The 57,671-nt window shown below is 58.8% G+C and carries 49 protein-coding genes and 6 pseudogenes (2 of these 55 cut by a window edge); 19 read left to right on the top strand and 36 right to left on the bottom strand.

Annotated elements, in window-relative coordinates:
- Together IVB07_RS39115 and IVB07_RS39110 are read right to left on the bottom strand one after the other, a co-directional pair.
- Window positions 1-170, bottom strand: partial view of an NUDIX hydrolase gene (locus IVB07_RS39115; protein ID WP_247298895.1) — the beginning only. It extends 454 nt beyond the left edge of the window; 170 of the gene's 624 nt are visible here — the first part of the coding sequence; it begins with the start codon at window positions 168-170; the stop codon falls past the left edge of the window.
- An 806-nt stretch (window positions 171-976) separates the two neighbouring features.
- Window positions 977-1,465, bottom strand: a complete 489-nt coding sequence (locus IVB07_RS39110) for a GNAT family N-acetyltransferase (protein WP_247298897.1) — start codon at window positions 1,463-1,465, stop codon at window positions 977-979.
- Window positions 1,466-1,981: 516 nt separating this feature from the next.
- Here IVB07_RS39110 and IVB07_RS39105 point away from each other — a divergent pair.
- On the top strand, window positions 1,982-3,199 hold the full coding sequence (locus tag IVB07_RS39105) for an MFS transporter (protein ID WP_247410782.1): 1,218 nt from the start codon (window positions 1,982-1,984) through the stop codon (window positions 3,197-3,199).
- A gap of 398 nt (window positions 3,200-3,597) precedes the next feature.
- Window positions 3,598-3,723: pseudogene (locus IVB07_RS39100) on the top strand (chorismate mutase); the annotation flags it as partial.
- Between the two features lie 158 nt (window positions 3,724-3,881).
- On the opposite strand, the gene IVB07_RS39095 reads toward IVB07_RS39100, so the two are convergent.
- Window positions 3,882-5,102, bottom strand: coding sequence for an IS701 family transposase (locus IVB07_RS39095; RefSeq protein WP_247285483.1), 1,221 nt, complete (start codon window positions 5,100-5,102; stop codon window positions 3,882-3,884).
- Window positions 5,103-5,216: 114 nt separating this feature from the next.
- Here IVB07_RS39095 and IVB07_RS39090 point away from each other — a divergent pair.
- The 3 genes and pseudogenes from IVB07_RS39090 to IVB07_RS39080 form a co-directional block, all read left to right on the top strand.
- Window positions 5,217-5,528 (top strand): annotated as a pseudogene (locus IVB07_RS39090) (IS5 family transposase); the annotation flags it as partial.
- Entirely contained in the window at window positions 5,468-5,977 is a 510-nt protein-coding gene (locus IVB07_RS39085; protein WP_245286348.1) for an IS5 family transposase, read from the top strand. The pseudogene IVB07_RS39090 and the gene IVB07_RS39085, both read left to right, overlap by 61 nt.
- A 36-nt stretch (window positions 5,978-6,013) precedes the next feature.
- Window positions 6,014-6,171 (top strand): annotated as a pseudogene (locus IVB07_RS39080) (chorismate mutase); the annotation flags it as partial.
- 242 nt (window positions 6,172-6,413) lie between these two features.
- On the opposite strand, the gene IVB07_RS39075 reads toward IVB07_RS39080, so the two are convergent.
- The 3 genes and pseudogenes from IVB07_RS39075 to IVB07_RS39065 all read right to left on the bottom strand — a co-directional run bounded on the left by IVB07_RS39075 (window position 6,414) and on the right by IVB07_RS39065 (window position 8,111).
- Window positions 6,414-6,863 carry an rRNA adenine N-6-methyltransferase family protein gene (locus IVB07_RS39075; RefSeq protein WP_247298925.1) on the bottom strand — a complete coding sequence of 150 codons (450 nt, stop codon included), beginning with the start codon at window positions 6,861-6,863 and terminating at the stop codon, window positions 6,414-6,416.
- Window positions 6,861-7,455 (bottom strand): annotated as a pseudogene (locus IVB07_RS39070) (IS481 family transposase); the annotation flags it as partial. The pseudogene IVB07_RS39070 and the gene IVB07_RS39075, both read right to left, overlap by 3 nt.
- A 278-nt stretch (window positions 7,456-7,733) precedes the next feature.
- Window positions 7,734-8,111: a nuclear transport factor 2 family protein gene (locus tag IVB07_RS39065; protein ID WP_247298901.1), complete on the bottom strand. Its 378-nt coding sequence runs from the start codon at window positions 8,109-8,111 to the stop codon at window positions 7,734-7,736.
- A 379-nt stretch (window positions 8,112-8,490) separates the two neighbouring features.
- Between IVB07_RS39065 and IVB07_RS39060 the strand changes: the two genes are divergently transcribed.
- Window positions 8,491-8,751: a hypothetical protein gene (locus tag IVB07_RS39060; RefSeq protein WP_247298903.1), complete on the top strand. Its 261-nt coding sequence runs from the start codon at window positions 8,491-8,493 to the stop codon at window positions 8,749-8,751.
- Window positions 8,752-8,757: 6 nt separating this feature from the next.
- Here IVB07_RS39060 and pyk read toward each other — a convergent pair whose 3' ends face one another.
- The 4 genes from pyk to IVB07_RS39040 all read right to left on the bottom strand — a co-directional run bounded on the left by pyk (window position 8,758) and on the right by IVB07_RS39040 (window position 14,271).
- A complete protein-coding gene (pyk, locus tag IVB07_RS39055) occupies window positions 8,758-10,170 on the bottom strand; it encodes a pyruvate kinase (RefSeq protein WP_247298905.1) in 1,413 nt (470 codons plus the stop codon).
- A gap of 299 nt (window positions 10,171-10,469) precedes the next feature.
- Window positions 10,470-12,245 (bottom strand): FAD-dependent oxidoreductase, encoded by a 1,776-nt coding sequence (locus tag IVB07_RS39050; protein WP_247285604.1) that lies wholly within the window; start codon window positions 12,243-12,245, stop codon window positions 10,470-10,472.
- A 30-nt stretch (window positions 12,246-12,275) separates the two neighbouring features.
- Window positions 12,276-13,100 (bottom strand): phosphoenolpyruvate hydrolase family protein, encoded by an 825-nt coding sequence (locus IVB07_RS39045; protein WP_247285603.1) that lies wholly within the window; start codon window positions 13,098-13,100, stop codon window positions 12,276-12,278.
- The gene (locus IVB07_RS39040; RefSeq protein WP_247285602.1) at window positions 13,093-14,271 is read right to left on the bottom strand and encodes a Tm-1-like ATP-binding domain-containing protein; all 1,179 of its coding nucleotides are present in this window, start codon (window positions 14,269-14,271) and stop codon (window positions 13,093-13,095) included. Before IVB07_RS39040 ends, IVB07_RS39045 begins: the two co-directional genes overlap by 8 nt.
- A gap of 380 nt (window positions 14,272-14,651) precedes the next feature.
- Here IVB07_RS39040 and IVB07_RS39035 point away from each other — a divergent pair.
- Window positions 14,652-15,064: pseudogene (locus tag IVB07_RS39035) on the top strand (IS5/IS1182 family transposase); the annotation flags it as partial.
- Between the two features lie 127 nt (window positions 15,065-15,191).
- Here IVB07_RS39035 and IVB07_RS39030 read toward each other — a convergent pair.
- The 7 genes from IVB07_RS39030 to IVB07_RS39000 all read right to left on the bottom strand — a co-directional run bounded on the left by IVB07_RS39030 (window position 15,192) and on the right by IVB07_RS39000 (window position 22,674).
- Window positions 15,192-15,893, bottom strand: coding sequence for an ABC transporter ATP-binding protein (locus tag IVB07_RS39030; RefSeq protein WP_247768000.1), 702 nt, complete (start codon window positions 15,891-15,893; stop codon window positions 15,192-15,194).
- Window positions 15,886-16,620, bottom strand: coding sequence for an ABC transporter ATP-binding protein (locus tag IVB07_RS39025; RefSeq protein ID WP_247298910.1), 735 nt, complete (start codon window positions 16,618-16,620; stop codon window positions 15,886-15,888). Before IVB07_RS39025 ends, IVB07_RS39030 begins: the two co-directional genes overlap by 8 nt.
- On the bottom strand, window positions 16,607-17,644 hold the full coding sequence (locus IVB07_RS39020; protein ID WP_247767999.1) for a branched-chain amino acid ABC transporter permease: 1,038 nt from the start codon (window positions 17,642-17,644) through the stop codon (window positions 16,607-16,609). Before IVB07_RS39020 ends, IVB07_RS39025 begins: the two co-directional genes overlap by 14 nt.
- Before the next feature lie 78 nt (window positions 17,645-17,722).
- Complete coding sequence (locus IVB07_RS39015; protein WP_247767998.1) at window positions 17,723-18,943, bottom strand: substrate-binding protein; 1,221 nt, start codon at window positions 18,941-18,943, stop codon at window positions 17,723-17,725.
- A gap of 4 nt (window positions 18,944-18,947) precedes the next feature.
- Window positions 18,948-19,805, bottom strand: coding sequence for a branched-chain amino acid ABC transporter permease (locus tag IVB07_RS39010; protein WP_026233434.1), 858 nt, complete (start codon window positions 19,803-19,805; stop codon window positions 18,948-18,950).
- A gap of 36 nt (window positions 19,806-19,841) precedes the next feature.
- Complete coding sequence (locus IVB07_RS39005; RefSeq protein ID WP_247298915.1) at window positions 19,842-21,356, bottom strand: amidase; 1,515 nt, start codon at window positions 21,354-21,356, stop codon at window positions 19,842-19,844.
- Between the two features lie 430 nt (window positions 21,357-21,786).
- On the bottom strand, window positions 21,787-22,674 hold the full coding sequence (locus tag IVB07_RS39000) for an AraC family transcriptional regulator (RefSeq protein WP_247767997.1): 888 nt from the start codon (window positions 22,672-22,674) through the stop codon (window positions 21,787-21,789).
- 245 nt (window positions 22,675-22,919) lie between these two features.
- Here IVB07_RS39000 and IVB07_RS38995 point away from each other — a divergent pair, with 245 nt between their 5' ends.
- The 6 genes from IVB07_RS38995 (at window position 22,920) to IVB07_RS38970 (ending at window position 28,738) form a co-directional block, all read left to right on the top strand.
- Window positions 22,920-23,855 (top strand): ribokinase, encoded by a 936-nt coding sequence (locus tag IVB07_RS38995; protein WP_247767996.1) that lies wholly within the window; start codon window positions 22,920-22,922, stop codon window positions 23,853-23,855.
- A 336-nt stretch (window positions 23,856-24,191) separates the two neighbouring features.
- Complete coding sequence (locus IVB07_RS38990; protein WP_247768018.1) at window positions 24,192-25,022, top strand: 3-methyl-2-oxobutanoate hydroxymethyltransferase; 831 nt, start codon at window positions 24,192-24,194, stop codon at window positions 25,020-25,022.
- Between the two features lie 109 nt (window positions 25,023-25,131).
- Window positions 25,132-26,127 carry a sterol desaturase family protein gene (locus IVB07_RS38985; protein ID WP_247767995.1) on the top strand — a complete coding sequence of 332 codons (996 nt, stop codon included), beginning with the start codon at window positions 25,132-25,134 and terminating at the stop codon, window positions 26,125-26,127.
- 154 nt (window positions 26,128-26,281) lie between these two features.
- Entirely contained in the window at window positions 26,282-26,602 is a 321-nt protein-coding gene (locus tag IVB07_RS38980) for a Rieske 2Fe-2S domain-containing protein (protein WP_247298923.1), read from the top strand.
- Between the two features lie 28 nt (window positions 26,603-26,630).
- Window positions 26,631-27,506, top strand: a complete 876-nt coding sequence (locus IVB07_RS38975) for a sugar phosphate isomerase/epimerase (protein WP_247369473.1) — start codon at window positions 26,631-26,633, stop codon at window positions 27,504-27,506.
- Window positions 27,503-28,738, top strand: coding sequence for an FAD-dependent oxidoreductase (locus IVB07_RS38970; RefSeq protein ID WP_247767994.1), 1,236 nt, complete (start codon window positions 27,503-27,505; stop codon window positions 28,736-28,738). The genes IVB07_RS38975 and IVB07_RS38970 overlap by 4 nt, the downstream gene beginning before the upstream one ends.
- Window positions 28,739-29,088: 350 nt before the next feature.
- Here the strand turns inward: IVB07_RS38970 and IVB07_RS38965 are convergent, their stop codons facing one another.
- A complete protein-coding gene (locus tag IVB07_RS38965) occupies window positions 29,089-30,438 on the bottom strand; it encodes an IS701 family transposase (protein WP_247767993.1) in 1,350 nt (449 codons plus the stop codon).
- Window positions 30,439-30,709: 271 nt separating this feature from the next.
- Here IVB07_RS38965 and IVB07_RS38960 point away from each other — a divergent pair.
- The 4 genes and pseudogenes from IVB07_RS38960 to IVB07_RS38945 form a co-directional block, all read left to right on the top strand.
- Window positions 30,710-30,895, top strand: a pseudogene (locus tag IVB07_RS38960) (transposase); the annotation flags it as partial.
- 48 nt (window positions 30,896-30,943) lie between these two features.
- Complete coding sequence (locus tag IVB07_RS38955) at window positions 30,944-31,132, top strand: hypothetical protein (protein ID WP_247368318.1); 189 nt, start codon at window positions 30,944-30,946, stop codon at window positions 31,130-31,132.
- On the top strand, window positions 31,129-31,482 hold the full coding sequence (gene tnpB / locus IVB07_RS38950) for an IS66 family insertion sequence element accessory protein TnpB (RefSeq protein ID WP_007601228.1): 354 nt from the start codon (window positions 31,129-31,131) through the stop codon (window positions 31,480-31,482). The genes IVB07_RS38955 and tnpB overlap by 4 nt, the downstream gene beginning before the upstream one ends.
- A 69-nt stretch (window positions 31,483-31,551) precedes the next feature.
- Window positions 31,552-33,141: an IS66 family transposase gene (locus IVB07_RS38945; protein WP_247369577.1), complete on the top strand. Its 1,590-nt coding sequence runs from the start codon at window positions 31,552-31,554 to the stop codon at window positions 33,139-33,141.
- Window positions 33,142-33,235: 94 nt separating this feature from the next.
- Here IVB07_RS38945 and IVB07_RS38940 read toward each other — a convergent pair whose 3' ends face one another.
- The 3 genes from IVB07_RS38940 to IVB07_RS38930 all read right to left on the bottom strand — a co-directional run bounded on the left by IVB07_RS38940 (window position 33,236) and on the right by IVB07_RS38930 (window position 37,853).
- The gene (locus IVB07_RS38940; RefSeq protein WP_247297957.1) at window positions 33,236-34,561 is read right to left on the bottom strand and encodes an MFS transporter; all 1,326 of its coding nucleotides are present in this window, start codon (window positions 34,559-34,561) and stop codon (window positions 33,236-33,238) included.
- Between the two features lie 1,226 nt (window positions 34,562-35,787).
- A complete protein-coding gene (locus IVB07_RS38935) occupies window positions 35,788-36,567 on the bottom strand; it encodes an enoyl-CoA hydratase-related protein (protein WP_247371487.1) in 780 nt (259 codons plus the stop codon).
- A gap of 74 nt (window positions 36,568-36,641) precedes the next feature.
- Window positions 36,642-37,853, bottom strand: coding sequence for a CoA transferase (locus tag IVB07_RS38930; RefSeq protein WP_247371489.1), 1,212 nt, complete (start codon window positions 37,851-37,853; stop codon window positions 36,642-36,644).
- Window positions 37,854-38,110: 257 nt separating this feature from the next.
- Here IVB07_RS38930 and IVB07_RS38925 point away from each other — a divergent pair, with 257 nt between their 5' ends.
- Window positions 38,111-39,556, top strand: a complete 1,446-nt coding sequence (locus IVB07_RS38925) for an aldehyde dehydrogenase family protein (RefSeq protein ID WP_247371491.1) — start codon at window positions 38,111-38,113, stop codon at window positions 39,554-39,556.
- 58 nt (window positions 39,557-39,614) lie between these two features.
- Here IVB07_RS38925 and IVB07_RS38920 read toward each other — a convergent pair whose 3' ends face one another.
- The 3 genes from IVB07_RS38920 to IVB07_RS38910 form a co-directional block, all read right to left on the bottom strand.
- Window positions 39,615-40,967: a PLP-dependent aminotransferase family protein gene (locus IVB07_RS38920; RefSeq protein ID WP_247369482.1), complete on the bottom strand. Its 1,353-nt coding sequence runs from the start codon at window positions 40,965-40,967 to the stop codon at window positions 39,615-39,617.
- Window positions 40,968-41,189: 222 nt separating this feature from the next.
- Window positions 41,190-42,182, bottom strand: a complete 993-nt coding sequence (gene araD1 / locus IVB07_RS38915; protein ID WP_247767992.1) for an AraD1 family protein — start codon at window positions 42,180-42,182, stop codon at window positions 41,190-41,192.
- 9 nt (window positions 42,183-42,191) lie between these two features.
- On the bottom strand, window positions 42,192-43,343 hold the full coding sequence (locus tag IVB07_RS38910) for a glycoside hydrolase family 88 protein (protein WP_247300044.1): 1,152 nt from the start codon (window positions 43,341-43,343) through the stop codon (window positions 42,192-42,194).
- Between the two features lie 1,089 nt (window positions 43,344-44,432).
- Here IVB07_RS38910 and IVB07_RS38905 point away from each other — a divergent pair.
- Window positions 44,433-45,107: a hypothetical protein gene (locus IVB07_RS38905; RefSeq protein WP_247767991.1), complete on the top strand. Its 675-nt coding sequence runs from the start codon at window positions 44,433-44,435 to the stop codon at window positions 45,105-45,107.
- On the opposite strand, the gene IVB07_RS38900 is transcribed toward IVB07_RS38905, so the two are convergent.
- From IVB07_RS38900 to IVB07_RS38845, 12 genes are all read right to left on the bottom strand, one after another.
- Window positions 45,082-46,761, bottom strand: coding sequence for a phosphoenolpyruvate hydrolase family protein (locus tag IVB07_RS38900; protein WP_247369491.1), 1,680 nt, complete (start codon window positions 46,759-46,761; stop codon window positions 45,082-45,084). The two genes, IVB07_RS38905 and IVB07_RS38900, sit on opposite strands and share 26 nt — an antisense overlap.
- A 129-nt stretch (window positions 46,762-46,890) precedes the next feature.
- Complete coding sequence (gene ugpC, locus IVB07_RS38895) at window positions 46,891-48,003, bottom strand: sn-glycerol-3-phosphate ABC transporter ATP-binding protein UgpC (protein WP_247767990.1); 1,113 nt, start codon at window positions 48,001-48,003, stop codon at window positions 46,891-46,893.
- Complete coding sequence (locus tag IVB07_RS38890) at window positions 48,003-48,830, bottom strand: HAD-IIA family hydrolase (protein WP_247767989.1); 828 nt, start codon at window positions 48,828-48,830, stop codon at window positions 48,003-48,005. Before IVB07_RS38890 ends, ugpC begins: the two co-directional genes overlap by 1 nt.
- Window positions 48,823-49,593, bottom strand: coding sequence for an SDR family oxidoreductase (locus IVB07_RS38885; RefSeq protein WP_026233437.1), 771 nt, complete (start codon window positions 49,591-49,593; stop codon window positions 48,823-48,825). The genes IVB07_RS38890 and IVB07_RS38885 overlap by 8 nt, the downstream gene beginning before the upstream one ends.
- Complete coding sequence (locus tag IVB07_RS38880) at window positions 49,590-50,531, bottom strand: ribokinase (RefSeq protein WP_247767988.1); 942 nt, start codon at window positions 50,529-50,531, stop codon at window positions 49,590-49,592. Before IVB07_RS38880 ends, IVB07_RS38885 begins: the two co-directional genes overlap by 4 nt.
- Complete coding sequence (locus IVB07_RS38875; RefSeq protein ID WP_247369497.1) at window positions 50,528-51,388, bottom strand: carbohydrate ABC transporter permease; 861 nt, start codon at window positions 51,386-51,388, stop codon at window positions 50,528-50,530. Before IVB07_RS38875 ends, IVB07_RS38880 begins: the two co-directional genes overlap by 4 nt.
- A gap of 10 nt (window positions 51,389-51,398) precedes the next feature.
- Window positions 51,399-52,334 carry a sugar ABC transporter permease gene (locus IVB07_RS38870; protein ID WP_247767987.1) on the bottom strand — a complete coding sequence of 312 codons (936 nt, stop codon included), beginning with the start codon at window positions 52,332-52,334 and terminating at the stop codon, window positions 51,399-51,401.
- Between the two features lie 82 nt (window positions 52,335-52,416).
- A complete protein-coding gene (locus IVB07_RS38865; RefSeq protein ID WP_247369501.1) occupies window positions 52,417-53,802 on the bottom strand; it encodes a sugar ABC transporter substrate-binding protein in 1,386 nt (461 codons plus the stop codon).
- A 137-nt stretch (window positions 53,803-53,939) separates the two neighbouring features.
- Window positions 53,940-54,224, bottom strand: a complete 285-nt coding sequence (locus IVB07_RS38860) for a hypothetical protein (protein WP_247369503.1) — start codon at window positions 54,222-54,224, stop codon at window positions 53,940-53,942.
- A 347-nt stretch (window positions 54,225-54,571) separates the two neighbouring features.
- Window positions 54,572-56,290, bottom strand: a complete 1,719-nt coding sequence (locus IVB07_RS38855) for an ABC transporter ATP-binding protein (protein WP_247371507.1) — start codon at window positions 56,288-56,290, stop codon at window positions 54,572-54,574.
- Window position 56,291: 1 nt separating this feature from the next.
- The gene (locus tag IVB07_RS38850; protein WP_247369507.1) at window positions 56,292-57,071 is read right to left on the bottom strand and encodes an ABC transporter permease; all 780 of its coding nucleotides are present in this window, start codon (window positions 57,069-57,071) and stop codon (window positions 56,292-56,294) included.
- Between the two features lie 89 nt (window positions 57,072-57,160).
- A protein-coding gene (locus IVB07_RS38845) for an ABC transporter permease (RefSeq protein ID WP_247767986.1) crosses the window boundary here: on the bottom strand, window positions 57,161-57,671 show its 3' portion. The gene runs 446 nt beyond the window's last position; only the last 511 of its 957 coding nucleotides appear in the window; its start codon lies off the right edge, out of view; its stop codon occupies window positions 57,161-57,163.

Below are 57,671 nucleotides of genomic sequence, written 5' to 3'. Positions count from 1 at the left end.
AGCCCTTCTATCCTCTCGATGGGAACACTTCCCAAGTTGGCGAGCATTTCATTGGCTATAGAGGCAATCTCCTCGTAACGTTCTCGATCAAATTGGTCTCGGGCAAAATGGAGCCCGCTAGAGGCAATAGCTTGCAAGCGTTTCCCATACGTCAGCCACTGAGGCTCCATAGCGCACTCCGTCGTCGTTCCGCTGATATCATACCAAACGGCGCATGGAGACGAAAGCTTATGCTTTGGAATTCGGCCCGAGTCAGAGCGCAGACAGCCATAAATGACCAATCCCGAGTCGCCGCGCATTCCAGCGAAGTCGCTCCCGCAAAAACGGATTGCGAGGCAGGGTCTTGAATGCCCAGCGCGGCGATCATCGGACAACGAAGGGCGGAATTCGCCGCGACGCGGCCTCCTGAAGATCGGGATCTCCTGCCCCAGCTTCTGTGTACGGGTCCTGTGACGGCCCCTGGTACGTCATATTGAGCTGAGCGCGCTTGTGCGGCGTGAGCGATGTTATGAGGTCGCAAGTTCCAGCGCACGAGTCCGCAGATGCGCTTGGCGCGATGTCCTGGAGATCGGCCTGCATCAGAGGCCCGTGTCGATGCTTGTGCCGGTCGCCTCCATACCGGGCGTCCTTGCAAATCGCCGGACTCGAGGCTACGCGGCGGCGACTAATTAAAAACTAGCTCCGCTGTGGCAGGGTGGCCGGTGCGAAGAGCGAATTGGGGTTTAAGGCGCAGCAAAGCAGGCAAGCTGACATCGCCTGCTTCGATGATGACAAATGTGTTCCTGGCGAAGCACCGATTGTTCGAGCGGTCGAAATGAGTTTCGTTCGTGCGATCGGAAGAGGTGAGACGATGGTCTAGGTTGTTCGTGGCGGCACGTCGTGCGGCTTGGGAGGAAGGCTCGATCATGATGTTTCGAAATCGCGCCGGCCTGCAGATAGAGATGATATCTGAGGACCAAGTGCTCTGCACTCTGCTCTATCGTGCCATTTCCATGAGGACAATCTCGATCGGATCTCCGCCAAGCCCATGAGAGAAGTAGCCCTTCTGGATGGCCCTGAAGCCATGACGTTCATAGAACCGTTGCGCGTTCAAGGTTGACTCGATCTTGATTGGTCCTGGGTGTTCCTTTGCCGCGGCTTCAAGACCAGCTTTGAGCAATCGCTCACCAATTCCGCGGCCTGATGCCTTCGGCAAAACGAAAAGGCGGGTCACCTCGCCAGGAACTGAGTCGACGAACCCCAATACCTCTCCGTTCTGCTCGGCTATGATCGTGGTGCCCGCAGCGATGACATCCTCGTAATATTTGGCAGTACGTTCTCCCATCCACCCCTCCAGTTGCTCGGGCTTGTAATGGGTGATTGCCAGTCCTTGAACCGATTGTGCCGTCACGTCATAGAGCGCCTGGGCATCGCCAGTGCAAGCCGCGCGCAATACCGTTTCGCCATCAACTTTGGTGCCGCTCATTGGTGATTCCTTCGCAACCATTCACCAAAACTTATCTCAGATTGTGGCCCCAGCATTCCCGCAAAATTGCAGCGGGATGAGCCAAATCGTGATCTGTAGCGGGTCGCGTGCACCGAATCGCTGCATCCTGACGCCGCGCATTTGCACGCCCTGCCGGGTGAGAAGATGTACGCGTCATGCCAACGTGAAATATCTCCACTTCGAAGGGGCCAAGCTGCGAGACGTCATACTCGCCGAGCTCGCCGGGGTGGGGTAGATCGACGCAAAAGCATCAAATAAGCCGCTTTTCGAAACAACAGCGCCGGTTGTAGCGAAAAAACTCCTGGAGGGCTTGTATGATGCGGGGCTTACGCAACGTGGTGCTCGAATATCCTGACCAGCTTGAGATCACACAGGATGTGGAGAGGTGCTGGGGCCGTGGCAGCTTGGCCGTCGTCCCCGGGTATTCAGGCATGGCCATCGGCTGGCCCTTATCCTGAGTTGCATGACGGCTTTGAACACATCACGATGAACTGAATGGCCAGGATCATGAGCTTATCCCCTCCTGATACACGAACAAAGCTAACCCTTGCCGCTCTGATGATCGCTGCGTTCGCCATTGGCCTAGATACGTTTGTCATCATCGGGGCACTAGAAGTGATTTCTCGTGACCTCAACATTTCAACCGGAGCGGCGGGATGGATCATCTCAATCTACGCACTCTCCTACGCGGTTTTTGCGCCGCTGAATGCCTGGATGTTCCGGGCCCTAAGCCGCCGCAATGTCCAGATCCTATCCGTTTCAATCTTCATCATCGGCAACGTGATCTGTGCGATCGCTCCGAACTTTGCAACCATGGCTGCAGCTCGCGTCATTTCAGCCTACGGCGCAGCCATGTTCACCCCGGCGGCCACCGCATTGGCAACCGAGGTCCTGCCGCCCGGTCGCAAAGGGTCGGCATTGTCCCTTATCTTCGGTGGTATGACCGTTTCACAAGTTGCGGGTGTTCCGGCGACTAGCTGGATCGCTGATGCCATCGGCTGGCGGTTCGCATTCGGTTTCGTGGCAGTTGCGGGGCTCCTGGCATTGCTGATCTTCGCCCCTATGATGTCCGGTGTCTCTGCAAAGGCGCCGGAGCGCGGAAACGGCCCGGCTTCGAAAGACTTCCCCAGGGCCATCTACGGTGTTCTTTCGGTTACCCTATTCGTGGTCATTTCCGAGTTCGTTGTTTACTCCTATGTGAGCGTCATTATCACCGGTTCTCTGCTTACAGGCGTGCCGCTGCTCTCAGCCGCGCTCTTTGCGTACGGTTTCGGAGCTGTGACAGGAAACGCAGCGTGCGGCTTTCTAACCGATCGCTTCGGCCCCTACAAAGTTCTCATTGCGGTGATCGGCGCACAACTAATCGTTCTCGTAGCTCTGGTTGGATTCGGGCATCATGGTGCCTTAACCGTGCTCATCGCATTTCTTTGGGGCAACGCGAGTTACATGTATCTCGTTCCGATCCAGCACCGGCTTCTCGATCTAGCCGGGGAGAGGTCGAAGCTAGTTTTGGCAATGAACAGCTCGACCACCTTCGCAGGAATAGCCATCGGGGCCGTTCTCGGCGGTATCCTCGTCGAAACTAGCGGGGTCGCATCCCTTGCTGCAGGGTCGATCCTGATTGGCCTCATCGGCTTCGGACTGGCTGTTGCCTTTATGAGTGAAGTTGCAGCTGCAGAAGCTGCCACTCCGGCAGTCCGTGGGTTCGACTAAGGCATACGACCCTATGACCAGACCTCATAGAGCAACGGCATCCACCACTTGGCACGCTCGACGATCCTTCACCGCGCCCAAAGTAAGAATGCGCTGGCCTGGTCGCGCTGGCCCGCACCGCGGCGGCTGGCAGCAGGCTAGGAAGTGCAGTAACGTACGTGGTTCTTGAGATTGTTGGCCGAAGACCCGCCGGCCTCGATGGCCACATGGGCCAATACTGATTTACTGCGCTCGAGTCAGAAATGCTTTCAATGCCGAGGTGGCGTACTGAGATTGATCGAATTCGTTCAATCAGACCGGGCTGTTAGGGCCCAGTGACTCGGAAAGCCTGAAAATGTTTCAGCCAGAGACCCGGTGTCAAGCTGGAAAGTATGGTTGCATAGAAAGGAGGCGCGAACTTGGAAACTCCATCCGAATTGAACGAACTGCGGAGCAGCATCGACAATCTCGATGCGGCCCTTATCCACATTCTCGCGGAACGTTTCAGGTGCACTCGGCAGGTCGGAAAACTAGCATTACAGTTGCTTTTTTGATTTGAAGTGGGCGCGTTGAGCGGCAGCCTGGTGAGCTCTGCGCCAGAAGGACCATGCGATGATGTGTGCGGGTTGAATCCGCTTCCGCGCAAGTCTGATAGCAATGCGGCGGATTTCCTGGATTGACCAACGGATCAGTGGTGGGGTGGTTATGTTTTGGCTTTTGCCGGGGGGCGCCGTTTCGTTTTTTTGGGCGGTGGCGGATTAGCGCGATGTCGGATCGCGGCCATCATGGCGAAGGCGAGCATCACCAAGGACACATGACGGTGCCAGCCATGCCAGGATCTGCTCTCGTTGTGATCGAGCCCGAACTCGTTTTTCGCCGTTTCAAAGCTGTCCTCGATCGCCCATCGATGGCCTTCGACCGCGACCAGCGTTTCAATGGCTGTTCCCGCTGGGCACCAGGTGGTGAAGAAGGCGAGGTCATCATCGGCAATGCGACGACGGATCAGTAGACCGCGTGTCCACAAACCGTCATTTGCACTGTTGGACTGCTCGGCCTCGAGATCCGCCAATTCGAGATAACACCAATCGTGCAGCCGCGGTCCTTTGGTTCCGGCTCCCGCCGACAGGCGCTTCCAGTCGGATGAGCGCCGCGTCCGGGCGAGGTCTGCAGCCGTACCGGCGACCGGCGGTCGCTTGCCCCAGGATCGAAACACATGAGCGCTGCTGACCCCAAGCACGTAGCCTTTGCCTGCCCGACGTAGTTGCTGTTCGATGTTGCCAACACCGTAGACGGTATCACCGGCAACCCACTTGAATGGTACAGACCCGGCTATCGCGCGTGCGATCATTCTCGTCGCAAGCTTTGGTTTGGTCGCAAAGCCGACATCGGCAGGCACATATGTGGCTTCCAGACGATCTGGATCGTCGGTCCATTCCTTCGGAAGATACAACGCGCGATCGATGAACGCATGGCCATGACGCGAAACGTAGGCAGCGAAGACGCCGATCTGGCAGTTCGTGATCTTTCCTGCCGAACCAGTGTATTGCCGCGCCACTCCGCATGACGCTTTGCCCTGTTTGAGAAAACCGGTCTCGTCGATCACGAGCACCGCATCGTCATCCGCCAAATGCTCGATGACATAGTCGTGCACGATATCGCGCAGGGCATCAGCGTCCCAGTCTCCACGACCCAGAATCGCCTGCTGCCGCCATGGGCCGGGATCGCCAGCCGCCTCCGCGCGCATCCAACCGGTCTTGCGCTGCTCATCTCCGAGCAGACCTTCCAGGAACAGACCTGCATTCGTCGCAACACGCTCTTGCGTGAACAACGGACGTATCCGTTGCTTGATCTCTCGAAGCGACGCCGCCCACAACGCAAGCGTCGCCTCAACCGACGCGGCCCGCGCCCACGACATTCGAATCATGGTTGCCCATGGATTCAGAAGCCCGCAACAAAAGCAACTGTAATGCTAGGGTCTGTACCTAATTAGCGAGTTCTGATTCCATGGTGCCAAGTTGATTCGGCACGGGGGACTTCGATGCGGAAAGGACTGTTCTGGCTCAACGACAAGCAGTGGGCTCAGATAGAGCCGCATCTGCCAACAAACCAGACCGGCCCGGCGCGCGAAGACGATCGACGCATTATCAGCGGTATCATTCACATGCTCCAGTGCGGCGCACGCTGGCGCGATTGCCCGTCCGACTATGGCCCTTACACGACGATCTACAATCGGTTCAATCGCTGGGCTAAGCGCGGACATTGGCAGGCGATCTTTGAAGCGCTCGCCCGCTGCGGCAAGGACCGAGTGGCTTTGTCGATCGACTCCACCTCGATCAAAGCGCATCGCTCGGCGAGCGGCGGAAAAGGGGGGAGTGTGAACAGGCGATCGGCCGCTCGCGCGGTGGGCGGACCACGAAAATCCACGCGCTGAGCGACCCTGATTGCAAACCTTGCGCATTTCATCTCACTCCGGGACAAGCCGCAGACATTGCCGCAGGGCCGGCCCTTTTGAAGCTCGCGCCGCCCATGTCTTCCCTCATTGGGGACAAAGGCTACGATGGCGACGGCTTTCGCGCCGAAATCGTCAATCGCGGCGCGAAACCCGTCATTCCAAACAAATCCAACCGGGTAACCCTCCACAGCTTCAGCAAGCGCCTCTATAAAGGGCGCAATGTTATCGAGCGCTGTTTCTGCCGGCTCAAGGATTTCAGGCGTGTTGCTACTCGCTACGACAAACTTGCCAGAAACTTCTTGGCCGCCGTCCACCTCGCCGCTCTCGTCGCTTATTGGATCAATTGAGTCTGAACCCTAAAAGTGCGACTTCAATTGCCTTCGGCAGATCCAGCTCGTGAGGAACGCCAAGTAGAAAGACTACGCACGCTCGCACAGGCAGCTAGCCTTGCCCAGAGTTTGCCGAGAAGTTCCTATCATTCATTTTCAAAGAAGTGATCCTGCATCACGACCTTACTCGTGGAGCAAACGCCGACGTGTAAAAATGCTCGACCACGCGCGTTCTCGTCGGAGCCGGTGATCTTCAACCTGGCTGAACAGGTATGCGCTCGATCAGTGTAGGTCGTCTTAGCATGGAGGATCACGCTCGAGCCAGAAGCCCGGCCCGCTAAACCACACATTCTCTGAGTCGTTAAATCGCGGCTCACCTACGTGCAACGCGCGAATTGGAAGGTTGCGAAGCGGCAACCGGTCGATCGCGTTATGTGGACGTCTTGCAGCGTCCTCATCGCGTCCACCCGTGCAAGGATAAATAGAGACGGCACCAATGGAAGAGGCCTCGAAGTGGTCTCGACGCCGTACCACAATGGAGAAGAAAGCCTTTCCAGGTATCGTCCGTCATAGGCATCAGAAGCCGGTCACCTTCGACAAGGCGATCAAGCCAGACACGGGATGGGTGAGTGGCTCCGGCGAACACGATGGCGATATCAAGCTCGCCGACATCTACCGCCCGGCCGTCGCCCGAGACGACATCGACCTGGGGCCAGCTCTCGAGGTTCACTCGGGCCCGCGACGCCAACTCTGTGTCGGTTTCGATCGCCGTCACACGACCAGCGGGTCCGACAATCTCGGCCAGCACCGCCGAATAGTATCCGGTGCCGGCACCGACCTGAAGTACCTGCTCGCCGGCGGCGATGTTAAGATGGTCAAAATTGCGGGCCCAGAAGCTGGGCATCCCATTGTCGGTGAGAACCGTGTGGATTCTGTAGGGGACCGCGGCGATCAGAGCTTCGAGGAAGGCCGAGGCGGAGGTCCTTTCCGCCTTCTTGACCAGTTGCACGAAGGCGAACTTACTGGTGCGATCGATGGGGAAGTAGAGGTAGAGCTTGGCTTCAGCGGTCTGGAGCTCAGCAATGTCGATGTGGAAATAATCGGATAAGCCTTGAACTGTTTCTTCGAAGGCTTGCTGCCTTCGACCTCCGGCAATCGGCTAATCCCATGACGCTGGAGGTAGCGATGCAGAGATGACCTCGTCAGATGCGGGATGGATGGTTGGCTGCAGCGCATAGAGGCAATCGTCCAGTGGCAGCAGCGTATGCCGCCGGAAGGCGACGATGATCGCCTCCGCCTTGATGCAAAGGACAGTGGACTTGGCTTCTTTGGGGGCTGTCGAGCGATCGACGACGGTCTCGCGCTGCTTCCCCTTCGCGACAGTCTTCTGGTTGATAGTAGCGCTTCGCGAGCGCTCTCAAGCTCTCGTGACTATTTTGTATTGCTCGACGGACGGCCTCCGTCGTGGTGGCGCAGCCGTGTAAAACTTGACCAATAGCGCATCCTTCAATCATGCGATAAGAATGCACCATCAAAGCTTGGGACCAACCACCTAGTCGCGCACCAGCTCGAAGGCGTCGCGTCGTTCGACCAGGGACTGCCCTTCTGCCGTCAGTCGCTTCAGCAAAGCAGGCGGTACCTCGCTGCCGTCCTGTTGTCATTGCGAGCGCTGCAAATTTTTGCGATCCAGCCGCACGATGGGCAGGCTGGCGAGAGGCAGCCTGAGTGTGCCACTTCAGCTACAAACTCCGATACCGCAAAGCTGGTTCGGCGATCAATCGGGGATGGCAGATGAGTGATGGTGCACGATCTTCCACACGCCGTCCTCGCGACGTAATACGAAGGTGAACCGAGCCGGTGTCGACACCTCATGACCATTCCGCAGCTGTGAAAAGACATAATTTCCCACCACCAAAACAACGTTGTACGCCAACGTGACGGAATGCCATACGTCCATTTTTACGGTAGCGATGCCATGAAAGTAAGTGCCTATCTCTTTAGCGCCGATGCAGAGCTTAGCACTCGATGTACCCTGAAACAGCGCATCATCGGCGTATAGCACAACCAGACGTTCCGGCGCGTGCACATTGAAAGTTTGCTCCCAGAGCTCCAGGAACTCGCTGACGTCCGGCACCAAGGAGTTGTTGTTCACTACAGATTCCGTTTCGTTCGAAGACTCTGATAAGCTGGAATGCCGCTTCCGGTACGCCGTATATCACGGCTAACACCGGCTACTCGCAATCAAGCACCCGAGCCTGACGTTTCCTTATCCGATGCTGATGACAAGGCCCGATTTGGTGGAGCCAGTAAAGCCTGGTGGTATCGCAGTTGTCGCCGAACAGTGGGGCGCTCGATGACTTTGAATGTCACACTACGGTGCGGCTGCGGGACGAACGGTACCGACATTTGGCGGATCGTCATTTGGGAAGCGGACGAAGGGTTCAACCTATCGCCGTCGGACGCTGGGCTTGCCGACCAGCGCCGAAGAACGCGTTCCGCCGCGCTTTCATCACCTCGTCGGCATCGGTTGAATGTCATTGCCTGTTCGAACCTCCGAGGAGCTCAAAAAAGCCGCCAGAGCATTGCATCCGGCCCGCCGCATCACTGCACCAGATTTCGACCGAAAGCGCTTCTTCGATAACCGGGAGCAAATCAAAGAGCCGAATGCTGTAGTCGAGCCCAAGCAAGGTCAGCTCCTGGTCTCACCGTTGAAGAATCAGAGCGTTGTCGGCGATCATTGTTCGGCCCGTAGTGCTTCGTTTCTTAGGGCGGATGTAGCGAAATTGTCCTGAACCATTTTAGCAGGTGACAATACGGACGTTGTTGGTTGCACCTATTTGCCCAAACGGCACGCCGGATACGACGATCATCAAATCACCTGCTTCAAGATAACCTTCGTTGCGCGCCACCGCTGCGGCTATCTGCGTCATCTCCTCGTCGGTGGCGGGGTCGTCTGAAACGATGCTGTGCACCCCCCACAGCAGGCACATGCGCCGCGCGACTTTCTCATCTGGAGTGAGAGCAAGAACCGGGACCGGGGGCCGCTTGCGCGCGATGCGCGCCGCCGTCGTGCCGCTTGCGGTGAAACCGATGATCGCCTTCGCATTGAGGGTCACCGCAAGGTCTGCACCAGCGGCGGCGACTGCATGCGGTGGGGACATCTCTTCGTCGGCTTGCGAGGCTTGGACCAGCGACCGATAGAGATGATGCCGTTCAGTACTTCTGATTACTTTGTCCATCATGACAACTGCCTCGATTGGATAGGCGCCGCTTGCCGACTCAGCCGACAGCATGACCGCGTCAGCTCCATCGTAGATGGCGGTAGCGACGTCTGAGGCTTCCGCGCGCGTCGCTGTCGGTGCAGCCACCATCGACTCCAACATCTGTGTTGCGACGATCACGGGCTTTCCGGTCAGCCGACAGGCGCGGATGAGTTCCTTCTGTCGGCCCGGCACCTCCTCGGGCGGGATTTCGACACCGAGATCACCGCGTGCGACCATAATGCCGTCTGACAGGAGAATGATATCGTCGATACGATCGAGCGCCATAGGCGTCTCGATCTTCGCTATCAGACCGGCACGCTCGCCGATCAGCCCGCGCGCCTCTAGGAGGTCGGAAGGCTTCTGGACGAACGACAGGGCGACCCAGTCGACCCCGAGGGCGAGGCCGAAGGCGAGGTCGCCGCGGTCCTTCTTCGTCAGAGGAGATATAGCAAGCAGCGAACCTGGCAGGTTTACCCCTTTGCGATCGCGGATAGCTCCACCGACGAGAACTGTCGCGATGATCTGCCCATCGCCCGGACTCTCAACGCGCAGGCGCACTCGGCCGTCGTCGACGAGAAGAGTCTGGCCCGGACGTGCGGCCGCGAATATTTCCGGATGAGGTAGTGGGATCGATTGCTTTCCGCCCGTAGCTCCGTCGAGCACAAATCGAACCTTCTCGTCGGCGCGTAGATCGAGCTTGCCGCCTTCGACGGCGCCGATGCGGATCTTCGGTCCTTGCAGATCCTGCAGGACGCCTATTGGCGTGCCGAAGTCCCGTTCGAGACTGCGGATCGAGTCATAGACCCGTGCGTGATCGTCCGGGCTCCCGTGACTGAAATTTAGTCGGAACGTATCTGCGCCTGAGAGATAGAGAGCACGCAATCGTTCTGGTGCAGCTGTCGCCGGACCAACGGTCGCAACGATTTTGGCGAGGCGCGAACGACGCATGTTGATTCCAGACGTAAGAGGATGAAACGCGTGTGAATAAAATGCGAAGGTCGGTCTTCGATGACGGCGTTCAGACACTCGCGTGATGGGCTCGCATCCCGCCGCCACAATGCACCTCCGCCGAAGGCGAAATTGATCGCCCCGGTTCAACGCGGTCCGGGAGGCATCCAGCAGAGGTTCGAACAGGAGAACGCCGCCAGAATGAAGACATGGTCCTTGCTTCCCAAAGCAGCAAAATCGACGGCACAAGATGACTGAATTGACCTCTTGTCGCGATACAGATGCCGTGAGACGCGATTTCACGTTGCGGATGCAGGCGCCTTCTGCACGCGATGAGCGGATGCCAGAATGTTCGAAACTGCCCGGTAAGCGAAGACTATGCCGGGGCCGATGGTGATGCCTGCTCCCGGATAAATTCCACGCATTGGTGACGTCATATCATTGCCGCAGGCATAAAGACCCGGGATTGGCTCGCGTTCTGCGTCCAGAACCTTGCCGTAGCTATCGGTCGCCAAGCCAGCGGCTGTGCCGAGCGTTGCCGGAACGATCGGCAGCGCGATGAAGGGGCCACTCTGGATAGGCCCAAGATTTGGATTTTTCGTTCCTACCAACGGATCGCCAAGCGTGCGGTTGAACGCCGATTCACCGCGTTTGAAGAGCGGATCGACGCCAGCGGCGGCGTGCGCATTATGCTCCTCGACCGTCCTTTTGAGCTCGCCGGGATTCAGGCCGATTTGCATGGCGAGCTCCGGTATCGTTCGGCCCAGTTTGATGTAGCCGAGCCGCGCGTACTTCCGGATATTCAGCGTCCATGGCCAAGGCAGCAGATGTCCCATGCCCCTCAGCCGAACGAACTCGTGATCGCAGACGAAGTAGAACCGCTTGTCTGCGGGATATCCGTTTCCAAACATCGCGAGGCAGATATCGTGGTATGAATTGGATTCGTTGACGAAGCGTTGCCCATTTGGGGCAACCGCGATGACGCCGGGTCGTCCGCGGTCGAGCCATCCGTAGGGGACAATTTGGGAGCCTGTCCCACTCCTGAACATCGAGACTGGAGTCCAGAACCCTGCAGAAGCGACATCCTTGTCGATTGCAGCTCCGAGCTTCGTGGCAAGGTTAATGCCATCGCCTGTAACATCGGCATGAGCCAGCGTGTCGTCATGCTGGTGTGGGCCGCTCAGCTCGGCTCTCAGCTGCGCGTTGCGGGCGAAGCCGCCGGTAGCGAGAATGACAGCGTGGGATGCGCGCACGCGGATCTCAGAATTGCCGCGCTTGACGATTGCCCCTGTGACGCGCCCGTCTTCCATGACGAGCTCAACGAGAGGAGACGCCGGCCATATTTCGACGCCTAACTTCCGCAAACTCACGAGCAGGCGCGCAATCAGGGCATTGCCTCCGCTGAACTCGGTGCCGCGCCTGTAGCTCAAGCGATCCCGCGCGTAGCGAGTCACGCGACGCAAGACATGCTTGAGGGAAGCAAACGATTGGAACGGATTCAGGAAGCTTCGGACTTCGCTGGAAGAAATCATCATCCCCCCGAGCACAACGCGAATGGGGTCGCCGATCAGATCGAAGTCGGAGCCGAGCAGCCGCGCATCGTAGGGTGCAGGGCTGAGTGCCCGGCCTTTGTCGACTCCGCCGACCTGGCTTGAGTGATAATCGGGCGCCGAGGCCAGCGTGAACTTGACCTCTGTCCCGGTCTCGAGAGCGGCAAGCGCAGTCGGCCCGTCCTCAAGATAGGCTTCGATGAAGTCTTGCCGATAGTAATTGCCAAGCTCATGCTCAAGATAAGTCCTGGCTTTTGGAAGCGAGTCATCGATTTTGGCGGAGCGCGCCTGAAGCGAACAGGGAACCCAGATCATGCCATTCGACAGCGACGTGGTCCCGCCGAGACGAGAAGACTTTTCGCAAACCGTCACGCGAAGGCCATTCTTTGCGGCGTAGAGTGCCGCCGAAAGGCCGGCTGCTCCGCTACCGACCACGAGCACCTCTGTTTCGAACGTTTGAGTAGCACCTATTGCTGGCAATGCCGCTGTCCTTTTTTCGCCTGATTGGTTGATCGGCTTGTCCATCTCCGCCTCGCTGCGGTGTTTCTTTGAACGTCAGTGATGTCGCGGAAGGGGAACGGCTTTGAACTCCTCTGCCGCCGCTTTGACCGAGCGTTCAATCGGTATTCGTTCGATTGAGGAGGCCCCGACAAAGCCGACACACTCGGTCGACCGATAGACCTCGAACGTGTGCTGGGGCTCCGCGACCGCCCCACCATGACAGAGCAGGATGACGTCCGAGCGGACCGCTTGCGCGGCCGCGTTGATCTCGTTGATGCGCCGGATCGCCTCCTGGATGGACTGGCCCTCCTCATGGCCCACGAGCCCGCCGCGCGTCGCGCCGACATGTGGGACGATGCAGTCGGCTCCGCTGCTTGCCATGGCTTTGGCATCTTCGGGGCTCGCAACGTAGGCAAGCGAGAAGATGTTCTTCTTGCGGGCAGTCGCAATCATCTCGAGCTCGCGCTCGAAGCCAAGTCCAACGCGACCGCGGCGGTCGCGCCATTTCTCTCCCATCGTGGAGATGGTGGGATAGTTGATCACACCGGAGAATCCGGCGGCTAGGAAATTGTCGAGAAGATCGTCGAGATCGAGCCGCAGGGGATCCCAGGCCTCGACGCCGCCTATGACGGGGACGGAAGACACGACGTTGCGGATTTCTGCCGCAAGCTCCAGCGTACGCGCGTTGGAGTCACCGATACGACTGGTGGGGAGCCCCATGAGCCGCGAGAGCCCAGTAGAGTAGACCACCAGCATATCCGCCCCTCCGAGTGCGGCGCATTTTGCGACGAGGCCGCAGCTGCTCGCCGCGGCAAGGATCGCTTTTCGCTCCGCGACCTGACCTGCAAGCCGCGAGAGAATGTCGGTTCGCTCAAACATCCGCACGGGACGAGCCTCCTTGACCTAGTTGTTTGAGGAGCCACGTCACGGCGGCCTCGGCAAATTCGGGGTCGTTGATGTGACAGTCCAGCTCGCAAACAACGATCTCTGGCCGGAGATTGTCCTTAACTGCCTGGAGCCATGCCCCATCGGCATCGGCATCGCGAAAGACGCCACCCTCTCGGTCGTAATCGGACACGCCTTTGGCTGGCCAAAGCACGGCTGCCGGCCCGCGTGCTTGCGAGAGCCGCTCGGCCGTAACCCGGCCGATTTTTGCGCTCTCCGCAGGCGTGGTTCGCATCAGTGTCGTGTACGGTGTATGTGAATAGAATTGGCGGCCGCGAAATTGATCGGGAACGCTGGCCGGTGGACCAAAATTGACCATGTCGATCGCGCCGGGCGCGATGATTTGTGGGATTGAGCGGCGCGAGGCCGCCTTGAGCCGATCGGGCCCGGCGCTGGCCGTGCCTCCCATGAGTTCATCGGCCAATTCCGTTGTGGTCAGATCGAGCACGGCATCGAATTCGCCGGCAGCAATCAGCTGCTCCATTTTGCGACCGCCAGCACCGTTGGCGGGAAAAACGATCGCGTCTGCGCCGGCCTCTGCAAGACGTGCCACGCATTGAGTTGCCGCGGGCGTCGTCACACCGAAGGCCGTGATCGCAACAATCTTTCTTTCGCACCCATGCTTGGCCGGCACATAGCGCATGGCCGCAATGGCTCGGCCTGCATTCTCCAGCACCCTTGCCGTGAACGCGTTAATGCCGAAGAAATCGACCAAGGTTGGATAGAGCATGATGTCGTTGTGAATCGCGAGTTCGGCCAGGAGCGCTGGTCTTGCACTGGTCACCAGCAGCTTGGGGAAGCCGTAAGGCAAATCAGACACGACCTCGCCGAAAACAGCGCTTCCCTTTCCTCCTGCAATGGCCACAATCGCGCTGATTGCGTCCGAGGCGAGCAGGCCAGCCACCTTTATGCGGGTAGCTGCGGCAATCTCTTTCAGGAGCTCGGCGGGCGAGGCTGAGCGCGCGCGGCTCGCGTCAGTTGCGTGGGCGGCCTTCACCTCATTATTCGAGGTCCCGATATCGATCAGGATGGTCTTTCGGCCGCATGTTTGGATGATGTCCGAGAGGAAGGATGCTTCGGGGCCTTTGGTGTCCAGCGTAGCCACGATTGCAACCGCGCCTGAGGCGCCGGCCGTAATCCCAGATCGATTACCATCCCGGACCGACCCCTGGTCGCCCGTGCAATGGTGAGACACGATCTTCCTCCCGGATCATTTTTAATAGCATGTGGTCTAAACCGAGCCGACGCTGGCTATAACATCGGCGAGGAGTGTGATTGGGTAAGATTGGGTAGATGCCCTGAAACGGCGGCCTATAGGAAGACTGCCGGCCTCCCCTCGGCTTTTCTCAAAAGCGCGTCCTTCTGGAAATTGATGTAGCGTGTCTGTGGGCTCGACCAAGCAATCCTGCTGTGTCACAGCCCTGGAACGAATCCCTCATCCAGGTTGCGTTGCGCTTGCAGGGGCGCCAGTTCGCCTCCATGCCACCGCAGGTGGAGTGCATTCGGCAAAGGCCGCCGCGCTCTACGAATTGGACGTGAGGACCTCCGTCCTCAGCAACAAACCGCCGGGCCCGTGGTGGGCCTATTCGTGCTGCACGCCGGCGCAATGCCCGCCCCCTGCGAAGGTCACACGTTTGTGGGACGTCATCGACTGCGCCGAGACACTCTGTGGCGGTGCGATTGAGCGGGCCTATGTCGACAGGGGCACTGCGGTGACGACGCACAAAATCCACCTTCGCGTCTTCATTTCCGGGAGAAGCGCGGCGTCTTCGGTGTCATGAGGCGAGAGCTGCGCCGCCGCTTCCCCATCACAAAAGCCGAACGTGACCTCGGCCACGTACCTCAAGTGCAGCGCCGACGATGCCGCAAATGTCATCCTCTCAGTCGTTGGCCACAACGTGCCGCCGCATCCTCGCTGACAACAACGCTTGAGCGGCCTGTTCGCCGACTGCTATGGCGAACCCTCGCCTGCTCCGCCAAGCTCACTTAGCGAGTGAGTTAACTATCTCGGACTGGCGCTAGAAACTAAGGTGCGAGGTACCGCAGAAGTTCCGGATTGCCGCGGACATCGCCTGCCGCGCCGTGCAGCGCGATGCGGCCGCGATCGAGTACGTACGCGTGGCTCGCCACGCGCAAAGCGAGATCCAGGTGCTGCTCGACGATGATCACCGCGATCTCCTTGGTGAGCGCAGTCAGGCGTTCAGTAATCTCCTCGATCACGCCGATCCAAACTCCCTCGGTCGGCTCATCCAGCAGCAGCAGCTTTGGGTTTCCCAGTAGCGCACGCCCGATCGCTAGCATCTTACGCTCGCCGCCCGAAAGAGTGCCAGCTGCCTGATCCAAGCGGTGGCCGAGCTTGGGAAAGATCGTCAGGACCCGATCAATCGCCGAAGCGTCGGTGTTGGAGAGCGATCCCACTGCGAGATTATCACGTACCGAGAGGCGTGCGAACACCGAGTGCTCTTGCGGCACATAGCCGATACCGGCGCGCACACGCTGCTCGGTCCGGAGGCGATTGAAATCGTGGCCATCAAAGAAAACCTCGCCTCTCCAGCTTGGTAGCTCGCCGACGATGGCCTTCATCAGCGTAGTCTTGCCTGCACCATTCCGGCCAAGCACGGCGACACCGCCGCGCCTGGGAATGCCGAGGGTAATGTCAAACAGCACCTGGCTGCGGCCATAACCCGCGTCAAGATGCCTTAGGTCGAGGAACTGTTGTTTAAGCACGGCGTAAGTAGATCTCCTGGACACGTTTGTTGGCCTGGATCTCCGCGACGCTTCCTGTCGCAAGCACCTTGCCTTGGTCGAGGACGGTGAGGCGGTCGCAGATATCGCGGATGAAATCGAGATCGTGCTCTACGATAACGAGAGAGCAATGCTCCTTGATTGGTCGCAAGAGTTCGCCGGTGACGCGGCGCTCCTCCAGACTCATGCCTCCGGTGGGCTCGTCCAACAGCAGCAGCCGGGGCTTGCCCGCGAGCGCCATCGCAATCTCCAGCCATTGTTGCTGACCATGAGAAAGCGCTGCTGCGGCATCAAACGCACGATCAGCAAGACGAAACTGGGTGAGCATCATCATGACTTGGTCGTGCAACTGTCTGCGGCTGCGCGAGAACACAAGATCAAGAAGCGAGCAGTGCCCCTGCAGCGCGAGCAAGATATTGTCGTAGAGGGTGAGGGTTGGCAGCACCGATGTGATTTGGAACTTCAGGCTCATGCCAGCCCGAGCGCGCTCGGTGGGCGTGAATGCGGTGATATCAGTGTTGATGAAGCTGACCTTGCCTTGGGTCGGCACCTCCGCCCCGGCAATGCACTTCATCAGCGTGCTTTTGCCCGAGCCGTTCGGCCCGATCAAACCGTGGAACTCGTTCTCGCCGACCGTGAGAGCCGCGCCATCGAGTGCCGTAAGCTTGCCAAAGATCTTTCCAATGCCTGCGGCTTCAAGAAGCGGCATGATGCTGCGCCCTCTTCTTGTTTTGCGCTTTCGCGGCGAAGCCACCCACGCGCTCGCGGTCCGTCAACACTATGCTGATAAGCCCGAGCGGCCGGAAAAGGATCACGAGTAGCAGGAGCAGGCCCAGAATGATCGGCCAGATGTCGCGGTAATTGTCCGACAGCCAGAAGGAGAGGCCTTCGACAATGGCCGTACCGATCACCGCGCCGATCAGCGTGCCGGAGCCGCCGAACAGCACGTAGAGCACGACCTGCGTGGAGACCACAACGCCGATCATATTGGGCCACACAAAACCCTCGTGGAAGGCATAGAGGCTACCGGCCAGGCCTGCGATGGCGCCGCTGATCGCGAACACTATGGCCTTCAGATGCTGTGTCTTATAGCCGAAGAAAGCGATGCGCTGCTCGTTCTCGCGGAGTCCTGCGAGCGCGAGACCGAACTGCGAGCGCACCAGGAAGCGGCATGCTAAGTAGACAATGACGAGAAGCCCCAGTGCGAGATAGTAAAAGATCGGCCCTTCCGAGAGTTCGTAGGAGCCGAGCGTCATCGGCGGAATCGAGGGAATGCCGTTCTGGCCGCCAAGATAGTACCAGCCTCGCGCGAGACGATCGGCGGCATAGGCGCCGGTGAGCGTACCGAGCGAAACGAAGATCACGCTGGCTGGATGCCGGCCGAGTAGGAGGAAACCACCGAGCAGCAGCGCGAAGACGAGGCCGATTAGTGTGCCCGCCGGCAGCACTAAAAGGATTGAGGTGATGTCGAGATCGCGTGCAAGCAGCGCGACGCCATAGCCTGCCGAGCCGAAGAAGAGGGCCTGCCCGAAACTCATGATCCCGGCATACCCCCACACCAGATCGAACGAGAGAGCGAAGAGCGCCAGGATCACGACGCGAGTCGCAAACACCGTAAGATAGTCGTGCAGCATCACCGGAAGGACTAGTGCTCCAATCAGCACTAGCCCTTCGATGATGAGCAGGACCCGTCGCGCAGGGCCAACTTGCCCTGCAAAGGCGGTTTCCGCCATTTCAGCCGTCGCACAATTCACTTCTAATGTGGGCACCGATGGCCTCTCTACCGCGCTCATCGCTTCCGCCGCGACTCGTCAGCATTCCCTGGGATCAACAAGCCCATTGCTACGTTCCACGATTTCAAACTTCCCGCTTTTGCACACCGCCGTGTACATGTTCATCTTACAGTGCCGCTTGCCCGGCACCATCTCGGCGGGTCCGCCCGGACCTTCCGCGATCTTGGCGTGATCGAGCGTCGCAGCCACCGACTCGCGATCGACCTTCCCGGCTTCCTTGACCGCGGCCTCCCAAAGTTTCAGACCGCGATAGGTGCTGGGCGCGGCACTGCTCGCGGCAAACAGGGAATCTCCAGGATAGTCCTTTTCATAGGCCGCCTGAATTCTGGCGGAGACGGGATCATCTTTGGCGACTGCTTTGTAATAGTCGAGGCAACTCGCAAGCCCTTCCATCTCATTGACCGGATGGAGGCTAAGATAATTCTCATCCTCATTCACGGCAGCAAGCCGTCCGCCGTTCTTGAGATAGCCCGCTTCATAGAGCTGCTTGAATAAGGGGCCGACACCGGGTGGAATGACAGTGTTGAAGACAGTGTCGACCTTGTTAGAGATAATCCCGTGGACAGTAGCGGAGAAATCGACCTGGTCGAGAGGATAATACTCCTCGAACACGACCTCGCCGCCATTTGCTTCAATCAACTTACGGGCGTATGCATTCAGATTACGCGGCCAGATATAGTTAGAACCTGGAAAGGCAAACCTCTTGCCGCCGTTTCTGATCAGCCAAGGGATAAATGTGTCGCATTGCTGCGCCGGTGTGGCGCCGGTGCAGAACAGGTATGGTGTGCATTCCTGACCTTCATAGAATTGTGGATAAATATAGAGCGTCTTGCCCCGTGATACGATTACATCCTTGATCGCGTTGCGCATCGAGCTCGCGAGGCCGCCGAGGACCATGTCCACCTTGTCGCGCTGGATCAGCTTGCGCACATTGCCCACCGCCACCGATTCATTAGAGGCGGTGTCTTCGATATAAAGCTCGAGCGGCCGGCCCAAAAGTCCGCCGGAATTGTTGATTTCCTTGATCACCATTCTGGCGACGTTGGCATCCGCCTTTCCGGCAAAGCCGATTGGGCCGGTGAGATCGATCGCGATGCCGACCTTGATGGGGCCTTCGGCCGCATTGGCCCAGTCGGGGCGGATCACCCAACTGCTGGCTCCTGTGGCGATCGCACCAGCCGTGAAAGCGAAGTTCGAAAGGAAACGACGACGTGTGAGTTGGACGCGATCAGCAATCATATGACTACACTCCCCTTTGCGCGATGAGGCCTTGCGGGCGGAACTTGATGAAACAGATGGCAAGCACAAAGACGAGCACGTCGGCGACTACCGGTGCCACTGCCCAAGGTAGCGCCGCGGTAAGAGCGCCGATTACGCCGGCCCCTGCCACCGGTCCGATGAAGGAGCCGACGCCACCGACCATGACGGCAACAAATCCCTGGATCAGAAAACGAATTCCGAGATCGGCAAATAGATCGAAAACCGGCACGATAAGCGCACCGGCGAGCCCCGCTAACGCTGCGCCGAAAGCAAAGGTGGCGCCATAGATGAACGTCGTCGAAACGCCAGAGGCGCGCGCCAGCGCTGGATTTTCCAGCGTCGCCCGAACGCGCAGGCCGAAGCTCGTGCGCGACAGGAGCAGATAGCAGGCCCCCATCACCAAACCCGTGATCACGAGTATCGCGAAGCGCCAGGCCGAGATGTGCATAGTGGCGATAGCGATAGATCCGCCAATCGGCTCCGGAACCGTCAGATAGAAGCCGCCAATCAGGCCCCGCACCGTTTCTCGGATGATAAGACCGAGGGCATAGGTGCCGAGCATCGCCACGATCGGTGCCGCATAGAAGCGGCGGATAATGAGTGCTTCGAGTACAAAACCCAGCAATCCGACGAGGATCGGTGCGGCCGCCATACCGACCCAAACGGGGAGACCATGGCTATAGGCGAGATACGTAATATAGGCACCGAGCAACACGAACTCGCCTTGGGCAAAATTGAAGATGCCCATCATGCTCGCTATCACTCCGAGGCCCAGTACGATCAGGACCATGATCGCGCCGAAGCTCAGAATGTCGAATGCCGCCATGAATGCGTTAGTCATATGTTGCGATCCACCCGGACGCCATCGCAGCCCGTCTCACATCTTCTTCCAGTCGCCCATCTGTTCGAAAGCATGGGCGGCGCGGTAGACGGTGGATTCCTCGAAGTAACGACCGACCAGCATCAGGCCCACTGGTAGGCCGTCGACCATTCCGCAGGGCAGTGACATGGCTGGATGATGCGTAATGTCGAATGGCGCGGTATTGGTGAACATCTCGATCGCGCGAGTGAAATAGTCTTCGCGACTGGCGCCGGCAGGCGGCAGCGGCGTTGCCTTCATCGGCGTCGTCGGCATGAGTAGAAGGTCATAGGTCTCGAGAGCCTTGTCGTATGTTGCAGCGAGGCGGCGGGAAATATTGACGGCCTTGCCGTAAAACCTGGAACCAAAAGTGTTGTTGATGTAAGTGCCGAGCAACAGGAACAGCTTGTTCGTCTCGGACAACGAGTCTGCCTGCCGCCGCCACCCGCGATGGAAATCCATCAGTGAGGTCGGGTAGAGATCGCCTCGGCTGAGACCATAGCCGTCGCCGAACATCATGGTCTGGACGGCGCCCTCGGTTCCGATCGGGGTCCAGATCGCCGCCCCCAGGAGATGCATCGGAATGGAGACGGTCTCAACAGTCGCACCAAGATCTTTAAAGCGCTTGGCTGCCTCGCGCACGCTTTCATTGACCGCAGCCTCCGCGGACGGCTGCTCGAAACCTTCCTTAAGGATGCCAATCTTCATCCCTTTGATGCCTGCACCCAAGGCCTTGGTGTATTCGTCAACCTTTGGTGCCTTGATGCGCGAATCGTAGCCGTCGTCACCGGCGATCACCTCGAGCAGCAGCGCGTTATCGGCCACTGTTGCCGTGATCGGTCCGGTGTGATCAATAAAGACCTCGATCGGCATGATGCCCGTGTAGGGAACGAGACCCCAGGTCGGCTTCATACCGTATGTGCCGCAGAACGAGGATGGCATGCGGATCGAGCCGCCCTGGTCGCCCCCGATCGCCATGTCGACCTCGCCCAGCGCGACCACAACCCCGCTTCCCGAGGAAGAACCGCCGGCCGAATAGCCCATCCTGTGTGGATTATGCACCGGACCGGTCGCATTGGTGTGGCTGCCACCCGAGAGACAGAAGGCCTCGCAGTGAACCTTGCCGGCAATCTCGGCACCAGCATCGAGCATGCGCGTAACGATGGTGGCGTCGAAGTCGGGTACGTAGCCTTCGAGGGTGGCCGAGCCATTCATCATGGGCACCCCGGCCAGCATGATGTTGTCCTTCAGGGCCACCGTCTTGCCCTTGAGCTTGCCGCTCGCCGCGCCCTTCACCGTCGACTTGCGGTACCAGGCGTTGCGCGGGTTCTCCTCCGGTGACGGCCGATAGCCCGGAGTGCGTGGATATTTGACCACCGGCAATTCGTCGGGCATTGCAGCGACGAGATTGTACGCTTCGAGCGAGCCCTGCATCAGGCCTAGGAACGAGGCAACGTCCTCATCGGTCAGTGAGAGACCACACTGTTCGGCGATGCTACGAAGCTGGGTTGGCGTGGGAAGGGCGACTGACATGAGGCTCTCCTAAGAAATTTCATCCCGGCATTTGGACGTGCCGCCCATCGATTATTCTACGATGGCCACTTACTCGCCACATACTGCGGAGCAAGTGCATTCGCCCAAAGTGGGCGCGCAACGTGATCTGGGTAATTTTGGGTAAAACGGCTTCGGGTGCTGAATGCATTTGGGTGCGGAGCCCCTGCCGAGCCGCCAAACCTTGCCACTTCCTGTCGCGGTTAACGCGAGCAGCTCGTTTTTGACGAAGCGGCGCGGCGACACAAGCAAGCCAGCGTCGTCAGCTTAGAGTTGCAATGTGGCAGCGATCTGACAGAGCAACGCAATGCATTAGCGGCTTAGTTTCCGCAGGGAAACATCCAGCTACTTCACGTTGGAGATGTGCTCCAAACATTTAATGGCCAAACGTTGAAAGCTGCAACGTATCGATTCAATTCCCTTCGGCGCGCCGCCAAGTACGGGGGGCCGTGCCAGTGCTGCGCTTAAATTCACGACTGAAGTGATAGACGTCGCAGAAACCGCAGCGTTCGGCGATAGCATCGAGCCCCGCGTCAGTTTCCAAAAGTAACTTTTGCGCCATCAAAATACGCTCTCGGATCAGCCAGCGCCGCGGACTGATCTGTAGATACCTTTGGAATAGCCGCCGTGTTTGTGCGGCACTGAGACCGGTGACGGAGGCCAGTTCCTCGGCATGCCAGGATCGCGCTGGAGCCTGCCGCATCTTTGAGACGATGGCGCGCAATGGGGCTGGAAGACGAGACTCACCGTGCGTAGGTGAAGGCGCTGCTATGAGGTGCAGCAGTTCTGCCACAAGGTGATTGAGGGCCATATCGACGTTATCATCTCGAGCGCGCAAAACACCAAACAGCTCTTCGAACCACCGGTCGATGTTGTTCGGCGCCAATATTGTTGCGAGGGTTGCACCACCGCCGAACACCTTTCGCCGAATGGCTGCACAGTTTGGTCCGTCGATCCGTACCCATAGAACGGTCCAGGGATCGCTCTCGTCCGGCCAGTGCGCATGCGGCGTCTCGTTAGCGATCCACATCAACTGATTGCGCCCAACACTCAATGTCCTCCCCTCGCTGGATACGAAGCCATGACCCGCTGTGCAGTAGAGAATGTCCTGGCCCGGATAACTATCTCGCGCGATGTGATGGTCAGGGGCAGTGATGACTTTACCAGCCCTCAGCACCGTAAAGGCGCAGCGAGTCCAGGCGACATCAGGCAGGACATACTGATGGCTCTCAGGGAAAAGTGTGCGCTGCAGTATTTTTACCATGCGTGTTTTATATAAATCAGCGCGTGCTTTGTCCATTTCTACGCACGAGCTGCACATCTATGCTCGCTCACAACGACTAATAAGCAAACTCGCCGATGGGCATCCTGGATGCACGTTTTGTATCCTTGGGCGGCTGCTGCGAGTATTCAGGGAGGAGCTGGTGTCAATACTCAGCGCCCGCGAACAGCGCCGTCACGCTGAGCGCCGCATTTCCCTTATGCCGATCTCGTGGAGGCAATCCACACAAGCGCGGGCCTTAAGCACCTTCAAGGGAGGAATCGATGGGTAAACCGAAAATCACCGTCGTAGGCAGCTTCGCGGTGGGACTTACCATTAGGGCTCCGAACATTCCCGTCTTCGGCGTCACAATGCTCGGCAGCAGTTTCGATATGGGGCCTGGCGGAAAGGGCTCAAACCAGGCGGTTGCGACCGCGCGGCTGGGGGCGGACTCCTCGCTGGTGGCCATCATCGGCAGAGACAAGTTCGCCGATATCGCAACCGATCTGTTCAAAGCCGAGGGCGTTGGTACAGCGCATGTCAAGCAAATCGCTGAGAGTCCGACGGCGGTGGGCTTCATCATTCTCAACGAGCGCGGTGAGAACTTCATCATCATGGACTATGGCGCAACCAACGCTATGGACCCGGCTTATGTAGATCGCGCCGAGAGCCGCATCCGGGAGAGCGACGTCGTCATGGCGGTGCTCGAACCCCCGGTCGAGGTAGCAATGCGAGCCATGGAGCTGGGCCGAAAACACGGCAAGAAAACTGTCCTTAATCCAGCTCCCGCCGCGCCGCTTCCTGATGAGATTTTCCCGCTAGTCGATTACCTGACGCCGAACGAGAGCGAACTTCGTATTCTGCTCGGTCTACGGCCGGACGATCCGCGCCCTTCGCGCGAGCTAGTGGAGATGCTGCGCAAGCGCGGCGCCGCCAATGTCATCGTAACCCTTGGCGACCGCGGCGTGCTCATTGTGACCGACACGATCGATACAGCCATCCCAGCTGCCGAGGTCGACGTCGTGGACACGACTGGCGCTGGCGACGCGTTTAATTCCGGCTTCGCCGTGGCTCTGGCCGAAGGACGGGATGTGATCGAAGCGGCGCGGTTCGGGGTTTGCTGCGGCGCCCTGGTCTGCACCAAGCTCGGGGTCATTCCTGGCATGGCAACACGTAGAGCAGTCGACGAGATGTATCGTACAAGTTTCGCGTCGGCTTGAAAGGATTCAGAATGAGCCTGAACCACATGCTTCCAGGTGCCGACTTGGCCTGCTCTGTCGTCAAGAGAGGCATGAGCGAGGTGAGGATCGGCTGTGAGCCACCATATCCAAACCCGCCGCACTTCGTTTGGCATGGTCTCGCTGTCGCTGCAGGGCATCCGCATATCGAACCATGTGCACAGTGATGGCCGGCGGCTTGACGACTTTGTACATGGACACTCGACCGAAGGACGACACGCAGTTGATAGGTGGCGAGGCGACCCTCCGAAATTCCTTGACAGGCGCCGGTTCGACGCGCCGGACCTTTGGCAATAACTTTGAGAGCTCGTGAGCAAGATGCCGCGGATTTACGATTGGGGCGCGCGCGAAGCTGAGCGCACGGTGACCGTAGCCGATCTGTGCGCGGCCCGAGACTCGGGCAAGCGCTACACTCAAGTCACCGCTGAGACGGCGGACGAGGCAGCAGCTGCGGAGGAAGCTGGTGTCCAGATGCTGGTTGCCCGCGCCCGCAACGTGGAGGCCGTGCGCAAGGGTTCGAAACGGCTTTTCGTCACTGCGGCGCTGGGCTTTGCCGATGCCGTAACCCGGGACGATATCCTACGCACCGCATTGAAGGCGCTGACCGACGGCGCCGATGCGGTGATTACGGCACGCGGCATGGCGACCGTCTCTATGCTCGCGGCCGAAGATATCCCGGTCGTGGGGCACCTGGGACTCGTTCCAAGGAAATCGACCTGGGTCGGAAAGCTTCGCGCTTTCGGCAAGAATGCCGACGAAGCCTTGACGCTTTTTCATCGCTTCCGCCGCCTCGAAGAGGCCGGCGCTTTTGCAGTCGAATGCGAGGTTATCCCCGCCAGAGTCATGGCAGAGATCCGTCGGCGAACCGGACTGGTGACGGTTTCGCTTGGCTCCGGACCTGATGCGGACGTTATCTTTCTCTTCACCGAGGACATATGTGGTGGCGAAGGCCGGCGGCCCCGGCACGCCCGGACCTATGGAAACCTGCAAGCGTTGCAAGAGCGTGTCAAGGAAGAGCGTGTGAAAGCCCTCAGTGCATTTCGCGCTGACGTCAGTGCGAATGCGTTTCCGGGGCCGCAGGAAACCTCGATTATCGACGACGACGAATTCGCCGCGTTTATGTCAAGGCTGAAGCAAGAGGGCTTTTGAGTTCTGATCTGAGTCTCGTGCGGGCGATGACCGCGATGATGTCTCGGCGCCTGAGAATCTGGCCGCATAGGCGAGCTTCTCTCTTCAAAACGTTGATGGAGTAGCAAATATGGATGACATCTTATACGGGGCGCGCGACAAACGCGGGAATTGGACACCGAACAAGAGGCCCGAACGCGCGCCGATTTTTGTCTGGCCAGTGGAACCGAAGAAAGTTATTCGTTGGTTGCCGGGGTACTTCTTGCCCTGGAATACCCTCTATTTCGTGATCTCGCTTGTATCGTGGATCTATCTGACACCCGCGCTTGATACAATGCGGGAATTCCGCGCTGACTGGATTTTGCTCATTCTGCTGCGCAACGCTGGGCTAACGCTCCTAGTCTATGGCAGCTTTCACTTCATCCTCTATATCCAACGGCGCCAGGAAACCAACTTCAAGTATAATGCAAAGTGGCCCGACACCGACAATACGGCCTTTATGTTCGGGAGCCAGACGGCTGAGAACGTGTTTTGGACCATGTGTAGCGCGGTGCCAGTATGGACCGCATACGAGGCGGCCACCTGGTGGCTCTACGCTAACAGCTATCTGCCGTACGTCGATTTCGGACAGCACCCGGTGTACTGCGCCATCCTCGTGTTGGTGATGCCGGTCTGGCGCGAGTTGCACTTCTATCTGATTCACCGGCTCATTCATATCGGGCCGCTGTACCACATCGTACACAAAGTACACCACAAGAACGTAAACCCGGGGCCGTGGTCGGGCTTGTCAATGTCTCCCCTTGAACACATCGCCTATTTTTCCGGCGTGCTGATCCATTTCGTCGTGCCCTCCCACCCGGTGCATGCAATGTTTCAGCTCATGCACGCAGGGTTGTCCGCCGCGAAGTCTCACACCGGTTTCGACCGGGTGGTGGTGGACGATGCGAAAGCCGTCAACACGGACAACTTCTATCACTACCTCCACCACAAGTATTTCGAAGTGAACTACGGTGAGCGTCGCATCCCGCTCGACGAGTGGTTCGGCACAGCTCACGACGGTTCTCCGGAAGCGGACGAGAGGATGTACAAACGCATAAAGGCCAAGAAGTGGGCGCGCGGCAGTTAGCTCTGATGTTGCGGAATGTCCGTCCGGCTCTCTTCTTACGAGCACTGCGCACGCGCGGGAGCCTCCCGTCCGCCCGCCAAGGACATCTGCGCCGGTCGCGGATTTGCCAAGGCATCGGTGCAATTGTTGCGATTTAGATTTAGAGGGATACGGAATGACCAGCCAAGGAGAATGGGTTTCCGCCTGTGCTACCAATGCATTGATGCCAGAAGAGACCCTTCGCTTCGATCATGGTAGCCGCACGTTTGTTATTGTTTGCTCTCCCGAGGGAGACTACTTCGCGATCGATGGCCATTGCTCCCACGAGAAAGTCCACCTAGCGGATGGCATCGTCGACGGCGGAATCATTGAGTGTCCCAAGCACTTCGGGACCTTCGACTACCGAACGGGCGAGTCGCGTGCTTTGCCCGCATGCGTCGACTTGCGCAGTTACGAGGTGAAGGTCGAGAACGACACCGTCTTCATCAAGCTCTAAACGGAGCCAAAGGGCGGAATGCAGGACAATGTCGAAGCAGAGCTTGCTTATACTACAGTCCCTTTGGGCGATGGAACGGCGCCAGCCCGACGGGGTCGAACGTTCCATCGATCAGAACATAGCGATGATCCAAGAAGCCGGGTTCGACGGCATTAGCACCTCGTGCACTGATCCTGCGCGCGTCGCCCTGATTGCACGTGCCCTAGACGGCTCGGGACTTGCAGTCGAGGGTATGTGCTTCCCGCAGACGATCGATCACCTGAAAGCTGCCATTGACCTTGCTCGGCGCCTCGACGTCGTGCATCTCGACGTCCAGCCTGACATTCGCCCGCGCCGTGTCGCCGACTGTGTCCCGCTGCTGGAAGGCTGGATCAGGGTGGCGCAAGATGCGAACATGCCGATCTACTTCGAGACGCATCGCAATAGGATGACGACAGATCTCCTGTTTACACTCGAGTTGATGGATCAGGTTCCCGAGATGCGGATGCTTGCTGATCTCTCGCACGTCCTATTGGGCCGCGAGTTTTGGTATCCGATCTCGGACGAAGACGAAGCGCAGGTGCGGCAGGTGCTCGACCGCACCTGGGCATTTCATGGCCGCGTTGCATCGCGCGAGCAGATACAGGTTGAGATCACGTTCCCTCAGCACAAAATCTGGTTGGATCTGTTTCTCTATTGGTGGAAGTATGGATTCAAGAGCTGGCAAAGGCGCGCTGGTGCGGATGCCCGTCTCGCTTTCGTCTGCGAACTTGGTCCGCAGCCTTATGCAATTACCGACCGACAAGGCAACGACAGCACAGATCGTTGGAAGGAAGCTCTCTTACTCAAATCCCTCGTGCGCAACGTGTTCGAGAGTCTGGCAAACGATGCGCCGCCTTCAACTGGCGATCGGGTGGCCACTTGAGTGCAAAATCCACAATAGTGATTGTCGGCGCGGGCGAAGCCGGCACAGCCGCCGCCATCGCCCTGCGCGAACGTGGATGGCGGGGCAGACTGGCCTTAGTAGGCAACGAAACTATACTGCCATATGAGCGCCCGCCTCTATCCAAGGCGCTCCTGCTCGACGAAATGAACCCTGGACCCAAGCTGATTGTGACGTCACAACGCCTTGCCGAGTTGGAAATAGAGTATCTCCAGGGAAGCGAAGCGGTCTCAATTGATCGCGCGGCCAACATGGTTACGCTCTCAAACGGCTCAGCGATAGCGTATCACCGTCTCCTACTGGCCACGGGAGGCCGACCTCGGAAACTGAGCGTTCCGATCGCCGAAGGAGCCGAGGTGGCGACACTACGGACGTACGAGGACGCCACGCGCATCCGCCATGTCATTGGTCAAGGATGCGACGTGATCGTGATCGGAGGCGGCTTCATCGGGCTTGAGGTTGCCGCGAGCGCCGTCTCGAGAGGTGCTTCGGTGACCGTACTCGAGGCAGGATCGCGGCTACTTACGCGGGCAGTGCCAGCTTCTATGGCCGAGTTGATCAAAGCCAAGCACGAACGTTCTGGCGTGCGCATCGAGATAGCCGTGATCGTCGAACGCATCGATAGGAGCGAAGGCCGTTCCAAAGTGGTAATGGCCGACGGTCGCTCGCGTGACGCCGATCTCGTGATCGTTGGGGTCGGCGCGACGCCGAATGTCGGCCTTGCGCAAGCGGCGGGACTAGCAATCGAGGACGGTATCGCTCTGGACGAGACGCTCGCGACTTCAGATCCGCACGTTTTCGCGGCGGGTGACTGCTGTTCGTTTCCTCACCGCCTCTACGAAAAGCGAATCAGGCTGGAGGCCTGGCGCAATGCCCAGCGGCAAGGTGCGGCGGCTGCGGCGAACATGTTGGGCGAGAACCGTCCTTACGAGGACGTTCCTTGGTTTTGGTCGGATCAGTACGACGAGACACTGCAAATCGTGGGCCTCGTTCCGGAAGGAGGAATTCCCATAATCAGAGACTTTGGTGCGAGGGCTCAGATCTTGTTTTACCTCGCAGTAGATGGACGCCTGGTGGCCGCATGCGGATTCGGGAGCCTAGGTGTCGTAGCGAGAGAAATTCGTGCCGCCGAAATCATGATCGCGAGGCGGCTTAGACCTCCAGCAGACGCGCTCGCAAGCCCCGAGATGAACATGAAGAAACTAATGGGTTAGAATAGAATTCAGTATCCGAGACCGCCTCAGCGCCGATCCTGATTGCAGCCGGAGAACTGGCGTTAATCCGATGCCTATGCTGCTCGCCGCTCGGGCGCGCTACGCGGCTGGCTTATGTGGTCCTCAATGACGCTGGAGCTATACGAGCGCGGGGTAGAACGGCTGGATGCTGATCGCTGCGCTCCCTGCGCCAATCAGCTTGCGCTCGACGTCGCGCCAGGATCCATCCCCGGCCGACTTTGGGGGGGCGCCGCGGCCACGATCGAATGGTCCTAGATACGAGGACCGAAAACCTGCCCGGAGTGCCCGCCTAGCACTACTTTGGCAGAATGTGTTTTCGCCGCTGTTTTTCAAGGATTTGCTTTCGGCAATGTGGGCACTGCTGGGGCGGCGGCCGAAGGATGAGATCGACGATGGCGTGACGTACGGCGGGCATAGTCGGTTGAGGCGGAGGCCCGTTGATTCTTTTTTTTTCGCCCCGCGTTTGCGAGGCGACGATGTTGCAGGAAGGCGTAGGCAATCATTGTCATAAGGGCGTGGCGATGAAGACCTTGCCATGATCGCCCTTCGAAGTGATCAAGTCCAAGTTCCTCCTTCAACTGTTGATGCGCCTGCTCACAAATCCACCGTCCCTTGATGGTGGCGGCCAGCGTGCGCAGATCCGTCGTCGCCGGAAGATTGGCGAGATAGTATTTCTTCTCCCCGGAGGCACGTTGCTCGCCAATGAGCCAGGCTTCGTCGCCTGGGAGATGCTGCTGACCTTTATCCCATATCCGCTGCGGAGGGCCGTCGGCGGTGCGGACACGGAGAGCAGCAAATCGGGCTTTGAGCCGACCTTTCGTCCCGCTGCGCCAACTCACGGTTTTCCATTTGGCGCTGGCCAGCATTTGTTCTGCCGCAATCGATAAGATATCGGGCACGTGGTGCTTTCGTGGTTTGCCACGGGCTTTGGTGATCGGCCAAATGAGCTTCACATCGACCGGATACACTTTCTGGTGCCGAGGGATACCGACCGCCCAGGCCAGCCCGCGCTCTGTTAGCCCTTGTCGAAACGGCGCGCTGAGGCCGTATCCTGCATCCGCCAGCACACATCCAAAGCGTATGTTGGCTGCCATCGCGCGGTCAATCTCGGCCAAAGCGATCTCCGGCTTGGACCGCGGCGTTCGGTGTTCGACTGGCACGCGAGCGCGCTTCAAGCGAGGCATGTCGCTTGTCCAGCTGTCAGGCAGAAAGAGACGTAACGCGACCATCACGGGCACTTCCCCGCGCGCAAGCGTTAAAGACACCAGCGTTTGGCAATTTGCAGTTTTACCGAGAGCCGACGCGTATTGAGCCGCAACACCGACCGATCGCTCACCCTTTTTCGGCAGTGAGGTGTCATCAATAACCAGCACCGCATCCCTGCCGCCGACAAGTCGGTCCGCCTGGTTGAGCAGCTCTGTCTCTAGCGGCGTCGCGTTCCAGACGCCGTCCGCAATGAAATGGTGCAACTGGTCGTAGTTGCTCGTGGCAAGGCGTTCCGCCATCGGCTGAACGCTCTTGCGATCGCCAGGACCGATCAATCCCGCAACATATAGAGGACACATCCGCTGTCGGGTCTTATGACCCAGCCGGTCCAAGAACGGCATCAGCCAGCGTTCGAGTTCGTCTTCCCATCCCGGCATGGTCAGCCCTCCAAGAGCCGACCACCCATGAATCATTGAACAATTGATTCGGGAATCCTATAAATCGCGGCAAAATCAACAATCTGCCAAAGTAGTGCTAGGGCCTCGTCTAGGACTACGACTATCGATCACAAACGTCTATAATCTGCGGATGACCCTCGATCCAGAGCAGGCCAAATCTCCGTGTTGCAATCGGTCTGAATGAGAAGGGCCCCGTCAGAATGCGGGTAAGCGCGAAGCCGATACCCTTGCTTCAGAATTCGAATGAACGTGCGAAAGAAGCCTCCGGCTTGGACGGAGGTTTCGGATGGGATTGGACAGCAAAAAGGACGTCCATTTGGACGGCTCAACGAGGCGATCGGTGAGCCGGCTGGAGGTTCTTGAAGGACCATCGGGGCGCCGCGTACGTTCGGAAGCTGAGAGAGCTCGGATCGTCGCCGAGAGTCTGTTACCCGGTGCCCAGGTGTCCGAGGTGGCGCGCAAGCACGGAGCGACGCGCTGGCAAATCTACGATTGGCGGCGGCGGTTTCGACAGCGAGGCATGTTGTCGCCGCGCGAGGTATCGCAGCCGACATTCGCGCCGCTAGTCGTGGAAGGTGCGTTGGAGGAGCGTCAGGTTCCGGCGATCAAGCTTGAGATCGCGATCGGCGATGTCGTGCTGCGGACGGACACAGCCATAGATGGCGAGCAGCTGTCCCGTGTGATCCGCGCGATGCGAGCGTCACGATGATCGCGGCCGGTGCCGATCTGAAGATTTACATCGCGACGCGGCCGATCGACTTCCGCTGTGGCCACGATGGGCTTGCGGCGAAGGTGCAGGAGATGCTTCGTCTCGACCCGTTCAGCGGCGCAGCCTTCGTGTTCCGATCGAAACGAGCGGACCGGATCAAGATTTTGGTCTGGGATCGAACGGGTCTGGTGTTGGTGCACAAGCGTCTTGAAGGTTGCAAGTTCGTTTGGCCAACGATCGCAGACGGCGTGATACGGATATCGCCGGCGATGTTCGCAGCCCTGTTCGAGGGGCTGGATTGGAGGTTGGTCCGCCCGGAAGAAGCGCGGCGTCCCCAGGCGGCTGGATAACTGCGGCAGAATGACTCGGAAGCTATTTTGAATGTGGCACGCGCGGCGGCGATGTGCTCGAAATAGCGCATGAGCATCGCGGCGCTGCGCGACGAAAATGAACAATTGAAAGCGCTTTTGGCGCAAACGCAGGCGGCCTTGAGCGAACATCAGGCGGCGCTGGCGACGTCGGAAGAGGCGCGGCGTCGGTTGGAGGTCATTCTCGGCGAATTGCGACGCGAGAAGTTCGGCGCGACGTCCGAGAAGCTGCGGCCAGATCAGTATCACTTGCCGCTGGAAGACGTGGAGATCGCGCAAGGCATCCTGGACGCGGCGCAGGAGAGAGCCGAGGCTGTGATCAAGGGCCGATCGCGGAGCGCGCCGGATCAAGGTTCTCATCGCAATCGCGGCTGCCTGCCTGCCCATTTGCCGCGGGTGGAACGGATCATCGAGCCTGCGAGTACGCTTTGCCCGTGCGGTTGCGGCGCCATGACGAAGATCGGCGAGGACGTCAGCCAGCGCCTCGACGTGATCCCGGCGCAATGGCGCGTGCTGATCACACGCCGCCCAAAATACATCTGTCGCCGCTGCTCCGGCCCCGTCGTGCAGGCGCACGCACCGGAGCACGTCGTGCCCGGCGGGCTGCCGACCGAAGCGGCCATCGCGCATGTGATCGTCTCCAAATTTGGCGACCATACGCCATTTTACCGTCAGGCCGAGATCTATGCGCGCCAGGGCATCCGGCTTGATCGGGCGACACTGGGCAACTGGTCCGGCCGCGCCTGCTTCCATCTTCAGCCCATCGCGGAACACATGCGCCACCACCTGGCCATGGCGGATCGGCTGTTCATGGACGAGACCAAGGCGCCGGTACTCGATCCGGGGCGCGGCCAAACGAAGAAAGGCTACTTCTGGGCGATTGCCTCAGACGACCGCGGCCACAGCGGCCCAAGTCCGCCGATCGTGCTGTTCCGATATGCCCCCAGTCGCAGCGGTGCCTTCGCTGAGCAGTTCCTGGATGGCTTTGGCGGACGCTTCCTGCAATGCGATGCCTATGACGGTTATGATCGACTGACCGAAGTCGCTCGACTGCAAGGGCCTTGGACGCTCGTGCATTGCTGGAGCCACTTGCGCCGACGCTTCGTCAAATTGGCCCGCAATAGCAAATCGCCGATCGCCGAGGCCGCCATTCGGCACATCGCACAGCTTTACGCCATCGAAGCCATGGTGCGCGGTGCATCGCCGGACATCCGGCTCGCCGCACGAAAGGAGCATTCGTTGGCTCTCGTCGCCGCTTTGAAAATGTGGTTCGAGAAGCAGCTGTCGATGATCTCCAGCGGTTCGACGCTCGCCGAGGACATCCGCTACGCGCTCAATCACTGGCAAGGTCTGACCCGCTTCCTCGAAGACGGGCGCCTCGAGCTCGACACCAACCCTGTCGAGAACGCCATCCGGCCAGTCTGCCTGACCAGAAAAAATGCGCTCTTCGCCGGTCATGAGGTCGGAGCCGAAAACTGGGCCTTGCTCGCCTCGATCGTCGCCACCTGCAAGCTCAACGACGTCAACCCGGCCGCCTACATCGCCGAAACACTCGAGACGATCATCGACGGCCATCCCCATAGCCGCATCGAAGACCTCATGCCGTGGCGATTCCGCAAAACGTCAAGCCAGCCTCAATAGGGTTGCGGCTAAGCGCTTACGAATGCGGGGCCCTTCGTGATGTGGATCGTTCACGCTGGGGTAGCCAGAAGTAGGAGACGAAGCCCCGCCGTGCCTAATCCCCGACGTAGACGCCGCCTCGTTGTTTCGCGATCAGATAAACTATGATGCTAAGCAACGCGACGGCCGTGCCGTAGAATGGAAACACCCAGGACAGATTAGAGCGTTGGAGCCACAGCAGCAGGAATGGTGTGGTACCGCCGAATATCGTTGCGCCAATAGCGTACCCGAGCGCGACGCCGGTGGTCCGAATATTTCTGGGCATCAACGTTGTGGCAATAAAGTTATAGAGCGCCATATTGCAACCGACCAGAGTTCCGCCCACCAACATAACGATTGAGAAGGTCAGAATGCTCTTCTCGGCATAGAGCAGGGATAGAAAGAACGACGGGATTAGCAGCAGGCGCATCATCACGAACGCCCGCGACGGTTTCACCTTATCCGCAAAGGCACCGATTGTCGGCGAGAACACCATCCAAATCGCGCCCATGACCGTCACGATGCCATACACATAAGTGCTGTTTTCCTTGAATACGCCATTGGCAATGTTAGGCAAACCGAAATTGTACGTGTAATTAGCGATCTGGACGCCGCCAACAACCAGAATCGCGGCGAAAAGGGACAGCCTTGCCTTCCAAAGCGCTTTCCACACTCCGCCGGTCGTTTTTTGAATGCGCGAGTCCTCGTCGACCCGATGCATGGCGCGAGCGATTAGGGTTTCTGGAAGGGTCTGCCGAAGATAGATGATGAGCAAGCCTAGAACACCTCCGACGCCAAACGGAACGCGCCAAGCCCAATCGCGCATGACTTCAGGGGACACGGCGCCGCTGACCAGGAAAGCAACCAAGCTGGCTCCGATCGAGCCCACCATGATGAATGTGCCATTGATCAGTCCGAGGTATCGTCCCTCCTGACCTGCCGGTGCCAATTCGATCGCGATCGCATTTGCAACGCCCGCTTCGGCGCCTACGGCGAGGCCTTGCACCAGCCGAAGGGAAACCAGCACGATGGTGGCAGTGATGCCGAGATCCTTGTAGCCTGGCAGCACTGCGATCATCAGCGACGATAGTGCCATGGCGGAAACAGCGATCAGCATCACGGCTTTGTGGCTGATGCGATCTGCAATCGGGCCGAGCAGCGCCGCCCCTAAAGGCCGTGCGGCAAACCCTGCTCCGAATACTGCCAGTCCCGCGAGCAGCGAGACGACAGGGTCAGTGGCTGGAAAGAAGTGCGGCGACAGGAATGCCGCCATGAAGCCATAGAGCTGCCAGTCGTAGAATTCGAGGGCGACGCCCCCGCCGAGGCCCAGAGTCATTGACCTCGTCGCGACGGATTTATCGATCTCAACGACGTCCCCTACGGGGTGTGCTGTCAATTGCATGGTTTGCTTCCGCTCTTTTAATCAATTCGTCATGGATGATGGGCGCAGGAGTCCGAGGCGAGAGGTCATCGCCGTTCGTGGGCTTCCGTGGCGCTGATGCGGAATACAAGCGAGCACCTCCGCGCTGTGAGCGGCGAACTCAGGCGAGAAGACCGAGGTGCGCGGAGAAGACGTCCCCGAGCCATTTCGTTTTGATATTGCAAGCAGCCTGCATATGCGAGCGTCTGGCTCATTTCACCGTTCCCTCCTGTTGCACCCGCGCTTTGCGCGTCGCGTTCGTCTTTCTATGGCGATGACGCCGTGAGTTGGCGGCATCCTCCGCGGGCGAAAAGTGCCTCTCGCTCACGGTCGCTATTTCCCAACGCCGGTCGTACTTGCCCTAGTCCGTACGTGAGGAGCACAACACGCAGATAGCCCAATGTCAATATTGCGACACAGCAATACGACATTGGGCTAGCTGATCCGAAGTTTGCGATCGGCAGAGCTCCTGGGGGAATATGGAGCGCCTGTAAGGCGCAGAGAATCACGTATTCTAGCTCAATTGCCGTAATTCCCGGCCAGATTGCGCTATCCCAATGCGCGCGTTGGTTGCCTTGCGGGCCTGAAATGCCGAACGTCTCGACGAAAAATGGCTCTGAACCGCGGACTCCGCGGGAGCGATCAGCGCCCGCCTCTCTCAACGTCCGGCGCAACTGACAACACCAACAATTCAATTGCTCGAAGAGGAAAGGCAATGGACAGCGGCGTTACGATGGGCTGAGTCGGAATCTCCGGTCGCCGTCCATGGGACTCACGCGCACGAGCAGGTGATCGCGTTCGCGGACATGTCGCTGTACTCCCCAACCACCTTGACCAAGCTTAGTGGAAGGCAAACGGCTGGGCCGCCGTCATCGAAGGTGTCGGCAATGCTTCAGTAGATTGCTGCGCGGCCCTGTCATACGGCGAAGGCGGTTTGCGCTTTTTTGCGAGGTGCGACGAAGGTGCGCATCACTAACAGTGCGCACGAGTCAGTCGCCGTGGCGTCGCACATCGCCCGCTTTAGGAACTCAGCCACTGGGCGGTTACATCGCGAACCTAATACTGCGAACGGCTCCCTTACTCTCAAGCCGAGAGGGGAGCATGGCCAGGTAGTGGCATTTCAATTGGTAAAGACCGCCGCCTTATGCCTCGTTCTGGTGGAGCCGTTCCGCACCAACGACGGAAGGCAAAGGCCCTGGTCGAATATCTCATTCTCCCCGATATCTGGGCGGGCGTTTTTCAAAGAAGGCATCCATGCCCTCTTGCTGGTCCGAAGTCGTGAAGGCCACCCGAATTGCCTGTCGTTCGAATTCCACACCCGCATCCAGAGGCGTCTGATACGCGGCGAGCACCGCTGATTTGGCGAGTTCGACGGAGCGCGGCGGCTTCTGCGCAATGAGGCCTGCGATCTCGAGCGCTCGCGCGTTCGCCGTGCCGGTGGGGACGATGTCCGCGATGAGCCCGGCACGCAGCGCGGCCTGAGCAGAAATTGGCTGACCGCCCAGAACCATCAACATTGCCAATGATTTTCCTGCTACGCGGGTCAATCGTTGAGTGCCGCCGTCGCCAGGGATCACGCCTATATTGATTTCTGGCTGCCCAAACTGTGCATTCTCGCCCGCCACCACGATGTCGGCGAGCATGGCCAGTTCGTTCCCGCCGCCGAAACATACGCCTTCAACGGCTGCAATGATGGGCTTCACGCAGGTCGTAATATCTCTCCAATCATTCCGCCTGATAGGGTTGTTGATGGCTTCGAACCCGCGCTGCTGCATTTCCTTGATGTCCGCGCCCGCACAAAAGAAGGCGTCGCCTCCTGTGAGCACGATGCAACGTACCTCTTCGTCGGAAACGGCAGCGCGGCAGGCTTGCGCAATATGTGCGATGAGTTCATTGCTGAGAGCGTTTCGTTTCGCATGTCTATTCATGCTCAACAGCCGAACATGTCGGGACGGCGTGGACGCGATGACGAGGTCTGATGTGGTCAAAGGGTGATCCGTGAAGGTTTGGCTTGGAGTTTATGGCGCTTCTTCGCGCAAGCCGCGAACGAAGGTCACGGCGGCTAGCCGAACGCCCTTCTATTGCGGGCATCGGCAATGGTCTCGACTGAGAATCCGAATGAGGACAACACCTCGTCGGTGGCAGCACCGATCGGTGCTGGGTGGATCCGGATGCCTGGCGGGGTACGCGACAGGCTAATCGGAAGACCGGCCAACGGGACGGTTCCGCGCCCCGGTACATCTACTTGCCACATGATGCCATTGTGCGCAGTTTGGGCCTGACTGACGGCGCCCGCGATCTCATTGACGGCCGTGCAAAGGAGATCCACCTCAGACAGTCGCTGCACCACCGCCTCGGTCGTGAGTGAGGCTATCGCGTCCGCGCAATGTTCCTGAACCCTCGAAAGATTCGCAACCTGACCTTCGCGGGTTGACAGCTCAGGTCGCGTGCTGATGTCGGGCAGACCGAGCGCTTGGCACATCAGCCCAAGCGGATTGTCACGGAACAGCATAACCACCGAGACCCAGCCGTCTTTAGTTTTGAAGAAGATCGACTGACTGATCCAGTTCGTCTTCGTTCCGTAAATGCTCTCGCTCGCAATTTCACAGAGTTGCATGGCGAGTGCAACATCGTACAGACAGGTCGAGACGACTTGGCCGAGCCCAGAGGTTTGACGTTCAATAAGGGCGGCGAGAACACCTTGTACAAGCGACATTGCAGCGCCGTAGTCAACGATAGGCGAATTGGTCAAGTGAGGCGGCTGATGCTCTTCAAGCCCGCCGCGAGCAAGCCCGCTGAAAGCCTGCGCCAACATATCCTGGCCGGGCCGGCTCGCCAGAGGCCCGCTTTCACCGAAGCCGAACCCAGCGGCATAGACCAACCGAGGATTGCGCGCGCTCAGTTCGGGGAATCCGAGGCCTAGTCGCTCCATCACGCCCGGTCGGAAGTTATGCATGAGCACGTCGGCCTTATCGACCAGCTGAAGCAGGATTTCCTTGGCGACTGGATTCTTGAGATCCAGGGCGAGTGTACGCTTATTGCGTCCCATGGCTGCATAGTAGGAGCTCATTCCCCCAACCCGAGTCGCCTCGAAATCGAGCCCACGGGTGATGTCGCCCTGGGGTCTTTCGACCTTGATGACGTCCGCGCCGAGATCGCCCAAGACTTGGCCGGCAAGAGGGACCTGCATCACCATTCCCACTTCCAGCACGACAATTCCATTAAGGGCGCCGGCTTTCGGGGTGAGCGTGTTGTCTGCGGGTTCAGCGATCACTTGGCGACCTCTCTAATGAATCTGATTTTGGCTGGCCACAAGCCGGCACACGAAAGCTACAGCACAACCCTAAGCAGGTCAAATCATATGCTAGCTCAATGCGGCATTGATATATCCCAATATATGTGGAATTGGATTGCGGCGCGGTCGAGCACTGTCCCCGGGAATTCCGGTACCAACGCCGGCGTAGAGCGATGATGAATTCGCCATCGCGCCCGCATGGCATTTTTCGACGAACCTAATTTGGATGGACACCGATGAATTTGAATTACATCGCCGGGGAATGGCTTGCTGCGTCGAACGCAGTGCCGAACGTGAATCCTTCGAACACGTCCGACGTGGTCGGCGAATTTGCGCAAGCTTCGGCAAGCGATGTGGAGCGAGCGATTGACGCGGCATTCGACGCTTTCCGAGCCTGGTCCCGTTCAACCATCCAGACTCGGCACGATTGCCTCAATGCGATCGCCGCCGAGATCCTTTCACGGAAGGAGGAACTTGGGCGGCTTCTCTCCCGCGAAGAGGGTAAGACCCTTCCAGAGGGGATTGGCGAGGTCACGCGTGCAGGACAGATCTTCCAGTTCTTCGCGGGTGAATGTCTGCGTCTTGCAGGCGAGAAGCTGCCGTCCGTTCGCGCTGGCGTGGACGTCGAGATTACCCGAGAACCCGTGGGCGTTGTGGGGCTCATTACGCCCTGGAATTTTCCCGTCGCGATTCCTGCCTGGAAGATTGCTCCTGCTCTCGCCTGCGGGAACACGGTCGTATTCAAGCCAGCAGAGCTGGTGCCAGGATCGGCGCACGCGTTAACGGAGATCATCTCGCGCGCAGGTATTCCGCCAGGTGTGTTCAACCTCGTCATGGGCCGCGGCTCCGTCGTTGGTGAGGCCATGCTGAAGAATGTCAAAATAGCCGCGATTTCATTCACCGGCTCGACCTCCACGGGGGAATACATCGCGCAGAGTTGTACGACGGCTCATCCGATGAAAAAGGTTCAGCTTGAGATGGGCGGGAAAAATCCGATGGTCGTTCTGGACGACGCCGACCTCAACGTGGCCATCGAATGTGCAGTGAACAGCGCCTTCTTCTCGACGGGCCAGCGTTGCACTGCCTCCTCCCGCTTTATCGTGACAGATGGCGTCCACGACGATTTCGTTGCAGCAATGGCAGAACGTATGAAATCCCTTGTAGTGGACGACGCCTGCAGAGCCGGAACCCACATTGGCCCGGTGGTCGATCAGCGTCAGCTCGATCAAGATCTCAGCTATATTCGTCTAGGCCAGGATGAAGGCGCCAAGCTCGTGGCTGGCGGCGAACTGCTTAGTCGAGATATGCCGGGCTTCTATTTATTTCCTGCCCTCTTCGCGGAAGTCGACAATCGAATGCGAATCGCACGGGAGGAAATATTCGGACCCGTTGCAACGGTGATCCGTGCTCGTAACTATGAAAATGCCCTGGAGATCGCAAACGATACCCCGTTCGGCCTGTCGGCTGGGATCTGCACTTCGAGTCTGAAGTACGCGAGTCACTTCAAACGCAATGCTCAAGCGGGGATGATCATGGTCAACCTGCCAACCGCGGGGGTGGACTACCACGTTCCGTTCGGCGGCCGTAAGGGCTCATCCTACGGACCGCGCGAACAGGGCAGATATGCCGCCGAGTTCTACACGACAGTCAAGACGTCCTATTCCTTCGGCGGCAACATCTGACCAGGTGCCACTTCCGGAAGAGACAGCACAACCAGAATGCGCTCGGCGCATTCTGGTTTCAGATGATGGACATGTCAGCTTCGTTGGTGGGCTCTAATGAGCCGGCCAATTGCCGCAAGGCCCACTCGAGATCCTCGATACGATCCGGCACGCCGATCGAGACTCGCAATCCCGAGATCAGCGACGGATCGACAAGCAGAGCGGAAGACGGCGTGGTGATCACTCCGCGTTGCAATGCTCGGGCGGCAACATGCTCGACGGCGCCACTCGGCAAATCCAGCCAGACGTGAAAGCTCGGTGGATGGTTGGCCCTAACATGCGGCCGTAGGATCTGTGAAGCGAGTTTGACGCGGTTCTTCGCTTCTTGTGCCAACGACTGACGCACCTTGGCGGCAAGGCCGTTCTCGATCCACTCGGATGCGATCATGGAGGAGATGGGAGACGCCATCCAAACGGTCGCCCGCATGGCCTGATGGATACGGGGTATATACTGTTCGGGCACGACGAGCATGCCCAGGCGTAGGCCGGGCGCCAGACATTTCGACAGCGTATTGACGTAGAACGTCCGCTCCGGAGCCAGCGAGGCGAGAGGAATGCTGGCCTGATCCAAGAAGCCGTAGGCATCGTCCTCGATGATTAGGATGTCGTGCTTGCGTGCAATTCGCACAATCTCCTGGCGGCGAGCGGCTCCCATGATTGTGGCCGTGGAACTCTGGACCGTGGGCATCGTGAACAGCACTCGCGCATTGCCCGAAGCCGCCGCTCTGTCGAACGCTTCCGGAACGAGGCCTTCGCTATCCATTGGAAGCCCGACCAGCTCAAGCTTGGCGAAATGAGCGTACGATTTCATGCCATGGTAAGTGGCGGCCTCGACGAATACCTTGTCACCCGGTTGACAAATGGCGCTCAGTGTCAACGAGAACCCGTGTTGCGCCCCATTCGTGACGACGAGATTGTCAGGTCCGGTATCGAAGCCGGTATCGCGCAACAGCCTGGCGAACTGGCTGCGATGATCCATCACCCCGGACTGAGAGAGGTAGCCGACATAATCGGAGATGTCACTGGGGAACGTCCACCTGCTATCTGCGAGCACTTTCGGCAACCGCGAGGGGCCTGGTATGTTCAAGCTCAGGTCGATGACCCGCCCGCGAGACTGGACGCTCTGGCGCTGTTCTGCAACAAACGTCCCTCGGCCAACGTGGCCAACGAGCAGGCTTCTGCGTTGCCCCTCTGCGTAGGCCTTGATCACCGTGCCGACGCTGAGACCGAGGCGCTCCGCCAAGTCACGCTGGGTCGGGAGTTTCGCCCCGACAGCAAGCGACCCGGACGAAACGTCCTTCTCAATAGCCTCGAGTAAACGGAGAAAAGCGGGTGCCTTGCCGGGGCGCAGTTCGGGATACCATTTTTGCATTTCAACCGCTTATCCTAGAGGACCTTGACCTTCAACTCCCGAGGCCGCGCTCGCAATCATGAATTTGGGCGAGAAGCCGCTGATTTTCAACAGATTTCCGACGTGTCGAAAGACGGCGGAGCGCTCCGGATACAGGAGAGGTCAGTGACCGCCGCCTCGCCGCACGGTCACTCGCTCCATGAAGGACCCAAGCGTCACTTAGACCTGCCTCGATTGTGAAACCTACAGTACCTTGACTGAAAGGAGCTCCGTCTTTTCGTCCGCGATAAGTGGGTTGCGCAATGGTCGGCCAAACGCTTTCGATTCCACCTCGAAAATGTCACCGCTGCGCGGCCTGACCCCGGCGGCGAAGCTCAAAACGCTCGCGCCGAAGAAATGCACGTGAACATCACCCGGCCGACGGAAACCGCGATACTTGAAGTGGTGATGTTCAAGGTTGCGGATGGTATGTGACATGTTGTCTTCGCCGGAAATGAATTTGTCAGACCAGATCGTTGAACCGGCCCGCGATACGCGCACGGTACCCGTTACGTCACTCGGGAGCTCGCCGAGCAAGGCTTCGGGACCGTAAGAGCACTCGCGCAATTTTGAATGGGCGAGATAGAGATAGTTCTGCTGCTCCATCACGTGATCCGAGTACTCGTTGCCGAGGCTGAAGCCCACACGCAGGACCTCCCCTTGGTCGCCGATGACGTAGAGGCCCACGACCTCTGCTTCATCGCCGCCATCTTCGGCCCACGCCGGCAAACTAAGCGGATGCTCGGGAGGCACCGCCCACGAACCATCCCCCTTGTATGCCCACTCGGGCTGCACCCCGATGCTTCCATGATCCGGCTTGCCACCTTCAAGACCGAGTTTGAACATGCGCATCGAGTCGGAGAGATCATCTGCTGCTAATTTTGCGTGCATGGCATCTCGAGATTCGGCGCTTCCGAGATGCGTTAGGCCCGTCACGGAAATGGTGCAGCGGGACGGCTCCGCATGATCGAGCGGCAGAAGCAACCTCTTCTCGGCAACAATTTCGTCATAATCGACTTCTCCCTCACCCCCCCGTGCCGAAATAAGTTGTTCCAAGGACGCATCCGAGCGCGCGGCTTCCAGCGCAAGCTCGCGGACGCTCGTCGCATCTTTTACGACCACCGGCTGGGCACCATCATTGAGAATGGCGCCCACCTGCCGACGGCCTTCCGGCGTCACAAATTGAACTAGTCGCATCTCCGTTCCTTACACCTCAGAGGGCTGCAGGCGACCGCTGAGCATCAGCAGCGCCTCAAACAAATAATAGCTACCGAAGATAAGCTCGGCATTTTTGACGTAGTCCTCGGGCCGAGAATCTTCCCGTTTGTTGAAGCAGCCCTCGACCAACATGCCGACGGGTCTGTTGTCATCGTCTCCCAACGGGGTGAGATAGCCATCGACGAGAGCGGCGGCCGTCTTTTCCGCAGCATCTTTGTATTTTTGACGCTTGCCTTCACAGGGCGCGACCGAACTCAGCTTGAACAGAGTAGACGCCATGAAGGCGCTCGCGGCTGTGTCTCGTTCAGTATTCGGGGCCGCAGGATCGTTGAAGTCCCAGTAAGAAATGCCATCGGCTGGCACGTGATCAATCCACCAATCCGCACCCTTGACTGCGGCAGCAAGGAAGCGCTCGTCGATGCCTCCCGAGAGGCAACTGATGGTCGCACCCAGCACGCCCCATGCCTGCGCCCTCGCCCAAACGCTGCTTTCGCTGTATCCCTTGTGCGTATAGCGTTGAAGCACTTCGCCACTCTGCACGTCTAGGGAAGAGGATTGAACGAAGGCACCATCTTCTCGTTGATGGATTGAGAGAACCCGGGCTGTATGTTTGGCGGCGACGTCCAGCATTTGGCTGTCGTTCGACTCCCTTGCAGCCCAAAAGAGCAGCAGAGATACGACCAGGCTATCGATGCTGCTTGCGGTCGCTCCAACATGTGATCCTTCTTCGGCATTCGCTCCGAGCGGCACCAAACCCAGCTTGGGGTCGAATCGATGTTTGATGTCTCTTGCCGCCGCGAGACCCAACTCTCGCGCTGACTTGCTTCCTCCGAGCAGCGCCCCCAGGCCCGCACCGTAGTAGAACGTCGCAGCCTTGAAGGCTGTGTCGGCATTTACGCGGGATACGAGACGCTTACAGACTTCGTCAGCCAAATGCTTGCAGCGCTCGCCTTCCTCGTCTCGCGACGCAAGCCACAACATTCCGAGCCAGTAGCCGCCGGTCCAATCACCATGAGCTGTCGTTTTCCAGATTCCGGTATTTGGATCAGCCCAATGCGGGAAACCATCGCCCACCTGCTGCGCTGTCGAACGAATGCGATCTTTGATGCGCTCGATCGCTTCATCCCAGTTCCTAGTCATCTCACGTCCTTGTTGCCGTTATCGGGCGCCTGTGTGGCCACTCCATACACATGGCAAGGTTTGCATGATTATTGAGATATATCAATTGCGGATTGGTTCAGCTCTCTTGGTTGACATCGGGGCATTGCCCTCTTATCGTCGCCCGACTAGCCCGCACTGGCTTGCCAAATTGCTCGTCGGGTCACGATTGGTGCGACGGTCTCGATCGCTGTCCTAAACGGCGCTCACATGGCCACTCGCGACCGGCTATCGGTCCGAGTCGCAACGGGCATCGGCCTCGAATACTGCGAACGTTCCCCCTGCAGGAGCCGCGCGAATTCGTCCTCACAAGGCTAACGCAACGCCCAACAAGTTTCGGCTACGATCTGGCCGGACGCTTCGCGGTCGGAATGTACGAAGATCGGGCGGCGCCACCCGGCAAGAGCTCTACAATTGGTACAACCCTCTGTCGGGCCTAAGAGGAGGCCGGACATGCCGAAGATCACCCTTCCGAGACTGACGCGCGTGGAGGCTGAGCAGATATTCACGAGCATTGGAACGAAGACCTGCAGGTGCGTCGAGCCTGCGAGCGCCTCGGCCGACATGAGAGACCAGCTTCAGTAGATCGTTCGAGACGAACATTCCGCAGGTCATAGCCAAGATGAACAAGTTCTATCTTGAGCACCAAGAAAGTCTGCGTGCTTCTCCATCGCCGTCCTAGTTGTGTCCGGGATCGAGGACTTCGACTAGGAGGAGATCGCCGCGCCGTACAGACTTATCGGGTGTCGCACGCAGAATGCCGACCTGCTTTTACCTGCAATCTGATTAGTATGTCCGCGGAAGGACCGGATGGAGCCACACTCCTGCGAGTGCTTCGAAGATGGTCCCCCGCAGTTCAAAAAAGCACGCCTGCTCGGAAAGCTTCTGACGGAATGAGTGGCATCGCATGCCCTCACTGGCCCGGAACCTGAAAAAGAGGCCGCTGCTGGACTTCTCCAACAGCGGCTTAAGTCGAGGGAGGAAGCAGACAAGCCCGGTCTGCCAGCGGATCCGGCGTGCGCTCACATGTAGACCGGGTTCAAATCACGTGTAAGATCGGCGAATGATACGATGAGTAAAATCGGGTATAATGCGTTGAAAGTGACAGGCGTCGGGAAACTTGCCAGTCTTCTGCCCGTCGGCCGTAAAGGTGCGTCGTTGGAAATCTACGCACCATCTTTGCGCAGCCTTCCGAAGGGCTCCATACTCGTGATGGCTACCTTGCCCATTGTCGATTGGAATGACTGTCTGCTGCGCGGCTTGCAAAACGTTTCCGAGATAACGCGCGCCCACACGTACGCGGCCATCATGATGATCGATCCGTTCGCGTGTTGGGAGGACGTTGCCGAAGCGTTGAAAAAAGCTGGGGTCAGCGGAGTAGTAAATTTCCCACCAGCGTCCATGATTGAGCGATCTGCGGCTGGCGAACCGGTCGATTCCGGCCAGGAGCTCGAACTTCGGCGCATGGAATGGTTTGCTAGCCTGGGGTTTAAGACCTTGTTCGCCGCTGCCGATGATGCTGCAATGATATCGGCAGAGAGACGAATTGGTCCGCATCTCCATGGCATTGTCTACTTGCCGGAAACGGCTCTCGCGCTGAGGATTTGCGACGAGATGGAATTGGCCAGGCTTGACCAACAGGGGTCGTCGATCCCAAAGTTCGCGCTCTTGGACGTGACAGCTTCAAGGCGGCCGGTGGGCAAAAACAAGAGGGCAACTGCTACTCCAAGATCCTCAGCCCCTTGATCTTGTTGTACAGAGTTTTTCTTGAGAGCCCCAGATAACGGGCAGTCTTCCCTCGATGCAGCTTGTTTCGTTTCAAGCCCTCGATGATCCACTCGCGTTCGGAGAACGCGCTTGTCGGCTTCAGAGGTGATGACGCCGTCAAGAGTGGCCTCAGGACATCAGCCGTAATGTGCGTTTGTTGCAACGTCACCAGCTGATTCACGATCTGGCGTAATTCTCTCAAATTGCCCGGCCAGTTGTGGCCTGCGAGCGCCAAGAACGCAGAATTTTCTATACCGAGCGTCTGGGCATTCGAATCTCCTTTAGCCTCGACCGTGAAATGCTGAACAAGCTGCGGAAGGTCCTCGAGACGATCGGGCAGCGGGGGTAACCCAATATCGAGCCCGGCAAACAGCGCAACAAGCCGAGGGCATAGTACAGCGTTAAGAGCCCCCCCGCGAGCAACGGTTGCAGTTGCAATGATCCGTGCAGAGGAACGTGCCAGTGCTACGCTATTCAGCGGCGTGAAACTGCCGGTTTCCAGATAGTCGGCAAGACGCTCTTGCCCGTCCCGCGACAATTGATCGACATGCATGAGCAGGATCGTAGAATCCGTTGCGGTTTCCAGGAGCGACACTTGGCGTCGCCTGGTCTCAGTCTGCCCGGCGCCGAACAGGACGCCGACCGTATCGATGGCTGGGCCGGGCCGACATTGAAACAGCGCAGGCTTGGTCAGTTTCTTGTCGCTGAAGGCGTGGACCAGACTGGCTATTCGTCGCTTTCCTGACCCCGCCTCGCCCCACACCAGCACAGGACTGGGATGGCCTGCCAAGCGCCTTGCGGTCTCGAGCACGCGCTTCATGATTGAGGATTGCGCGATCACACCGTGCCTGAATCCGCTCAGTTGGAGCTGACGCTCGAGAAGATCGACCTTCTCCCGCAACAAGTGAATGGTCTTGAAGCCTGAAGTCACCTCAAGGACCGACATTTCCAACGGGACGCGGTCGAGCGACGAGCCGCCGATGAAGCCCTGAACACCTGTTTCGCGGCAGATATCGAGGAGTTCGTCAGGCTTCGTAATTGGCCCGCCCCCCATCAGGCAGATCGTGTTCCTGTCGATGGATTGAGCGACGCGAGCAACAGCGCTTGTGCGCGCGGCGAGCTCGGACAGGCTGATCGTGGGGTCGCATCCGCTTTCGATCGGCCGGTTGAGATTGAAATTGATGCAGATGGCCTCGACGCCGGCTTCGACCATGCGCCTTGCCTCGGGCTGGGTGCGCGTATAGCCGATTGCCATCAGGCCGTGTTGTGCAGCTTTGACCAGGAGTTCGATTTCCCGCTCGTAGCCAAGGCCGGACTTTTCCAGCAGAGATCTTCTGTAGTCATCGATGTGGATCACGGAAGGAAAGTTGGTGACTCCGGAAAAGCCCCACCTGATGATGCGCTCGAGAAAGCGGTCGATGTCGAGCTTTGGATCGAAGGTACAGGCCCCGAAAAAGACTGGCAATTTCGTTGAAGGCAGGATCTCGGTCCGGCCGAAGCCAGCCACGAATTCGTTGCTGTTGCGGATCGGAAGAATTGAGGCAGGTGAAGAGCCACCCATTGCGCGAAACCGGCCAGCATTGAGCGCAAGCACGAAATCCGCGCCCGCCCGCTCGGCAGCTCTGGCGGCCATGCCTGATCCGATCCCCGCCCCGAGTACAAAAGAACGAGAGTTCCGGAAGAACCGCCTGATTCCGCCGCCCTTGACCTGGTCCACCCGCGTGTGCATGCCGTCCCGCCTCCTGCAGGGCAGGTCGGAAGGCTAGCTCCAATTTGCCGGCGCATGCAACCGTCGCAGCGCATTTCCGTTCATCATGAAGAGGTGGCAGTCCGCCGGCGAAGCCGCAAGACGAACCTTGCCCGACCTACTGGGCGCCGCCGCGTTCGGTGCCTTGGCAACCATCGATTCTCTGCCAGCATTGCCGTAGATGTAGGTGACGCTGCCAAGATGCTCGACGAAATCGACGTCGATCTCGATCCCAATATCGGTCTTCTCCGCCGCGGATGGAGAGAAATCATCGGGGCGAATTCCGACCGTGATCGGCTTGCCGACAAGCGACTGGTTCGGCTGGACGGGGACGAGGATTGTCGCGCCTGCATCGAGCTTGACGCCCATGCCCGTCGCGTGCGCTGATTCGATGTGGCCGCTGAGAAAGTTCATCTTAGGCGAGCCGATGAACCCGGCGACAAAGCGAGATGCCGGATTGTGATAGAGGTCGTGCGGACTGCCCACTTGCTCGATGTTGCCGTCCTTGAGTACGACGATCTTGTCGGCCATTGTCATTGCCTCGACCTGATCGTGGGTCACGTAGATCATGGTGTTGCCAAGCTGCTTGTGTAACTTGGCAATCTGCACCCGCATCTGCACCCGCAACTCAGTATCGAGATTCGACAGCGGCTCGTCGAACAGGAACACTTTGGGTTCGCGTACAATGGCACGCCCAATAGCCACGCGTTGCCTTTGTCCGCCTGACAGTTGCCGAGGCTTGCGTCCCAGCAGATGATCGATCTGCAAGAGTGATGCAGTCTCGGTGACCCTGGCCTCAATCCCGGCCTTCGGAACTTTGGCCATACGCAGGGGGAAGGCAAGGTTCTCGCGCACGGTCATGTGCGGATAGAGTGCGTAGCTCTGAAACACCATGCCGATGTTTCGGTCGGCGGCATCAACGTCATTGACGACTTCATTGTCGATCAAGAGCCGCCCGCCGCTGATACGCTCGAGCCCTCCGATCATTCGGAGCAGTGTCGACTTGCCTGAACCCGATGGTCCAACGAACACGACGAATTCGCCATGTTCAATGATCAGGTCGACATTCCGCAGGATTTGGATCGTCCCATAGGCCTTATTGATACGTTCCAGGCGAACATCGGCCATCACGCTCTCCTCGGTCGCTGGCTTCCAATGTTGGCTCGGGCTATCCCAACCTCAGACAGGCTGGAGACGATGAAATCGGGCGATACCAGTGAGGGATCATCTCGGGGCGGCACGCCGGTCGTGACCAGCACGGTCGGAAGCCCTGCTCTCTTGCCAGCCTGAATATCAGTCTGAATCTGGTCTCCGATCATCAAGGTGGCGCTGCGTACCGTGCCCAGGCGGGAAAGTGCAGTCTCGATCATATGCGGCTCCGGCTTACCAACAATCAAAGGCTCCACTTTCGTGGCGGCAGCCACGGCGGCGATCGTAGCTCCTGCCCCGGGCTCGAATCCACCTGCCGTCGGCAACAGGAGGTCGGGGTTGGTGCCAATAAAGGCTGCTCCATTTAGGATCGCGTCGACCGCAATCCGCAGCTTCTCATGCGTAATTTGTCGATCGAGCCCCATGACCACGGCGTCGGGCTTTCGATCCGTCACCTCGAGCCCCGCGTCTGTCATGGCTTTCGTAAGGGATGGCGCGCCGATGACGAATATACGCCCAAACTTCGGGTATGTAGCGCGGATGAGCTCGGCGGCGGTGATGGCGCTGGTGACCACGTCCTTCGGCGCAATAACAAGCCCAAGGCCTTCCAGTTTGCTGACGACATCTGCTGGCGTGTGCGTCGAGTTGTTCGTCACGAAGCAGATGGGCAATCCGGCTGCCTGCCACCGTCCAAATGCCTCCACGGAATCGACGATAGCCGCGTTGCCGCGGTAGACGACGCCGTCGAGATCCGAAATGATACCGTCCACTGGCGGCCAATTGGGGGGAGAAGCGACACTAGCCATTCATCAGCATCCCGCCATTCACGTGTACGATCTGCCCGGTCATGTAGGAAGCTGCAGGACTTGCAAGAAAAACAGCAAGGCCTGCGATATCCTCCGGCACGCCGACCCGTCCGAGCGGGATACGGCCCCCGTGACGTGCCTCGGTTTCCTCGCGCGGGCGCCCATGCATCGGTGTATCGATGATCCCGGGCGCAATGGCATTCACATTGATCTTGTGTGGGGCACATTCATAGGCGAGCAGCTTGGTGAGGTCGTGAACAATTGCTTTCGACAAACAATAGTCGGCGCCGCCCGCCTGGTAGTTAAAGACTGCACCTTGGGACGATAGCGAGGATCCGATATTGACGATCCGGCCCCCTTTGTCCTTCATGAAGCGCTCGATCGCGAGCTTTGAGCAGCGCAGGACCGCGACCGAGTTGATCTGGATGGTCCGCTCGATTTTGTCCGCATCGCCATTCAGAAGCGGTTGGGCAGATTTGACGCCCGCATTGTTGACCAGCACATCGAGCCGGCCAAAGTGCTTGGCGACCGCGTCCAGAACCCTGTTAACATCGTCCTCGCTTGCGACATCCATCGCCATCGGTAATACGCCGTTGCCATGGGGCAGGCTTGCCAGAGTGCTCCTGAGAGTTTCCAGGTTGGCATCGGTGGCAAGGACATTCGCTCCACCAGATCGAAACGCATTCACGATGGCAGACCCGATGCCGCCCCCGGCACCGGTCACCAGCACCGTTCTGTTTGAAACTGAGAACTGTTCGGTCATTCCAACTCCAGGATCGTTTGGGATTTCAGAAACTCGTCAACGGCCTCGGCGCTCGGCATGGAGCTTTGCGCGCCGCGTCTAGTCACACAGAGCGCGGCTACCGCCAGCGCTTTCCTGACCGCTTCTCTCAAGGGCAGCCGTTCGGCCAGTGAAGCGGCGAATGCTCCGTTGAAGGCATCGCCTGCGGCGGTAGTATCGACCGCTCTCACGGGAAAGGCTCGCAGGGCAAAAGAGCGGGTCTTATCAGCATAATAGGCGCCCTGTGCCCCGAGGGTGATCAGCGCGGCACCTGGCCCGAGATCAAGAAGCTTGGACGCAGCGTGGGCGGCACCTTCAAAGTCGTCGACCTCGATACCTGTCAGCTCAAAAGCCTCTGTCTGGTTCGGTGTGACGAAATCGACACTGCTCCACGCTGTCGACGGAAGCCCGGACCTCACTGGCGCCGGATTGAAGATCAGCTCGAAGCCCTTGTCCCGCTTCAGCTCGAAGAGCCTGTTGAGCGCTCCGATCGGCATACCCATTTCGGCGACCACGATCGCATTGTGCTGAATGAATTCCGCGGCGTTCTCAATCATCTGCGGCGTGACGTTTAGGTTGGCGCCGGGATCTATGACAATCATGTTAGTGCCGTCGTCACCGACCATGACCAGAGCGGAGCCGGAGACTTCGCCCGGCGCGATTTTGATCGCGTCGGCGCAAACGCCGGCCTCTGTCAGGGACTGCAGGAGCCAATGACCCGCATCATCATCGCCAAGGCGCGTGTAAAAGTGCGGTCTCAAGCCAAGCCGAGCCGCGGCCACAGCCTGATTGGCGCCTTTCCCTCCCGGGTGACGGGTCAGCGTTCCCATCAGGCTTTCACCTGGCGTTGGCAGCCGCTCGACATTGAAGCAGAGATCGAGGTTTGTCGTTCCGAAGAACATCAACGGCCTGGCACTCATTTTACAGCACCAAAGGTAAGGCCACGCTCCAGGTGGCGCTGGCCGATGACGATCAGGATCACGGGAATGATCATCGTCACGACCAATCCTGCCGCCATGACGGGATAGAATTGCACGCCCGGGTTTAGCAGCTTGAGCAGAGCGACGGTTACCGGCGCCTTGGTCGAAGAGAGGATCAGGCCGAGGGCAAAATTGTGCCACGCGAGCAGGAAGATGAGCAGAGAGGCCCCAATCAGACCAGGTTTCAAAAGCGGCAGCACGATATGCAACACGACCCTGACCGGCTTGGCGCCATCCATGGCAGCCGCCTCTTCGATGTCCTTTGGGATATCTTCGATATAGGAGCGGCTCAGCCAAACGATCATCGGCAGTGTGACGACCTGGTAGACCCAGATCATGCCGATATAGGTGTCATACAGGCCAATCGTTTGGAAAACGCTGAACAGGGGGATGACGACCAGTAGGACCGGGGCAAAGCGGAAGCCCAGAATGAAGAAGGCAATGTCTTCTTTGAGGGGTATGTCCCGTCTTGCCAGCACGTAGCCGGCAGGGACCCCCACGAGCAGGGACACGATGACAGAGCCAAGCGCTATGACAACGCTGTTCGTGATCGGGGTCAGGAAATCGATCTTGATAGTGCCGTAGCTGGTTGCTCCGGCTTGGGCGACGTCAAACAAGACGCGAAAGTTTTCCAATGTCGGCGAGAACAGGAAGGTCGGCGGCCAGGTCATGACCTCTGCCTGCTGCTTGAGCGACATCATCACGATCCAGACAAGCGGGAAGGCCAGGATCAATGCGCAAATGCCGACGAGCAGGTTCAGGATCAAATTGACGGAGGTGGCGCGTCTCAGTCGCATACGTTGGCCCTCAGCTGACGCGCTGCCGCACGACGCGCCACAGCTTGACCATGGCGAACGTTCCCACCAGCACGATCATCCAGTTGACGACCATGAGGGCTGCACCACGCCCGAAGGCGAGATTCTGGAATGCGACAATGTAGGCGCGCACGGAAAGAACGGAGGTGCTATCTCCAGGCCCGCCTTGCGTAGTGCCAAAAATGATGTCGAACTGATTGAGCGATTCGATCAGCCGAAACACCGCGGCGATCAGAATGTAGGGAGCGATCAGCGGCAACTCGATATGCACAAAGGTTGCCCACCCTTTTGCGCCATTGACACGCGCGGCCTCCCTCACTTCTTCATTGATACCCTGAAGGCCTGCGAAAATGATCAGCGCAAAGAATGGCGTGTAGGTCCAGACGTCAATCAGGACGAGCGAAAACATTGCGGTGTTGGGATCTGAAATCCATGCAAAGCGGGCGATTCCTGCAAGCGAGAGCAGATAGTTAAGGATTCCGCTTTGCGGGTCCATCATCGTCGTCCACATGAGCGCTACGCTCATCGGAGGCAGCACGAGGGGCAAGAGGATGACCGGCCGCATCAGCCGTGCAACGATGACTTCGGTCGCGAACAATTTTGCAAGTGCAAGACCGAAGGCAGCCTCCGCAACCACCGCCGATCCGGCGTAGACAAGAGTGGCCCGAATGCTGTTCCAGAAATCATCCGACTTGATCAGCGCTGCATAGTTGTTGAGGCCAACGAAGTGGACCAGCGGCCGACCGAACTTGAGATCCGTCAGCGACTGAAAGACGCCATAGAAGAACAGAAAAAGAAAGCCGAGCAATATCGTGATCGCTGGCGCTATGGCTGCGATGCTCCACCAGTCAAGATGCGACTGCTCGGCGCGCGCGACCGCCTTATCGTTTGACGCAACAAGTGGGCTGGCTGAAGACTGCAGCGTCACGAGCCCGTCGGATCCTCGAAGGTCCATCTCGGTCTATCTCTAAAATGCATGGGGCGGCGATGAGCTCGCCGCCCCATTTGTTTCACATTGACGAACGGATTTCCGAGGCAAGGGCGGCCAGCGTCGCCTTCACGTCGGCTCCGTTGACCATTTTCTGCATGGCTACGGCCCATGCGTTCATTGCTTCGGCAAAGCCGACGCGGGCTGTGAAGGCGAGTTGCGCCCGTTCCTGCACGGTTTTAAACGTGTCTACGAAATTGTTGAACTCTGGCTTTGCCGCATAGTCGAGCCAGGCCTTGTCGCTCCAGGTCGAGGCGCGCGGAGAGTTGACGAGCTTGCCGGCGATGGCGCCGTTCAGCTCGACTTGCTTCGATGTCGCCCATTGGATGAACAGCCAGGCGGCTCCTTTTTTCTGGGACGCAGCGTTCATCGCAAGCGACCAGATCCAGATATTCGACTCGAAGTTCTTGCTAGTCGGTGCGTGCAATGGGGGTGCGAACGCGATTTTGCCGGACGCGGGCTTGCCAGCCACGTCGTTCCAAAACCCGAACATATTTGAATCAATCGCCATCGCGGTGCGCCCTGAATTGATGCCATCAACGACCTGGTACCAGTTGTCATTGGCAAAGGACGGCGCCGCGCATTTCTTGATCATGTCCACATAGTCTTTGTGGAAGGCGATCGACTCGGGCGAATCCAGCCCTGTCTCCAACTTGCCGTCCTGGACGACGAAATCATGCACGCCATAGGACCTGGCAATCGAGATGGCAGCTGTGTGGATGCTGCTCCAAAAGCGCACGCCGCGCACGCCCAAAGGGGTGATGGCGGGATCCGCAGCCTTCAGCTTTTCGCAGGCGGCGGACATCTCTGGCGGAGTCGTTGGGACCCCAATGCCGTATTTTTCAAGTATGTCCTTACGGTAGAACAGCTGGATGTTCTCAAAGCCATGCGGGATCGCCCACACCTGCCCGCTTCCTGGCTCGATTTGGCCTTCCTTGACTTTCCAGGTCAGCGCATCCCGCAATGCAGGGAAGAAATCCTTGTAGTCGTAGCCCGCTGCCGTGAGCTTAGCGTCGTTCAGATAACGATCGAGCGGCTCGAGCAACTGGCCCGGTGCGAGATCCCAGGCCGGTTGAATGCCCGTACCCACCACGTCCCAGCTGCGGGATTTTGTACTGAGCTGGATGGTCAGCTTATTCCAATAGGCATCGTCGGGATACAGTTCGGGCGTCACCTTGATGCCGGTGAGTTTCTCGAATTCCGGCAACTGGGCCGCGACCGCGTCGGCATACGGATGAATGTCGTAGGCCCAGACGATCGACGTGCCTTCGAACTGGCGCCAGTTGATGTCCTCCGCCTTAGCTTGGGAAAACGCCATGGCCGTTCCGGCCAAAAGGGTGGAGCAGATGAGAGCTTTTTGTGCAAAACTAGCCGTATGGCCGCGCAAAGCGGCGAGCGTCCTTGGCATGATTCCCTCCGATGGGCTCTTTGGCCCGCAAACCACGCGCCCCCTCCTCTTCAAGCGGCCGCGGCGTTGCCGAGGCTAATCTTCGCGCATCTAACGAAAGCGGCCTTTGAGGCTCGGATTGGGTAAGGTTGGGTAAGTCAAAAAATCGGGCGATTGGGAAGTATCGATTGGAAGAAGCGGAGTTTGGAATGGGCCCCGGTTGACGACAACAGCCTGGCGAGCGCTGTGATGGCTGCGTTTGTACCCCAGTTCGAGACGAACAGCACTAAGGCGCACAGGGCGAGCATCGCGATCGGTGCTCCGTTGCCGTATACGATATACGGCTTCTGGAGCGCGATCCAAGCGGCGATGTGATGGGCGTTAGTGCAGCCAAGAGATATGGGCGCAGCAATATTCGCGTTGAAGCGGTCGCCGCCCTGCACGGCAATCCTGTCAGGAGAAAGCGCTCAAATGAATCTGCACCTACTCCATCCCGTCACAGGTGGAGAAGTCGTGAGATTCCCGGAGAGATCGTCGTGCATGGCGGCAATCAGCAAGCAACATAGACTCTAGAGAAGCTTGTGCGGCTTGGACCGCGCGCATACTCGCCTTCAATGAGCCGGCTCGACCATATCAGGAGCGGTCTCGTCTATTGGTTGAGACGGATCCTCCGATCCGTTTGCGGGCAAGAGGTATCGGCAGCCCCGATGGGATTGGCGGGACATCGGTCTCGGCGGGCAGTATATTGGTCCTCGATCCACGCTAAACCTAACCGAAAGTACTGGCGCATTCATGCGACCTCTCCGCTGACGAGGCTAGACGAGCGATCGCTTGCGACAGGTCGGACGAGGCGAGGTACCGCAGCAATCAGACGCTTGGTATAGTCCGCCCGTGGATTGAGGAAAACCTCATCCGTATCGCCACTCTCGACGACGCGTCCATGGCGCATGACCATGACCCGGTCGCTGAGATGGCGAATCACGCCGAGATCGTGCGAGATGAAGAGATAGCTCATACCGAGCTGCGCCTTGAGATCCCCGAGCAGGTCGAGCACCTGCGCCTGGATCGAGACATCCAGAGCGGAAACCGGTTCATCGCAGACGATCACGGCTGGCTTTGGCGCGATCGCACGCGCGATCGCGACGCGTTGGCGCTGGCCGCCCGAGAGCTCCAGCGGCCGGCGATCCAGGAATGCTGGCGATAGGCCCACCGACTCGAGCAGCTCAATAATGCGCAGGCGACGCTCCGACCCGGTGTCCACATCAAGGAGGCTGTCAGATATGATGCGGCCGACGGTCCAGCGTGGATCAAAGGAGCTGAGCGGATCTTGATAGATCACGGAGATCGAGCGGCGTCGCGCCCTACGCTTGCGTTCGGCGATTTCGCTCCACGCCTCTCCCTGGAACAGAACGGCTCCCTCGTCGGGAGTATCCAGAGCCATCGCCAGGCGGGCTGTGGTGGATTTACCTGATCCTGATTCCCCCACAAGGCCCAGCGTTTCGCCTGACCGAAGCTCGAAGGATACGCCGTCAACCACCGTCCGCGGGACGCCATCAGGGCCGTTGAATCGCTTCACAAGATTGGTCGCACTGAGGATGATTGCAGTGGATTTAGGCGAGTGTGGTTGTTGCAGCGGGCTCAGAGACTTGGGTAGGCGTGCAATCGCCGTGGACGACAAACGGGAGCCGCGGGGACGTCCCGAGGGTACCGCGTTCAGGAGCTGCGAGGTGTAATCGTGTTGCGGGTCGCCGAAGATCTGCGCAGCTGGTCCACGCTCGACGACCTCGCCTTCGCGCATGACCAGAACATCATCCGCCATGCGCGAGACCACCGCCAGGTCATGGCTGATCAGGATCAGAGCCTTGCCCCGTGCCTTGGTTTCCTCCAGCAGCGCCAGCACCTGTGCCTGCACGGTCACGTCGAGCGCGGTGGTTGGCTCATCGGCGATCAAGAGGTCTGGATCGAGTGCGAGCGCCGACGCAATGAGGGCTCGCTGGCGTTGGCCACCGGACAATTGATGCGGCAGCTGCCGGGCTTTGATCTCAGGCTCAGGAACCCCAACGAGTTCGAGCAGCTCAACCACGCGGCGTTTGAGTTCCTCACGGGAGTGGACAGCACGATGGAGAAGGAGGCCCTCGCCGATTTCTCTGCCGACCTGACGGAGTGGATCGAGCGAGAGAAGGGCGTCCTGCAGCACGAAGCCGATCTTCTTGCCCCGGATGAGCCGCCATGAACGTTCATTGAGGTCAGTCAGGTCTGTCCCTGTGAAGTTCATCTCGTGCGCATGAACATGTGCCCCATGGCCCGCAAGCCCGACGAGAGCGCGCGCGGTTACGCTCTTGCCCGAGCCGGATTCGCCGACGATCGCGAGGCAACGCCCCGATCGAAGCGAGAACGACACGCCACGCACGGCCGTGCCGTTTGGATTGTCGCGTCCGAATGACACGCGCAGCGAATCTACGTTGAGAAGACTTGGCTGAGGAGGCTGGGGGGGAAGAACATGCAACATGTCAGCCCTTTCCTTCGAGGCGGTTCTGCAGATAACGTCCGATCACCGTCACGCTGAGAGCAAAGATCACCACTGCCAGACCCGGCATGATCTCGAGCCACCACGCATAGATCACGTAGTTGCGGCCAGCATTCAGGAGCGCCCCCCATTCAGGGGCTGGAGGGGGAACACCGAGTCCCAGAAACGCAACGCCCGATGCCCAGATGATGGCTTGGCCGACGCCAAGCGTGATCATCGCGGTCAACGGGTTCATGGCATTGGGGAGGATGTGCCTTCGCACGATACGCCAATACGGGTGTCCAAGCGCCTTGGCTGCCTCCACATATCCTGCGCCCTTAACAGACAGGACCTGCCCCCTGATCATCCGGGCATAACCCGGGGTTGTTCCGATCCCGACCGCGATGACCAACGTCAGCACAGTCGTGCCGAAAACGGCCACGAACAGAAGCGCAAGGAAAAGCACCGGTAGCGCGAAAAGTGCGTCGAGCAAACGGCTGAGAACATGATCGATGGCTCCGCCGCAAAGACCGGCGGCGAACCCCAGAACGAGTGCAATTGACACGCTCAACGCGGTCGCGCCAAGACCGATGGTCAGGGACTGCCCTGCCCCTTCAACAATGCGGGAGTATAAATCGCGACCGGACTGATCAGTCCCCAGCCAGTGGCTGGGCGACGGGGCCTGTAGTGAGGACGTCAGGTCAATCGCCAGCGGATCATGGGTCTGTAGCAGCCAGGGCGCGGCCGCCGCTGTTAAGAAGAACGTAACGATGGTTATGGCCAAGCAAACCCGCAAAGGAATTGCCTGTGCCGTTGAAAGTGCTTCCCTCCAATAGCGAGATTTGAGGACGTCTGGTAGCGCGGCAGAGCAAGTCATGCCAATTTGATCCTTGGGTCAACGATACTGTAGGCGAAATCGACGGTCACGCTGACAATGACAAACAGGCCAGCGGAGACCAGAATGACGCCGGAGACGACGGGAACGTCGCGCGTGGCTGTAGCGGCGACCAGGACGCCGCCAAGTCCCTGTCGGGCAAAGACGGCCTCAATTAAAACGGCACCGGACAGAAGCTTACCGAACGCCCAGCCTGACAAGGTGATTGCTGGCAAAGCTGCATGGCGCAGGACATGACGAAACCGCACACCGAGATCGCCCATGCCTCGCGTTCGCGCCGAAGTTACAAAGGGCAACTCGAGCAAACGCGTGAACTCACTCGTAACGACTTGCCCGAAGAGCCCAGACAGTTCCAACGCCAGCGCCAGGGTCGGAAGAATGAGGCCGATCGCCGAATTTCCTCCCACCACAGGAAAGATGCGAAGCTGTACGGCAAAGACGACGAGCAGGATGGTGGCTAGCCAGTAAGGCGGCACGGTCGCCAACAGA

It is taken from the genome of Bradyrhizobium sp. 172 (assembly GCF_023101065.1).
Classification (GTDB): Bacteria; Pseudomonadota; Alphaproteobacteria; order Rhizobiales; family Xanthobacteraceae; genus Bradyrhizobium; species Bradyrhizobium canariense_D.
The sequence above is the reverse complement of the archived record's forward strand: the minus strand, read 5'-3'. Positions and strand labels throughout refer to the sequence as shown.

Bases quoted from the DNA above. Each gene is read 5' to 3' on its own strand.
- ugpC (WP_247767990.1), bottom strand. From the start codon at position 48,003: ATGGCCGATGTTCGCCTGGAACGTATCAATAAGGCCTATGGGACGATC.
- IVB07_RS38990 (WP_247768018.1), top strand. From the start codon at position 24,192: ATGCCGCGGATTTACGATTGGGGCGCGCGCGAAGCTGAGCGCACGGTG.
- IVB07_RS38880 (WP_247767988.1), bottom strand. From the start codon at position 50,531: ATGAGTGCCAGGCCGTTGATGTTCTTCGGAACGACAAACCTCGATCTC.
- IVB07_RS38985 (WP_247767995.1), top strand. From the start codon at position 25,132: ATGGATGACATCTTATACGGGGCGCGCGACAAACGCGGGAATTGGACA.
- IVB07_RS39005 (WP_247298915.1), bottom strand. From the start codon at position 21,356: ATGTCAGTCGCCCTTCCCACGCCAACCCAGCTTCGTAGCATCGCCGAA.
- IVB07_RS38995 (WP_247767996.1), top strand. From the start codon at position 22,920: ATGGGTAAACCGAAAATCACCGTCGTAGGCAGCTTCGCGGTGGGACTT.
- IVB07_RS38965 (WP_247767993.1), bottom strand. From the start codon at position 30,438: ATGATTCATGGGTGGTCGGCTCTTGGAGGGCTGACCATGCCGGGATGG.
- IVB07_RS38925 (WP_247371491.1), top strand. From the start codon at position 38,111: ATGAATTTGAATTACATCGCCGGGGAATGGCTTGCTGCGTCGAACGCA.
- IVB07_RS38945 (WP_247369577.1), top strand. From the start codon at position 31,552: ATGAGCATCGCGGCGCTGCGCGACGAAAATGAACAATTGAAAGCGCTT.
- IVB07_RS39045 (WP_247285603.1), bottom strand. From the start codon at position 13,100: ATGTTTGAGCGAACCGACATTCTCTCGCGGCTTGCAGGTCAGGTCGCG.
- IVB07_RS39000 (WP_247767997.1), bottom strand. From the start codon at position 22,674: ATGGACAAAGCACGCGCTGATTTATATAAAACACGCATGGTAAAAATA.
- IVB07_RS39095 (WP_247285483.1), bottom strand. From the start codon at position 5,102: ATGATTCGAATGTCGTGGGCGCGGGCCGCGTCGGTTGAGGCGACGCTT.
- IVB07_RS39050 (WP_247285604.1), bottom strand. From the start codon at position 12,245: ATGGACAAGCCGATCAACCAATCAGGCGAAAAAAGGACAGCGGCATTG.
- IVB07_RS38975 (WP_247369473.1), top strand. From the start codon at position 26,631: ATGTCGAAGCAGAGCTTGCTTATACTACAGTCCCTTTGGGCGATGGAA.
- IVB07_RS38855 (WP_247371507.1), bottom strand. From the start codon at position 56,290: ATGTTGCATGTTCTTCCCCCCCAGCCTCCTCAGCCAAGTCTTCTCAAC.
- tnpB (WP_007601228.1), top strand. From the start codon at position 31,129: ATGATCGCGGCCGGTGCCGATCTGAAGATTTACATCGCGACGCGGCCG.
- IVB07_RS38885 (WP_026233437.1), bottom strand. From the start codon at position 49,593: ATGACCGAACAGTTCTCAGTTTCAAACAGAACGGTGCTGGTGACCGGT.
- IVB07_RS39015 (WP_247767998.1), bottom strand. From the start codon at position 18,943: ATGATTGCTGATCGCGTCCAACTCACACGTCGTCGTTTCCTTTCGAAC.
- IVB07_RS39110 (WP_247298897.1), bottom strand. From the start codon at position 1,465: ATGAGCGGCACCAAAGTTGATGGCGAAACGGTATTGCGCGCGGCTTGC.
- IVB07_RS39075 (WP_247298925.1), bottom strand. From the start codon at position 6,863: ATGCCCAGCTTCTGGGCCCGCAATTTTGACCATCTTAACATCGCCGCC.
- IVB07_RS39020 (WP_247767999.1), bottom strand. From the start codon at position 17,644: ATGGCGGAAACCGCCTTTGCAGGGCAAGTTGGCCCTGCGCGACGGGTC.
- IVB07_RS38940 (WP_247297957.1), bottom strand. From the start codon at position 34,561: ATGCAATTGACAGCACACCCCGTAGGGGACGTCGTTGAGATCGATAAA.
- pyk (WP_247298905.1), bottom strand. From the start codon at position 10,170: ATGCGTCGTTCGCGCCTCGCCAAAATCGTTGCGACCGTTGGTCCGGCG.
- IVB07_RS38910 (WP_247300044.1), bottom strand. From the start codon at position 43,343: ATGACTAGGAACTGGGATGAAGCGATCGAGCGCATCAAAGATCGCATT.
- IVB07_RS38920 (WP_247369482.1), bottom strand. From the start codon at position 40,967: ATGCAAAAATGGTATCCCGAACTGCGCCCCGGCAAGGCACCCGCTTTT.
- IVB07_RS38890 (WP_247767989.1), bottom strand. From the start codon at position 48,830: ATGGCTAGTGTCGCTTCTCCCCCCAATTGGCCGCCAGTGGACGGTATC.
- IVB07_RS39010 (WP_026233434.1), bottom strand. From the start codon at position 19,805: ATGACTAACGCATTCATGGCGGCATTCGACATTCTGAGCTTCGGCGCG.
- IVB07_RS38865 (WP_247369501.1), bottom strand. From the start codon at position 53,802: ATGCCAAGGACGCTCGCCGCTTTGCGCGGCCATACGGCTAGTTTTGCA.
- IVB07_RS39060 (WP_247298903.1), top strand. From the start codon at position 8,491: ATGTCATTGCCTGTTCGAACCTCCGAGGAGCTCAAAAAAGCCGCCAGA.
- IVB07_RS38980 (WP_247298923.1), top strand. From the start codon at position 26,282: ATGACCAGCCAAGGAGAATGGGTTTCCGCCTGTGCTACCAATGCATTG.
- IVB07_RS38955 (WP_247368318.1), top strand. From the start codon at position 30,944: ATGTTGTCGCCGCGCGAGGTATCGCAGCCGACATTCGCGCCGCTAGTC.
- IVB07_RS39105 (WP_247410782.1), top strand. From the start codon at position 1,982: ATGGCCAGGATCATGAGCTTATCCCCTCCTGATACACGAACAAAGCTA.
- IVB07_RS39025 (WP_247298910.1), bottom strand. From the start codon at position 16,620: ATGCCGCTTCTTGAAGCCGCAGGCATTGGAAAGATCTTTGGCAAGCTT.
- araD1 (WP_247767992.1), bottom strand. From the start codon at position 42,182: ATGCGACTAGTTCAATTTGTGACGCCGGAAGGCCGTCGGCAGGTGGGC.
- IVB07_RS38875 (WP_247369497.1), bottom strand. From the start codon at position 51,388: ATGCGACTGAGACGCGCCACCTCCGTCAATTTGATCCTGAACCTGCTC.
- IVB07_RS38905 (WP_247767991.1), top strand. From the start codon at position 44,433: ATGAGTAAAATCGGGTATAATGCGTTGAAAGTGACAGGCGTCGGGAAA.
- IVB07_RS38900 (WP_247369491.1), bottom strand. From the start codon at position 46,761: ATGGCCGCCAGAGCTGCCGAGCGGGCGGGCGCGGATTTCGTGCTTGCG.